This is a genomic window from Alphaproteobacteria bacterium, from assembly GCA_037146715.1.
Classification (GTDB): domain Bacteria; phylum Pseudomonadota; class Alphaproteobacteria; order UBA7879; family UBA5542; genus JBAWWO01.
Genome location: JBAWWO010000008.1, coordinates 1 through 52,754, shown reverse-complemented (window position 1 = coordinate 52,754; position 52,754 = coordinate 1). Strand labels below are relative to the sequence as shown.

Genomic DNA, 52,754 nt, shown 5'->3' with positions numbered 1-52,754 from the left:
GTCTCAGAATAATCCTCAACGCCGCTCTTTCCCTTCTGAAAATTCCCAAACTCTGCTCATATTTGAAATATGTCAGGTGTTAAGAGGGAAGGATTTAAAATTAGATATTTGCATTATGAAGATGATAGTGTGGTTTGCCCGGAAGAGCAAAATGCTATTAAATGGCTGCATTTTCGGCGATGATAACTATTCAGAAAATACAGAAAAATCAAAATTACAAACTTAAAGAGGAATAATGTTTAAACTTACAAAACTATTCACTGTGTTGGCAGGTGCCCTTGTAATGAGCTCACAATTTTCTTATGGGGCTTCTCGCCAAGAAGAACTTGATATTAAAGAATCAATCAAACCTTTGTGTATTGGTCTTGGAAATCCTTCACATATTTTTCGAGAATTGCAACATTCTAGTGTTGAAGAGAGAGGTAGCATTGTTCGATGCGCTAGAAACTTTATAACACACTCTATGCAAGGCTCTGACCGTCTGAATATTCTGCGTATATTGTCCCCTGTCTCTTCAAACGCAGAAAGAGAACAGGTTACCTCTTATGCTCAGAAACTTATTCTTCCTGATCTCCGTTTATGGGATTGTCTTAATATTATTAAAATAATAAGAGACCTTCCCTCAACGGAAAGGAATAATTTTGTTGTTTGTGCGCAACTTATCGCGTCTAATATGCATTATGATTATAATTCCATTGTCTCAGATATCCTTGGAGTTTTGAAAGAAATTCCCGACGAGGAGAGGAGAAGTTTTAATGCTTTCACTCAAAACCCCAACTTAGCCTGTATAGAGACTATACGGGTTTTAAGAGATTTGCCTCACAAGGAAAGGGAAGATTTTGTTGCCCTTATTCAGCTTATATCTCGAAAGGATCACCACCTTAGCACCTTGCTCTACTCTTTTGCAGAAATTGTTGCTGAAGAGAGGAAAGACGTTATGGTTCTTACTCAAAGATTCACTGTACCAGAAATGACGAATCGAGACTATGCAGGGATTATTCCCGTCTTAAAAGGAATTCCGCCCGCAGAGAGAGAAGAAATTGTCACTTTGACTCAAAAGCTCTTGCCTTTTCTAAACGGTAAAAAGATTCATGAAGAAATCATGAGTAATTTGAGAATCATCCCCTCTCCAGAGAAAGAAAGAGCTATTGCTTTTATTCAGAACTCCATTAAACCAGAAACTCCTGAAAATGGAATGGATAAGATCATCATCGATATTTTACAAAAACGAAAATGGAGAGATCGGAGTCAGGGCCAAAGCGTCCCTAGACTTGATTCGGATGATTCTATTTTAATCCCCTTTGAGTCTAAACTCGATGGATTATAAGTTGCAGGTGTAGACTGTCTGGATCTCTTTGATTATCTAAATTGAAACTTGTCTGAAAATGCAGCTTGCAGCTTGCTAAGTCCTGTAGTAAAAGGAACATGAAGTTAAGGAGGGTTTGCTATGAAGTCCGTGTTTATTGCTCTGGTTTTTCTGATTTTCTCTGTTTCATCCTATGGGAGCTGTATCGAAGATGATGGTATTTTAAAACTCAATCAGCAGATCATTGATCAGGAGGGGTTGGAAGATTTTCCTGATGCCACTCCTGTTTCTTCCGTTCTAGAACATATTAGCTTCTATGAGGAAGATTTTTCTAGAATATGGGCTATTGATTTAAAGAAAACATATTTATTTCAGGATGATTTTAAAGTTTTACTGAAGACTGTGCTGCCTAAGGCTCCTAGTCTAAAAGTTCTTGTTTTAGGAACTGTTCATCTGGATGATGGTATTTGGGTTAATATTCTGTTCCCTATTTTAGTTCAGAGAAATTTTGAGTACTTAAACATCCATGAAACAACCTATGACAATAAAAGAATTCAACCTATTCTGGCAATGGGAAAAGAGAGGTATCCGCAGGATTGGTTAGATCTTTCTAAAAAATTGATTTTTGCAAGCCAGTCTTACTATTCAAAACTTAAACGAGAAATTCTTTGGATTCGTGATTGTGAGCAAAAAGGTTTGATATCATCTGATTGGGATAAAAGCCACCAAGAGTACTATGCGGAGTACTATGAAAGAATAGAAAAATCAAAGGCACTGCACATTTTAACAGGAAATGAGAGTGAGGATGATTTAGATGATTTCGACGAAATTGCTGCTTCATCTGATTCGGACGAAGGACCCATGCTGGAATCTCTCGCAAAACTTACACTTGAAGAGAACGTGGACCATGTCTAGAGTTTTTTTATTCCTTTCACTTGCAGTTTACCATTGTGGAAGTTTTTCTTCTTTTGTGGGGCTCGATGTAGCTTTGGGACCTATTTGTGGGGCCAACACAGGAAAGATTGTTGAGCGTGTTAGAACGGAACACAATAAGTTAACTTCTATTCAAAAGAAGCTTTCTGTGGCGTTACCAAAATCTAATTTTGACGAACCTCTTAGCGTTTTATTGCAGGCTGCTGTTCCTATCGGTTCTTCTCCTATTGATAATGGAGGGACAAAGTCTAGTAGGCTTTCTGTTTCAGGCTCTCAGATAACAAAAAGTACGAACGGAACAATTCTTGAAGATTTAGAAAATTCAAATTTCGGGCTTATCAGCTTGTTGATTGTTCAAAAATCTGGAAAGATTCTGCCAATGGCAGTATACCCTCAAAATGATTTGATGATGGGAGAATTTTCCAGAGTTTATGATAGTTGTGTTGATCGTTCACATAATATAATTCCTGATCTAGCAGACTTTGAAATCCAGTGGTCTAGCTATCTATATCCTAAGCATTATATTTTAGGAGAAAAAATGCATATGGTTAAAAAAGCCATTCACACTGCTCTTGAAAATATCAGAACAGAAATAAAAGCACTAAATGAGATAGAAGATGCTAGTGTTGTTCCGGAAAAAATAGATCAAATTTTAAACAATCTTAAAACCTATCATGGGAGATATAAAACTTTGATTCGTAGTGGATGGCACACAGAACAGCGCATTGTTTTTGATTTAGACCAGTCAGACACTTTAGTTCCTCTTAGAAATTTAAAAAGATTTTTAGAAAAAGAACAAGACCCCGTTTTAGCTGTTATTGCTTGCCTTCATACCGAACGAAGTCCATGTTCTATGATTAAAAGTTGTGATTGTCTGTCATGTCTTAAAAATTGGTCGGAAAGATGGAGTTTTAGGAGTGAGAATCCGGACATTCCTGTTTTTATGACGGTTTCTTACGAAAAACTTTATGTAGCCAACCCGGATCAGTTTTTAGATTATGTCTCCAAAGAAGATTACACTCAAAGCATTCGTTCTGTTCCAGGAAACAATTTCTTTATTGATAAATTTTCCCCTTCTATTTCTACTCAAAATCGAGATATTTTAAACGATGTTCGTTCATGGGCAGCTCAAGGATTTTTGGTAAGACAGCTTAATAGGGTGAGGGGGGGATCTGGACCTGTTAGCGCTTACGATGATCATCTTTTCAATGCTATTACACCCCTTATAGGGGAGTTTAAGATTTCCTACAATGCTTCCTCAGATATTGTTGATTGTAGATCTTTTAAAATTGTGACCCCAAATCTTGGTCTTGAAAAAATTTATACAGATAAGGATGGATTTTTGTTAAGGGCAAGTTTTGATACTTGCCTGGGAATTACTAAGATTGAGGGAAAAAGGGTTGTCTTAGAAGGTCCTCCATCTCTTGTTTTATACGCTACATCAGATCGGGCCATAGAGAGAGGAGAGGAAGGTCAACCAAGCACTATAAAAGAAAAAGATACAGACTGGTCTCTTTTGATAAAAATTGCTGCAATGATAAAACTTAAGGAATTTTTAAACTTGGAATCAAAACTACAACGAGAATGCCTGCTTCCTCCAGACTCTGACTCATCTGATTAAAGCTTTTTGTCGATCATTAAGTAAAATTTTCATTCCTCCTTCTCTCGTGTTTCCATCATCGCTGCTGTTGCGCGCTCTACGGATGCTCGGACGGGGTCAATGTTTAATCTGGCATAAATGGCAGTGGCTTGTTGGGTTTTATGGCCCAAGGACTTGCCGATGATATAGCTATTGGCTCCTGTGGTTGCTTGCCAGCTCCCAAGGGTGCGTCGAAGATCGTGTAGTCTCAGATCTTCTAATTCTGCCTTTTTTAGAATACGTTTCCAGACGTTTTTGGGTTCTTCCAAATGTCCAGATTTGCTGGTCGTGCTGGGGAAGATCCAGCCACTTTCCTTTTTCTTAAAAAGAGACTTCAGAAGACCTAATGCTTGCTCAGAAAGGGGTACAAGCTGGGAATTGCCGTTTTTAGTCTCAACAATATTCCATGTTTCTTGATCAAAACTAATGTCTTGCCAACGCATCGCTAAGACGTTGCTTCGTCTCGCTCCCGTTAAAAGGCATAATTTAAAAAAAGTTGCTAATGTTTGGTTAGGGTCTTCCTCAAGTGCTTTCAGGAATTTCGGCAATTCATTTCCTTGCAAGAAGCGTTCTCTGGATTTTTCTTTAAATCTTTTGATGCCTATTGTTGGATTTGTATGGTTCCATCCCCAGCTTATGGCCTTGCTAAACATAACGGCGAGTAATGCTAACATCCTATTGGCTGCGTAGAGTCCATGATCCCTACCTATTTTTGCATGTAGGGCCTCTATATCGGCTTTGTGTAGTCTAGATATTCTATGCTTATCCCAATGGGATAAATAAAGTTTGTGCTGATTTAAATCACTTTTCCAGGACTTTTTATGCACTTTGGCATGTTGATCAAGGTAACGAGCAAAAAGTTCTTTGAAGGTAAGTTCCTCCCGAATTTTGTTCTTTTCACGGTTGGGATTTTCCCCCTGGGCAATTTTTGCGTTGATCTTAGAGGCTTCTCCCCGAGCGTTTTCAATAGATAAGTCCGGATAACGTCCCAGAATCATACGTTCAGGTCTGCCTCCTATTTTGCGATACACGATGAAAGTTTGAGTGCCTTTATCTGTGATCCCGACTCCTAAGCCCCGGACTTTCGTATCATAATAGTAGGTGCGTTTTCCTGATTCTGGCCTTGGAAGGCTTTCAATGGACTTTTTTGTAAAGTTAAATTTGTTCTCTTGTGTCTTCATTTGGTGCTACTCCCGTGCTACCCTGGTGCTACCTTTTGAGTAAAATTTGAGCTATTTAGGTTAATTCAGAATAATGACATTATACCCGCAAACGCAAGCTGGATAAAGAAAAATTAAGATCTATTAATTTTGAGAAAACCCATAGATCGCTGACTGTTAATCATTGGGTCACTGGTTCGAGTCCAGTTCGGGGAGCCATCTTTTCTAACGCCACATGGGCATCAGGAGATATAAACAAAAAGGGTGTAGGGGTTTTTGACGTCCAAATCTTTTTATATTTTCTTCAGAGAAAATGGATACAAATTTTTCTATAGATTGGCTTTTAAGGAGGCTGGGCATACCATCGTTGTTAAAGTTTTTAAGTGCCTCTAAATGCATACTAAAATAAAAAAGATTAAGGTATCGGCATCGCTCTTCAAGGGCGTAGCTCCAGGCGGTGGGGCTTTCTTCTTTTAACCTGATCAGGGCATCTAAAAAATTCTCAGACATTCTTACATGAAGCTGCATCACCTGCATACACTGCATTTTTCTTGCATCTGTGGGAAGATGGGCAAAGCGGTCTAAGCGATTTTCCAGGGCTTTAAGGCTGCCAGGGGTTTCGCTTCCCCAGAAGGTTGAGGAGCTCCACAATTTTTCTATGGCACCCGCGCTGCAAGGTTGCCCTAAAGCGCAGTTGATCAGATTAGTTGCGGAATCGCATTTATTCAGATCGAACTCACCAAAACGTATGTGGGAAAAAAAGATAGATTCCTGATTAGCTGCCACAAGAGCACCAACTTTTCTTTTTACATTACTGTCTAAGTCTTGCGTTGCGCCGAAGCTATTTAAAAACACAAAAGACGTTGTAAAAATTATTTTTGAGAGTTTAATCATGGAGCGTTCCATTAAGTTTTTTAGTTCGATAGGTTCGCCATAGGGCTTGAATTTTCTGGGCTGCTTTATTTTTCTGTTCTTGTTCTACATAACTCCTAAAATCAATCTCTATTTTGGAGCCTCCTTGAATCAGAATTGTTTTTTTATTGGCGCCACACACAAAAAATACGCGATTCCTACTAGGGGTGATCGTAGTAGGAAAATTGAGGCTTTCTCCCCCTCTCCCTGCGGCCAACTCTTTTCTTAGATGAGGAAAGAGTTCTGCAGTGCTAGCAAAAAAATTGGATACTTGAGGCCGTGTTGCTATTATATCTTTTTCGTCTCTAGCTGCTGAAAAACTGTTACAAATACTAGAAATTGTTATTGCAAGTATTCCAAAAATAAACTTCATAGCTATATTTCCTCTAAAAATATTACTGCACAAACATCTGCAGCTGGTCCTTAAAAAAAGTCAAAATTAATCCAATGGTTATGAATGAAATAAAGGTGGTGATCAGAATAAGTGCATTTGTTCGCCGAACGTTCAGCCCATAGCGTTGGGCGAAAAGGCTGGCGTTTCGGGCGGCAGGCATAGCGGATAGCAAGCACAGGGAAAGCATCCAAAAAGGTTCAAGATCAAAGATGTACCGCCCGATGAAAAACGCCACCAGGGGATGCATCAGATTTTTCAACAGGGTCAGTCCTAACAGGTCAATCAGCAAGTCGTCTTTGGTAAAATCAATGCGGTCTTGCTCTAAAGACAGACCCAGCACGAATAAAGAAAGGGGGGCAGCCATACTGCCCGCCACGTCAAAAATGTGCTTTAGAGAGGCGGCGACGGGAATCTGGTAATAGGAAAGGGCCACCCCAATCATGGCAGCAGGCACTACAGGGGCCTTCATTAAAATAAGCGGTAAATGCTTTAAGAATAGCTTCATGGCTGTGGCAACACCTTGGGTTGGTTGAGCCTTGCGATAAATATCATATTCCAAAATCGCAATACTCAAGGGGGTCAAAAAGATGGTTTGAAAGACCATGACCAAAACAATGGGGGCCACATTTTTGAAAAACAAAAAGAACACGGGAATAGCCAAATAAGTGGTATTGATTTGGGCGGTTCCGATCAGGGAAATGGCGCGCTCTGACAGGTTATTAGGAAAGGTTCTTTTGCTGAATAAAAGGGTGAGCCCCCCAATCACTAAACAGCTGAGGATAAAGGCCGCAATAAAAGGGCCGTTAAATAATTTTTCCAAGGATTGGGATGAAAATTGACCCAGCAGCATGGCGGGAATGGCGATAAAAAAAACGAAATCTGTAAAAATTGAAGCCGAGCGTTTCCCCACAATTTTGAAATAGCTGCACACATAACCAAAAATGATAATGGTAAAAATAGGCAGGTTGTGTAGTAAGATATGTTTCAAAAATAGAGTCTTTCGTGAGGTTTCTTGGGCATTGTAATCTAAATTTTGAAAATATTCTATAGCCTTTAACGCGCGGTTTCTTTAGATTGAAGGGGATCATGAAAATAAAAATAACCAGTCTGAACTCTAAAGGGGATGGGGTAGCCGAAGGGACCCAGGAGACTTATGTTGTGCCTTTTTCGTTGCCGGGTGAGGAAATTGAGTTTGCCTCGGCTGAGCCCTTGAAGCCAGGGGTATGTGGGGTTGACCGGTATGAAAGACTGACGGATAGCCCCCACCGGCGTGTTCCTCCATGCCCTTATTTCGGGGCCTGTGGAGGGTGTCAACTGCAGCATATGACAGATGATTTTTACGCGAATTATAAAGGGGGCTTGTTAGCAGAAGATCTAGCAGTTCACGATATTGTTGCCTCAGAGGGGACATGCCCCCAGATGTTCGGTCCGGGTAATCGCCGACGGATTAACTTTAAGGTGATGCGTGTGGGGCAGGGAGTGGCTCTTGGCTATCACCAACGGCGCAGTCACAAGGTTTTGGATATTAATGCCTGCCCTCTGTTGACCCAAAAATTGCAGGATTTGATTGCTCCCTTTAAGGCCCTATTTAAAAAGATTTTGCAGGGGGGTGATAAGCTAAACTTATTCCTGACTGAAGCTCTGAATGGGTTTGATGTGCTGATGGATTTTGAAACAGCAAAAAGTTTTTCTTTTGAAGAAATGGGAGCCTTGATTGCAATGGCCCAGAATTACAAGTTGATACGGGTGACCTTGAAAACGCCGAGGGGGGAGGAGCTGTTGTACGAAGCAGAAAAACCGCGGGTGGCTTTTCAGGGTATTTATGTTGCCATTCCTCCCAATCCTTTCTTGCAACCGTCTGAGATTTCCCAAGATAAAATGATTCAAACGGTCATGGATTTGATGCCAAAAAATGCGAAAAAGGTGGCAGATTTATTTTCAGGTTTGGGTACCTTTTCCGTACCTTTGTCGGCCCGTATGGCCGTTGATGCTTATGAGCAAAACCCTCAGGCCGTGAAATTTTTGAAAGAGACAAAAAAGCTTTTACCAGGAAAAATAGAGGCTTTTGAACGGGATCTTTTTAAAAATCCTCTAACAGTTCAGGAGCTTGAAAACTACGATTGTGTGGTGCTGGACCCCCCTCGGGCGGGGGCTGTGGCACAAATTAAAAATCTGGCGGCATCCAAAGTTAGCCATGTGATTATGATTTCCTGTAATACCCATACCTTTGCCAGGGATGCCCATTTGTTGATCAAAGGCGGCTACAAAATGGAGTCACTCAAGGTCTTTGACCAGTTTCTGTGGTCTGTGCATTTAGAGATGATTGCTCTTTTCAAGAAAGTGTAGACCTCGGATGGGCGCTTTTGTAGACCTCTTGCAGGTGCTGCCGATTGACCTTGGTGTATTTTTGGGTGGTGGAAAGGGAGGAATGCCCCAGCAGCTCTTGAATGGTGCGCAGGTCTCCTTTAGCTTCCAGCAAATGGGTGGCGAAGCTGTGGCGCAGGGCGTGGGGGGTGACGGATTCAGGCAGTCCCATAGACCTTCGCAACTGACGGACTTCTTTTTCAGCAACGGACACATTCAGCCGTTTGCCCTGTAGCCCCACGAAGATGGGGAGGGCACCCTCTTTCCCAAAGGGGGATATGTTTAAGTAATCTTGAATTCTGTCGTACACAAGGGGCAGCAAGGGCACAAATCTTTGCTTATTTCCTTTACCTTGAACCAGCAACATATGACCAGGTGTGGGCAGATCTTTTTGATTCAAGTTCAAAGCCTCACTAATACGAAGCCCACAGCCATACAAAAGGGAAAACAGGGCGATACTTCGTTTCCCAACCCACGCGGTTGACTCCAGGGAATCTGCATGGGAGACAAGCTCTTTTGCTTCCTCCTGCGACAGGGCTCGGGGGACAGAAGCTGGTTTTTTAGGGGATCGAATTGTTTTAACAATCGGATTGTGGGCGTAAGATCTGCGATCTAAAAACAGGTAAAAACTGCGGATCACAGCTAGAGCCCGAATGATGGAAGACTTCGAATAATTTTGTGTGTGGGTTAAATAAGCAAGCCAAGCGCGGAAGTCTTGGGCTTTCAGCTGTTCAAGACTTTTTAGGGTTAAATCCCCTCCCAAATGCTCACCAAAGAAGGTGAAAAATTGCAGCAAAACCCGCCGGTAAATGGGAATAGTCAGGGGGGACAGGCGGCGCTCTTTTTCAAGCCACTGAATCCATTCCTGAAGGTAAGGCATAAGATGGTCCATGGGGGTAGTATACCCAACCTTATTCACAAGAGTATATAAAAAATAGAGGTCCTCGGGGCAAGCCCGCGGAATTCATTGGGGGTGGGTTCACCGTTTCCTCACTTCTCAGGAAAGAAGGGGACCGATAGTTTAGTTGCTTCCTCAAAGGGATAAAAATTCTTTTCCTTAAAGTCAAACTCGTGGGACGTTCTTTTATATTTTTGCGACCAAGTTTTTCCATACTCGGCTTCCAAAAGTCCTTCAGGATTAGCCGGTGTGTTGACAAGCTTTCCCCCAAGACGGCGTCGAACGATTGGAAATAGATCAGTTTTCTTAATTTTATGTTTTAGAGTCCATTTGGCTGGAGGGAAGACATATAGATCATCATCTGTGGGGTCAATATCTATCTCAAAAATATCAGTAAAAGGACATTTTCCGCCGAAGCTAAGAGGAGACTCAATTTTCCAACCACGGAAACAGTCCATACCCAATTTCTCTTCAGATCTACAGTAAGTATATCCCAATTTAGTCAATTCTTTTAAACAGGCTTCTACTTTTGATCGATCAGAGACTAAACTTAAAAGATCAGCATCATCATCCCAGGGAAGGCATCCCCCTTGTTTTTGCCCCACGGTATGGCGGGTCATTCCCAAAGACATGCCGGCAAAAACCCAATAGCGGGTCTTCATACGTGTAAAAACATCATCAATATCATGAACCATTTTATATAAAAAAGTATGCCAGGGTAAAAATTGCTCATAAAGGTAGGGGAGAGGAAAATTGGTGAGGTCAAGACGAGTTATCATCTTATTCATATCAACAGAATAGGTGTGGTCAGTTAGAGGGATGGCGCATAATTTTTCGGCTGTTTTACGATATCTTTCACCATCAACTGTTATCGAAAAATGCATTTCTAAGGATGGAAATTCATAGAATTGTTCTAGCAATTTTTCTTTTGGCAATGCATATACATGACGGTCTTGAGTTTTTGAGGGATTTTTCCCCCTTCTCAGAAAGATTGCACCAACTTTTTCAGCAACTCTGATGGATGGGGCATTATCTGGATGAATGCTGAACACTAGGCTTGTACAACAAAGTTCAATAAACACGGCATCGGCACGCAAAAAAGCCTGTAAGGCTTCACTCGTGTATTTTTGTCCTTGAAACGCCGGAGAGGTGGCATAAAAAATCGAATTTTCCTTTTTGTTAAACATTCCTCTCCCCACAAAACATACCAGGTTTATTGGATCTTCTTTTGTGTAAAAAAACATATACTTTGCATCTGGTTTGGTAGAGGAGGGTGGTAAAATTTCTTCTATTTTTTGCTGAATCCATGATTCGTCTTTTTCTGTTCCATCTTCATAGTATTTGCTATTTAATTCTCCACCCTTTGTACGATCATTCAGCAAGGCTGCCATTGCCTTGATGCGTTCAGTAGTTGGGGGGAGGCTTTGCAATCGGGCAGTGTAGAAGAGAGGAGGTTCATCATAGTATGGAGCAGCAGACGCTCCGTAGCCTATAGAAAAATCTAAAGAAATCTTTAGAGCAGCGCTTAAAATCCATAAATATTTTTTCATTTTTACTCCTCTTTCATGAGCTGTGCAAAATCGAAATCAAGGTCCTCCCAACCGCGCTGGCCGAATTTTGCAAGCTTCATATCTCCTTTTCCTCTCCACGAGTTTTGATGATGCACGGTTAACCATGTCCTGTCTGGGATTATAACTGGGCTATCACTTTTTTTGAGTGTTGATAAAAGGACGGCCATTCCATGGGCGTTACTTGTCCAATGCATTTGTTTTGGAAGAATTTTTTGGGGAGAGGCTTGTTGGTCTTCTGCAGTTGCCGCAGCTTCTGCTGGGGTTGCAGCTATAGGTTTGTCATAGGCAACTTCTTCCGCCTCATTTATTAATTGTCCTTTTAGCAGATAATCTAAGGTATTCAACTCTCTTTTGAAGACGGGAGATCCTTTCGAAATCCCAAAAAAACAGGTATCCAGATCTCCATTTCCATAAGAAAAATAAACAAGGTTTGAATAAAGGGCACATTTTCTAAGGTTTTTGGGGCTGTGGTATTCAACTCCAAGATCTGAATAAAATCCTCCAAATTCCCAGGCAATAACGCGACGCAATACATCATTTGCGAAGGAGAAATGACGATGTTCTAAATAAGCATCAAACAATCTTCTTACCCCTGTTAAATCTTTTGGCGTATTTGTAAAAAGGCAAGAATCTGTCAAAGAATGGATGTTAATAGATGGACAATCTTTCTTTAGCGCAGAAATCGTTTCTGGGATTGTTGTGGGGTCAAAACACCAAAAATGATGATCCCAATCAGGTAAAAGTTTAAGGCTATGCGTATAATATTGAAGGATTTCTGGTTTAACTTCAAAGGCCTCTGCCCCCCCCACACCGGTAAGCCAAATTCGATGAGTTCGGTAAGGAATTTTGGGTTCAGAAATAGGATCTATAGGCGCAGAAAATTTAGATATCATATTTTGAGACACGGCGACAAGTTCCAACCGACGTTTAAGAAGCTCATTGGGTTCTGTTCCATAGACAATACGAGCAATGCTTACCAAGGGCCCCAACTTTCCATATTTTCTTTGGCTCCATCTATTGTGATAATCTTGAATGACACCAAGTGTTTCGGGTTTTCTTGATAAAGAGGGATCGATTCTTTGGAGGGCTGGATTATCAGAATCAGTTGCCTCACAAGAGAGATCGGCTAATCCCATATAATGCTCTAATCCATTATAGGAACCTTCTAGTCTAGCATAAGGATTCCTCAATCCATCATAAGGATTGTCAAGTCCATCATAGGAATCATCTGCGAGGGTTACTCTATGCAGACAGTCTTTTTCGGCATAAGGATCATCTGCGACGGCAGCACCAGCTTGATTGCACAAAAAAAGTAGTAATATCCCTAAAGATAGAATTTTCATGAGACCCCCTATTTTTTTATATTTTTTCCATGCTAAAGCATTTTTAACTTATTGAATAGAGGGTATTTTTTAAAAAACAGGTTCAAAAAACAGGAAAGTCAGGGATTACCCCAAATACTTTTGGGCATCCAACGCAGCCATGCATCCTTGCCCCGCGGCCGTAATGGCCTGGCGGTAAACCTTATCTTGAACGTCGCCTGCCGCAAAAACACCGGGAATATTCGTCAGGGTTGTGCCGGGTTTGGTCACCAGGTAACCTTCTGCATCTAAGTCTAGTTTTCCTTTAAAAATCTCTGTTTGGGGGGAATGCCCAATCGCAATAAACACACCGTCGGTTTGGAGGGTTTGTTCAGCATTTGTATGACTGTTTTTCAGCCGAATGCCTGTGACGGATTTTGGCGTTTCTGTGCCCACAATTTCATCCACTACAGAATCCCAAATAACGGTTATTTTTGGGTGGGCAAGCAGCTTTTCTTGCAGCATCTTTTCCGCCCGCAGCGTGTTGCGTCGGTGGACTAAGGTGACCTTAGAGGCATGGGTTGTTAGATAAAGGGCTTCCTCAACGGCGGTATTCCCGCCGCCAATCACAACAACTTCCTTGTTTCTAAAGAAAAATCCATCGCAAGTGGCGCAGCCAGAAACGCCATATCCTTGGAATTTTCTCTCACTTTCAATGCCAAGCCATTTTGCTTTTGCTCCTGTTGAAATAATTATGGCATCAGCTTCATAGGTTTCCCCATTTTCGCTGGTGCATTTAAACGGTTTTTGGCTAAAATCAATGTGGGTGATAAAGTCATAAATAAGTTCAGTGCCTACTTTTTCAGCTTGTTTTTGCATTTGTTCCATAAGCCATGGACCTTGGATCACATCCTCAAAACCGGGGTAATTCTCCACATCCGTTGTGATCATCAGTTGCCCACCCGGTTCGTGTCCTAAAATCTGAACGGGGTTAAGGCCTGCACGGGCGGCATAAATGGCAGCTGAATAGCCAGCGGGGCCGCTACCAATAATCAATAATTTACATTTTTTTGTCATGTTGGGTCTCGTTTATTTATGCCAACACGGTAACCAGTATGGGCTTTCTCGTCAACAAAAAACCTGGATTTGTCTTATGACAAACCCAGGAAATTATTGTTTTTACATAGTAGAAGTAGAGTCTCCTGTAGGGCCAGAGGCAACAATATCTTCCAATGCAGTAGTTGTAACAGTTCTGCTTGGCGATCTAGTTGTATTAGCTAACGGCACTTCAGTAGGTGCTGGAGCTTCCTTCACATCAATTAAAAGTTTTTCTCCAGATTCTTTCAAACTTTTATATTCGCTTACAATAAAAGAGGTGCTTTTTAGAATGAGAGCATCAAGACTGACTGCTCCTTCTTTTTCAACAGTAGCTAATCTTGCTTTTGTGGAGTCTACATAGTCGAGCAAAACTTTGTTGATGTTTTGTTGAATATTTGTATCTTTTATGGCACCAAAAATATTCAATCCTTGCCCAATGTTTGCACCGTCTTTATGAACTAACTGAAGAATTTTAGATCGAGAATCATATGCTATCGTGTCAAAGGTTGTAGGGTCATCCTGGGCACTTATGAAGTAGACCAGTTGAGACATTATTCTGCTCTTCAAACCAGCTGCGTCTCCTTTAATGTAATGATCTAAAAGAGTTAGAGCCATTTTTGACTCGTTTGTAAAAATCCCTATATTTTTTAGAATAACTTGTTGCCATGCAGGGGGGATTATATGTGTAATACCGGCCGCAGTTGTAAGATTAACGCCTCCATCTGATCGAGGGACCATTGTGCTTCCCACAATTTTTCGTGCAGTTTCAATAGTGGTTTTGAACTTTTCCAGTTCTTTAACAATAGCTGTTTTCGCAGAATCATCGATACCTGGAAGCACTTCAATAACAAGTTCACCAATAGGAATCAGAACAACAGCTGTTTCATCCAGGGCTACTTCTATGTTTGCTTTTGTGCAACATCTTTTCCACCAGGAAGGGCTTGGTTCAGTTCCGGCGGCAGCCGATCCTACAGCGTTTCCTCCATACAGGGCAAGACAAAGAGCAATCAAAGAAATAGAATGATGTAATTTTTTCATAGTAACCTCCATTTATTTTTTATATTTCTATAAAAAGTATGGACGTGGTTTTTTAAAATAGCAAGAGAGCAAACTTAATTATTACTTGGCAAAGATTCCTGATTTTTCAATCGATAGCTAAAGGGAATGGACAGGATGTAAAGGAGGCTAATGATTGATAGGGTGGCCCATGGATAGGCCACTAACCCTGCGACAATAAAGGCGACTAGAATAAAAATGGGTAGAATCCACTTTTTTTGCACATGCCCTTGTTTGAAGGAAAACGTGGGAATACGACTAACCAGAAGGCTAGAAATCACCAAAAGCCATACGCCATAAAGGGCAGGACTTAGAACCCAGCCAGGTTCATGAAATTCAACAATGATGGGCAGTAAAGCCAAGAGTGCGCCAAAAGGAGCAGGAACGCCTGAAAAATATTTTGGCGAGGGGCTTTGATCAATAAGTGTGTTAAAGCGAGCCAAACGCAGGACCATACATATGCTGTACATAAGAACGATTGGCCACCCCAGGCGACCCAAGCCCTCTAGGGAATGAATGTAAATCACAAGACCAGGAACAATACCAAAGTTACAGAAATCAGCTAAAGAATCCAGCTCAGCCCCAAATTTGCTTGTGCTGTTCAGAAGTCTGGCTATACGACCATCCATGCCATCAAAAACCATGGCAATGAAAATCAAAACTAAAGATGTTTCCCATTTTCCCTTCAGCGCAAAATGAACAGCACTGAGCCCCGCGCATAATGCAGTTAGGGTTAAAATATTGGGAATAAATTTATGGAAAGGAAGAGCTTTTAAGGTTTTGCTTTGAATGGATTTGGTGGAAAGTTTTTTTATCTTTTTCTCACGAAAGACCATTATCTTATTTCCCCTATGCGTTCTTTTTCTTTAGAGAGCATATCAGCTAATACAGTTTCTCCAGCAACCATTTTCTGTCCTACGCATACAAGGGGAACAAGAGAATCTGGCAAATAAACATCAACCCGGCTACCGAATCGGATAAGCCCAAATCGTTCTCCCGCTTTGACTTCCTGGTTTTCAGTAACATCACAACGAATGCGTCGCGCAATAAGCCCAGCAATTTGAACAAATGCTATTTTGTGATCATCTTTTGTTGTGACAACCATCAGCTGGCGTTCGTTAAATTCACTGGCTTTGTCTAATGAAGCATTGAAAAATCTTCCCTTATAGTAGTGGATTTTTTCAATAACACCATCAACAGGAATACGATTAATATGAACATTAAAAACATTCATAAAAATGCTGACGCGCATATGCTTTTTTGTGCCTAGGCCTGCTTCTTTTGGCGGAATGACGGAAGCAATCATTTGCACCATGCCATCGGCGGGAGAAATAATCAGGCCATTCCGTAGGGGGGTCACCCGGTCAGGATTGCGGAAAAAATACAAACACCAGGCCGTTAGAAGAAAGCCAATCCCCCCAAGAAACGGAGTCAGATGCCATAATAACACGCTGACAAGCCCGAACAAAGTTGCAAAAACAAGACCCTCTTTATGGATGGGTAAAATAAACATTTTCATCATAATTACTCGATAATTTCAAAGTTAATATAGCCAAGTTATAAAGAAATGAAAAGACTATATCTTCTTCATATTTGCCAAAGGGTGGTGATTCAGGACTAATTCTTCCAATTTTTCCTTCATCACATGAGTGTAAATCTGGGTCGTTGAAATGTCGGTGTGTCCCAGCATGTTTTGGACGCTGACCAAGTCTGCCCCATGATTTAAAAGATGAGTAGCAAAGGCGTGACGCACCACATGGGGCGAAATTTTGGTCGGGTCTAACCCAGCGGTTGAAGCAAGCTCTTTCAGAAGCTGTCCCAGACGCTGGCGACTTAAATGACCCGATGTTCCATAAGACGGAAAAAGCCACTTGGAATAGGTGCCTGTTTTTAGAAATACTCCACGCACTTTCAAATAGGTGTTCAAGGCTGTGATGGCATACTTGTTTAGGGGGACCATGCGTTCTTTGCTGCCTTTTCCCATAACAATCAGCACTTCCCCATCTTGTGAAATAGAATCATGTTTTAAAGAAATAAGTTCAGAAACACGCAAACCAGTGGCGTATAAAATCTCAAGAAATGCAGCAAGCCTAAGCCCCTCTGGTGAATCATCCTTATAAGCAGTTCTCAGGAGGTTTGAAACATCTTGCTCAGACAAAATTTTCGGCAAGGGGCGCCCTAATTTGGGCAAATCAAGGGTTGAGGTTGGATCATCCGTTCGAATCTGTTCAGAGATTAAAAAACGAAAAAATTGTCGTAAGCTAGATAAACGACGGGCTACGCTAGAGGCCTTTAAGGAATTATCATAAAGGTGGGATAGATAATCCCGCAGATCTTGGGTTTGGATGGTTTCAAGGGATAGATTTTTTGCCTTTAGAAAAGCGCTGCAATCTTTTAGGTCTCGCCCATAGGATTCCAGGGTGTTGGGGCTGGCGCCCCGTTCCACCGAAAGCATTTCCAAAAAAGATTCCATATGAGAGATAGGGGGCATAATCTACTGAAAGCCAAGTTGATAGGGGGATATTTTTGATGGTGAAATAAGCGAGCCTTTGATGCATTCTTTTTGTCCAGCAAACAGAACGCTTATGGGAACAAAGGCAATCTTTTTCTGCTTTTTTATACGGCTAATCCATGTGGTGAGATTTTTAAGAATCGCAGGATTGGGGTTAATGCTAATCACTACAAAGTCTGTGGCTGAGAAGGTTTTTTCAATTTTTTGCAAAGCCTGGGAGGCCTGACGTGAAGAGCGCAAAAAGCTATCAATTTTCAGATAAGGTAGGGAATGAATGCTTGCTATTCCTTGGATGATAGGAGGCGCCTGAAGATTATCCAACAGGCAAGAGTTTTCTGCACTTAAGCGATTAAACGTCTTGTTGAGGGTGTCTTTGTCTTTCCATAAGGTGGTTCGCAAAGTGTTTGCATACCCCTTGATCTTTGGAGAAGATAGTTTTTTATTTAAAGATAGAACACCTAACAACTCCCACTCTTTTTTAGATGTTTTCTTTAAGATTTTGGGGGAGGGGTCTTTAACTACAAATGTTAGTGGAATTTGTATTTTTGAAAGCCAGTGCCAGCTTTTGTCAGAAATTTTTTCTGTATTTTGAATCACAATACTTATTTTTTTCTTCTTTTTAACAGCATGCCATTGTTGACAGGCTTTTTTCCAAGAAGGACTTAAAGGTTTCGGGGTTTTGGGTCTCTTTTCAATTGTTTCTTGAATCTTGAAAATTTCTGTCAGATCCGAGAAATCTTGGATTTGATCCAACAAACTTTCTTCCTCCTGTTCCTCGGGGTTTTCAAGGGGCAGAGTTTCTGGCTCTATAACGCTCAATTGAGGCAGAGATTTGGGAATTATTTTGATGGGGGTGGGGGTAGGATTCATCCAGAAATAAATACCCGTTCCTGCACATAAGCACCCAAAGGCAATAAAGAAAAATACGGCAGACAGTTTATTGTTCTTTCGAAATAGTTTTTGCTTAAAGAATGGTTTCATGAGCGTATTAAGACATGCTCAGCGAAAACTTTCAAGCCCGGATTGACAGGGTGTGCGCAGTTAGTGGATAGTTGTTACGGAGGACTATATGTTTAAAACTATATTGCAAAAACTTTTTTCGTCTGCTTCTGAGGAAATTGAGACCAGAAGTACCTACAAAAAGCCTGAGTTTATAGATAAAAATAGACTGAAAAAGGTTCAAACCCTTTTTCCAAAAATTGACAGGCTTTATGAAAATTATGCGAAAAAATATCATGTTGTTGGCCATTCCTATGCCATCCTGTTAGACGGCAAACTAGTGCATACCCACTGTGGGGGGTACGCAAACTTAGAACAAAAAACTTCTGTCACGTCTCAAACCGTTTTTCGGGTTGCTTCAATTACCAAAAGCTTTACAGCTATGGCTATTTTACAGTTAAAAGAGCAGGGCAAGCTAAATATGGACGACCCGGTTCATCTGTATTTGCCAGAAATAAAAGGTCAGAAATTAACGCAAGACGCTGCGGAAATCACTATTCGTGATTTGATGGTGCATGGGGCAGGGTTTCCAGAAGATAATGCCTGGGGGGACCGCAAACTGCATATCACATCAGATGAACTGATCGCCATGATCAAACAGGGCATTAATTTTTCCACGGTTACGGGCGCGGCCTATGAGTATTCAAATCTTGGTTATGGTATTCTAGGCTATATTATCGGCAAGATTTCTGGCATGTCGTGTCAGGACTATATTGCTAAGACTATTTTTCGGCCCCTAGATATGCAACAGGCCGCCTGGGAATATACGAATGTGCCTTCAGAGAACTTGGCCCATGGATATAAGTGGGCTGATGGTAACTGGCAAGAAGAGGGGCTGTTGCATGATGGAGCTTTTGCTTCTATGGGGGGTATGCTTGCGTCTATTGAGGATCTGAGTAAATATGTGGGCTTTCATCAGAATGCATGGCCGGCACGAGATGATGGGGATCAAGGACCTGTTAGTCGCGGCACGGTTCGGTCTATGCATGAACCCCGGATTATTGGGGATTTCAGCGGCAAGTACAAATTCTTGGAAGGGGATGCCCTTGAGTTTGTGAGTGGATATGGTTATGGACTGTTCTGGGGTAAAGACACTGAGGGCAGGGTTTATGTTTATCACAGTGGCGGATTGCCAGGATTTGGATGTAATTGGCTTATGCTGCCCCATCAGGGTTTGGCTGTTGCGTTTCTTGGGAATTCAACCTATGTTCCCGCTTTTGATATGAATATGCAGGCGTTGCATATGATTATTAAGCAGGCGAAATTAGAGCCAAGAATGTTACCCGTTTCCTCTGTTTTGTTAGAACGTCAAAAGCAACTTTTGGACTTGCTCCCCGATTGGGATGGGGCCGTTACAAGCGGAGTTTTTGCTTCTAATTTTTTTCTAGACAACAACCTGGAGGATCTGCGCAAAAAGACCCAAGAGCTATTTGCCAAGATTGGGAAAATTACAGACGAGGGGGAAATAGTCCCCCAAAATCAGTTGCGGGGATATTTTGTGGTCAAGGGGCGAAAAGGGTCTTTAAAAATCAATTTCACTCTGGCGCCTGATAGAGGGGCGTTGATTCAAAGCTTTTCTGTCGACGTGCAGAGATAAGATTGTTTTCAAGAATTTGAAAATATATAAGCTCATATGATATGATCTTATATATTGTTAAAAAAAAGCTTGCCTTTCGGAAAAAGGTTTTATATAACGTCCTAACTAGCACGGCTAGTGATGTCAAAGACTGCAGGTGCGCTTTCGGGCGCTTAATGGCGAAAAGCCTGCAATAGACAGGAAATTCTTTGGGTGTTTCACCTTATATTCCTCCTGTTATTTTTGGCGTCTTATGTTGCAATTGCAATGAGGATGATTGATGAATCGTACAGAAAAAACCGAATTTGTTGGTTCTTTAAGTGACCAGTTGAAGGCAGCCACTCTGGTGGTCGTAACTCAACAGTCTGGTCTTACCGTTGAAGAATCGACTGATCTTCGGATTAAAATGCGGGAAGCGGATGCGTCTTTTCGTGTTGTTAAAAACAGTTTAGCGCGGATCGCCGTTAAGGACGTGGGTTTGGATTCTGTAGGTGCTTATTTAAAAGGCCCTACAGCTTTAGCGTTTTCCAAAAGCCCCGTTGATGCCGCAAGAGTTGCCGTCAAATATGCTGAAAATAATGATAAACTTATTATTATCGCAGGCATGTTGGAAGGCAAGTTTTTGGACGCACATTCAATCAAAGCTTTGGCTAAATTGCCATCTTTGGCTGAGTTGCGCGCTAAAATTTTAGGTGTCATTATGGCTCCTGCAACGAAGTTGGCTTGTACTATTAAAGAACCAGGTTCACAAGTTGCGCGAGTCATTGCGTCTTACAGTAAACAATAACCACAGGAGAATAGAAAATGTCATTAAATACTATTGTTGAATCTTTATCAAAATTGTCTGTTTTAGAAGCTGCAGAACTTGTGAAGCTTTTAGAAGAGAAGTGGGGTGTGTCTGCGGCGGCTCCCGTTGCTGTAGCTGCAGCTGCTGGCGGCGCTGCTGCTGAAGCTCCTGCTGAAAAGACAGAATTCACTGTTGTTTTGAAAGCGGCTGGTCCTAACAAGATCAACGTGATTAAAGAAGTTCGCACAATTACAGCTTTGGGCTTAAAAGAAGCCAAGGATCTTGTTGAAGCTGCACCAGCTAACGTAAAAGAAGGTGTGTCTAAGGAAGATGCTGGAAAATTCAAGAAAATGCTAGAGGATGCCGGCGCAACTGTTGAGTTGGCATAAAATTGTATTTTTTTCTTGTGTGTGTCAGTAATTTGCTGTACAAGGCATAAATATCGAAAAAGCGCGTCATGAATTTGGCGTGCTTTTTCGCATCTTTAATTTTGGGGGCAATGTACCCTTTATATATTATTCAAAAGAGGCATAGGTAATGACTAAATCTGCTGTACGACGTATCCGTAAAAGTTTTGGTAAAATAACTGAAGTTGCTCCCATACCAAATCTAATTGAAGTTCAAAAGAAATCCTACGAAGGGTTTTTGCAGTTTGATGTGCCCCATGCACAAAGGACAGATTCTGGCCTTCAGGGTGTTTTTAAGTCTGTATTTCCAATTAAGGACTTCGCCGGACGTTGTGAATTAGAATACGTAAAGTATGATTTTGATGCTCCTAAATATGATATTGATGAATGTCGTCAACGGGGACTGACCTATGCGGTTCCTTTGCGGGTGACTCTTCGTTTGGTTGTGTGGGATTTAGACGACGAAACAGGCGCTAAATCTATTCGTGACATTAAAGAACAAGATGTCTACATGGGTGAAATGCCTTTGATGACAGAGGATGGTACTTTCATCATTAACGGTACTGAGCGTGTTATTGTTTCTCAGATGCATCGGTCTCCCGGTGTGTTCTTTGATCATGATGAAGGCAAGGGCCATGTTTCTGGCAAACTTTTGTTTGCGGCGCGGGTAATTCCTTATCGCGGATCTTGGATGGATATCGAATTTGATTCCAAGGACCTTTTGTACGTGCGTATTGATCGCAGACGTAAAATGCTAGCTACAACCTTGTTGATGGCATTAGACAGTAAAGTTACTGAACAAAACAGAAAAGCGGCTGAGGCCAAGGGTGAAAACCTACCGTTGAATGAAGTTCACGGAATGTCTCGAGAAGAAATTCTTTCAAGCTTTTATGAAATTGTAACTTATTCTCGCCATAAAAAAGAATGGAAAGTTCCTTTGAACTTACGACTTTTGAAGGGATTGCGTATTACAAAAGATTTGTTGGATGCAAAAACTGGGGAAGTGATTTTGGCCGAAGGGACCAAAATGACGCCTCGTCAGCTGAAGCTTTTAGAAGAAAAGGGCGACAGAGAAATTGCCATGGATGCGGACTATTTGGTAGGGCGCTATGTGGCCAGCAATATTATTGACCCAGAAACGGGCGAAGTTTTGTTGGAAGCAGGGGATGAAATCACCCTTGCCATCTATAACAAAATTGATAAACTTTCTATTAAATCTATTCCGACTCTATTGATTGATCATGTTAATGTTGGGCCTTATATTCGCAATACCCTGGCCGCAGATAAAAACAAAAGTCGTTCTGAAGCGTTGGTTGATATTTACAGAATTTTGCGCCCCGGTGAACCGCCAACCCTTGAAGGGGCTGATGCGTTGTTCAAAGGCCTATTCTTTGATGCAGACAAGTACGATTTATCGGCTGTTGGTCGTGTCAAAATGAATGCACGACTAGGGTTTGCTGTGGATGAAAATCCTCGCGTTTTGCAAAAAGAAGACATTTTTCAGATGGTTCGCATTTTGGTGGACTTGAAAGATGGGCGTGGCGAGATTGACGATATTGACCATTTGGGTAACCGGCGTGTTCGTTCCGTTGGGGAGCTTTTGGAAAATCAATATCGGTTGGGCTTGTTGCGTATGGAACGGTCCGTTCGGGAGCGTATGAGTGCTGTTGAAATAGACTCTGTCATGCCTCATGACTTGATCAACTCAAAGCCTGCTTCTGTGACTGTTCGGGAATTCTTTATGTCTTCTCAGCTGTCTCAGTTTATGGATCAAACAAACCCCCTTTCAGAAATTACGCACAAGCGTCGTTTGTCTGCCTTGGGGCCAGGCGGTTTGAGCCGTGATCGTGCAACTTTTGAAGTGCGTGATGTGCATCCAACCCATTATGGGCGGATTTGTCCAATTGAAACGCCAGAAGGTCAAAATATTGGGTTGATTAACTCACTTGCGACTTATGCGCGCATTAATAAGTATGGTTTCATTGAAACGCCATATCGCAAAGTTGTTAAAGGTAAGGTAACGGATGAGATTTTCTATCTTTCTGCTATCGACGAAGGGCGCTACACAATTGCTCAAGCGGATACAGATTTGGATAGAAACGGTGAATTTATTCATGAATTCGTAAGCTGTCGTTCAAAGGGTGAGTTTATTACCGCCCCTTCCCAAAGCGTTGATTACATTGACGTATCACCTAAGCAGTTAGTTTCCGTTGCTGCTTCCTTGATTCCTTTCTTGGAAAATGATGACGCGAACCGTGCTTTGATGGGATCAAACATGCAACGACAAGCGGTTCCTTTGTTAAGGACAGAGGCGCCTCTTATCGGAACAGGTATGGAAACAAACGTTGCTAAGGACTCAGGCGTTGTGGTTGTGGCCCAAAGAACGGGGGTTGTTGATCAGGTGGACGCCCAACGTATTGTGGTAAAGGTGACGGATCCTGCAGCTATTAAAGAAAGCGGCGTAGATATTTACACTTTGCAAAAATTCCAAAGATCTAACCAAAACACTTGTATCAACCAAAGGCCGCTCGTTCGTGTTGGAGATTTGGTTCAAGCAGGTGACGTGATCGCTGATGGGCCTTCTACCGACAAGGGAGAATTGGCTTTGGGGCGCAACATTTTGGTTGCCTTCATGTCTTGGAACGGTTTGACTTTTGAAGACTCCATCATGATCTCTGAGCGTATTGTTCAGGATGACGTGTTCACATCTATTCACATTGAGGAATTTGAAGTGATGGCTCGTGATACGAAGCTTGGCGCTGAAGAAATCACGCGGGACATTCCAAATCTTGGGGAAGAATCTCTGCGTCATTTGGACGAAACAGGTATCGTGTACGTAGGTGCTGAAGTTAACCCAGGTGATATTCTTGTTGGAAAGGTAACACCTAAGGGTGAAACGCCTTCAACACCAGAAGAAAAACTTCTAAGGGCGATTTTTGGTGAAAAAGCTTCTGATGTTCGGGATAGTTCTTTAAGACTTCCTCCAGGGGTTCAAGGGACCATTGTGGACGTACGAGTTTTCTCTCGTCGTGGTATTGAAAAAGACGAACGTTCTTTGGCCATTGAAAATGCCGAAATCAATCGTTTGGCCAAGGACAGAGATTCTGAAAAATCTATTTTGGAACGCAGTTTCTATAATAGACTTAAGGAGCTTTTGATTGACCAAAAGGTTGTAAAGGGGCCAAAAGGCACAAAAATTGGTGCAAAAATTACAGCAGAACATCTCGCTGAGTTTACAAAGGGCCAATGGCGCCATTTCGTGATTGCTGATGAAGATTTGATGGAAACAATTGAGTCTATCAGCCGTCAATTTGACGCAGCTATGAAATCAATCAATGATCGCTTTGAAAACAAGGCTGAAAAAATCAGGCGCGGCGACGAAATGTTGCCCGGCGTTTTGAAGACAGTCAAGGTATTCGTTGCTGTGAAAAGAAAGCTGCAACCGGGCGATAAAATGGCCGGACGTCATGGAAACAAGGGTGTGATCTCGTGCATTACGCCTATTGAAGATATGCCGTACCTGGAAGATGGTACGCCTATTGATATCGTGCTGAATCCTTTGGGTATTCCGTCTCGTATGAACGTAGGACAAATTCTAGAAACCCATTTGGGTTGGGCTGCTGCTGGTTTAGGGCGTCAGGTTAACGAAATGGTTGAAAGCATTCGTCAAGGGGACTCTAAAAAGGGCGATATCAGAAAAACTCTGAATGCCATTTACCAAGATGATGAATCGAAGGTTGTTGTGAAGGACTTATCTGATGACCAGTTGTTTGCTCTTGCGTCAGAAATTGGCGTGGGTGTTCCCATGGCAACCCCTGTGTTTGACGGGGCAACTGTTCAGGATGTGGCAGAACAGTTGGAACAAGCAGGCTTGCATACATCAGGCCAGGTTCAATTATATGATGGACAAACGGGTGAGAAGTTTGATCGTAAGATCACCGTTGGGTACATGTATATGTTGAAACTGGATCACTTGGTGGATGACAAGATTCACGCGCGTTCCATCGGGCCGTACAGCTTGGTAACTCAGCAACCTTTGGGCGGAAAGGCTCAATTTGGTGGTCAACGTTTCGGAGAAATGGAAGTCTGGGCTCTACAAGCCTATGGTGCTGCCTATACTCTGCAAGAAATGCTGACTGTGAAGTCTGACGATGTGGCTGGCCGTACGAAGGCTTATGAATCCATCATTCGTGGAGACAATACCTTTGAATCAGGTATTCCAGAATCCTTCAACGTTTTGATTAAAGAAGTCAAATCGCTGGGGTTGAATATGGAACTTTGCGAAGAAGAAATTGCGTAACGATAGTTTTGGGAGAAAGAAATGACACGTGAACTACAGAAACTTTTTAGTCCAGTTCCTAGTCCAAATAGTTTTGGAGAAATCAAAATCTCTATTGCAAGTCCAGAACGCATCAAGTCCTGGTCTTTTGGGGAAGTAAAGAAACCAGAAACCATCAACTATCGTACGTTTAAGCCAGAAAAAGATGGCTTGTTTTGCGCGAAAATTTTTGGTCCCATCAAGGATTATGAATGCTTATGCGGTAAATATAAACGCATGAAGTATCGTGGTGTGGTTTGTGAAAAGTGTGGTGTTGAAGTCACCCTTTCAAAAGTCCGTCGCGATCGTATGGGGCACATTGATTTGGCAGCGCCTGTTGCACATATTTGGTTCTTAAAATCTTTGCCTAGCCGTATCGGTATTTTGTTGGATATGTCTTTAAAAGATTTGGAAAAGATTCTGTATTTTGAGAGCTACATTGTTCTAGACCCAGTTTTGACACCTTTGAAAAAGTATTCTTTGCTTTCTGAAGAAGAATATCTGGATGCTCAAGACAAGTATGGGGAAGAAGCTTTCAAGGCCGACATTGGGGCTGAGGCTTTGTATGTTCTGCTTTCTACTCTGGATTTGCCAAAAGAAAAAGAAGATCTGCGTACAGAATTGAAGGAATCTTCTTCTGAAGCGCGGCGTAAGAAAATTGTAAAGCGCTTGAAAATTGTTGAAGCGTTTTTGCAGTCTGAAGCGCGTCCGGAATGGATGATTTTGAAAGTTCTGCCGGTTATTCCTCCCGAATTGCGTCCTTTGGTTCCATTGGATGGGGGCAGATTTGCGACCTCTGATCTGAATGACTTGTATCGCCGTGTAATCAACCGGAACAACCGTTTGAAGCGTCTGATTGAGTTAAAAGCACCAAGCATTATCATTCGCAATGAAAAAAGAATGCTGCAAGAATCTGTTGATGCTTTGTTTGATAACGGGCGTCGTGGACGTGTGATTGTCGGTGCGAACAAACGACCTTTGAAATCTTTGTCAGATATGCTGAAAGGAAAACAGGGGCGTTTCCGTCAAAACCTTTTGGGTAAACGTGTGGATTACTCAGGTCGTTCTGTGATCGTTGTTGGGCCTTCTTTAAGGTTACACCAATGTGGATTGCCAAAGAAAATGGCCTTAGAGCTTTTCAAACCCTTCATTTATTCTAAGTTAGAAAAGTACGGTATTGCGCCAACGGTTAAGGCCGCTAAGCGGATGGTGGAAAAAGAGCGTCCTGAAGTTTGGGATATTCTGGAAGAAGTGATTCGTGAACATCCTGTTCTTTTGAACCGTGCGCCAACGCTCCACCGTTTGGGTATTCAGGCGTTTGAGCCTGTTCTAGTTGAAGGAAAAGCTATTCAGTTGCATCCGCTGGTTTGTACTGCTTTTAACGCGGACTTCGACGGAGACCAAATGGCCGTACATGTGCCTCTTTCTTTGGAAGCACAGTTAGAATCACGGGTTTTGATGATGTCTACAAACAACATTCTAAGCCCTGCGAATGGTCGCCCTATCATTGTTCCCACAAAGGACAGCGTTTTGGGTCTCTATTACCTAACTATTGAACGGGAAAATATGAAAGGGCAGGGCATGATTTTTGCATCAGTTGCAGAAATCGAACGCGCCTTAGATGACGGCATTGTAGAATTGCATGCTAAGATTAAGTCTCGGTATGAAGGCGTTGATGCAAATGGAGCCCCCAGGGTTTCTATTGTTCAAACAACACCGGGGCGTATGCTTTTGTCTGAACTTTTCCCACGGCATGCTTCTTTAGATTTTAGTTTGATCAACAAGCTGATTACATCTAAGGAAATTTCAGGGCTTCTGGACATTATTTATCGTCATTGTGGACCAAAAGAGACTGTTGTGTTCGCTGACCGGGTGATGAAACTTGGGTTCCGTCGCTTGACTGTGTCAGGTATTTCTTTCGGTAAAGATGATCTGGTTGTTCCAGCTGCTAAGCAACGTTTGATTGATGAAACTCGTCAAAAAGTTGAAGAGTATGAACAACAGTATTTGGATGGCTTGATTACTCAAGGGGAAAAATACAACAAGGTTGTGGACGCGTGGTCACAATGTGGTGATTTCGTTGCTCAAGAAATGATGAAGGAAATCGCTGCCGTGAAAGAAGGCGAGCCGATTAACTCAATCTATATGATGGCGCACTCTGGTGCCCGTGGATCCCCAGCACAGATGAAACAGTTGGCGGGTATGCGTGGATTGATGGCAAAACCATCAGGGGAAATTATCGAAACGCCTATTATCTCTAACTTTAAAGAAGGCCTATCGGTTCTTGAGTACTTTAACTCAACCCACGGTGCCCGTAAGGGATTGTCAGATACAGCGTTGAAGACGGCAAACTCAGGATACCTGACTCGTCGGTTGGTTGACGTTGCTCAAGATTGTGTGACAACGGAAGAAGACTGTGGAACAACCCATGGCGTGTGCGTTCGTCCTATTTTGGATGGTGGTACAGTTGTGGTTCCTTTATGGGATCGTGTTCTGGGCAGGTCTAGTCTTCACGATGTTTTGGACCCAGTTTCTGGGGACATTATCGTAGGCGCTTCACAAATGATCAATGAAGATGAATTGGATAGATTGTCAAAAACAACAATTGATTCTATTTTCGTTCGCTCTCCTTTGACTTGTCAGGCGAAAGGTGGGGGTTGTTCAACATGTTATGGGCGTGACCTAGCTAGAGGAACAAGGGTTAACCAAGGGGAAGCTGTGGGTGTTATCGCAGCCCAGTCTATTGGTGAACCTGGAACCCAGCTTACCATGCGTACCTTCCACATTGGAGGGGCTGCTCAGGGTGCCGCTGAAGAATCAAGCATGGATGCACCTTCTGCCGGTAAATTGTTCTTGAAAAACAAGAATGTTATCAAAACAGCTGAAGGCCATTACGTTGTGATGGGGCGTCATGTAGAACTGGCCATTTTGGATGACCAAGGTCGTCAGAAAATGAGTCGTCGTTTGGTTTATGGGGCTAAGTTGCTGGCTGAAGATGGCAAAATGGTTAAACAAGGTCAACGTCTTGCTGAATGGGACCCATACACAACCCCTGTTCTGACAGAATGTGAAGGTACTGTTCATTATGTGGACTTGATTGATGGCGCGTCCGTTCGTGAAGTCTTTGATGATGAAACAGGTATCTCCAGCCGCGTGGTTGTTGACTGGCGCCAAAACTCAAAGAATGCTTTGCTGAAACCACGGATGGTGATTCGTGATAAGGAAGGAAATCCTTTGACCTTATCTAATGGACTGGAAGCGCGATATTTCTTGCCCGTTGACGCTATTTTGAACATTGAAAATGGTAAAACTGTTAAGGCAGGTGAAGTGATTGCCCGTATTCCACGTGAATCTTCAAAAACACGGGATATCACCGGGGGATTGCCGCGCGTTATCGAATTGTTCGAAGCTCGCATTCCCAAGGATTTTGCGATCATTTGTGAGTGTTCAGGTCGCGTTGAATTTGGAAAAGACTACAAATCCAAACGTCGTCTCGTGATTATTCCCGATGATGCGGAAGTTCAACCCATTGAATATTTGATTCCTAAGGGCCGTCACGTTTGCGTGCACGAAGGAGATTACGTTCAAAAGGGAGACCTGTTGATTGATGGTAAGCTTGTTCCCCATGACGTTCTACGTATTTTGGGTGTGGAAGCTCTGGCCGAATATCTTGTGGCGGAAGTTCAAGAAATCTACCGTTTGCAAGGGGTGAAGATTGACGATAAACATATCGAAATCATTATTCGGCAAATGCTGCAGAAAGTAGAAATTGTGGATGCAGGCGATACAACCTTTATGGTCGGCGAAGAAGTTAACCAAGAAGAACTTATCTTGGAAAACATGAGCGTTGAAAAAGAAAATGGTCGTATTGCTGTGGGTCGCCCAATCTTACAGGGAATCACAAAAGCTTCCTTGCAGACAAGCTCATTTATGTCAGCAGCTTCTTTCCAAGAAACAACGCGTGTCTTGACTGAGGCCGCGGTTTCTGGACGGTCAGATTACTTGACGGGCCTGAAAGAAAACGTAATCGTGGGACGGTTGGTTCCAGCGGGTACAGGTGCTGCCTTGCGTAAACTTAAGCAAGTGGCCTACGAAAAAGATATGGCTCAACTAGAGAAAGAAACAGCGGTAGCTGCTTCCTAATCAGCTGAAACGTTAAAAACCCCCTTTCTCTTAAATTGAGCAAGGGGGTTTTTTTACAAACAGCTAAAATCAATAGTCTTTTTTGATGCGCAAAAGATGGATTCTTGCCCTCTGCGGGTCGGTATAGCTAAACTCGGATAAACGAGTGGACGCCTGTTGATGCTCTGGGGCTTGAGCCGAGAGTCTATAACTAAATATAAAAAAAGACCCCTCCCTCTTGATTTAGGGCAGGGGTTTTCTTACATTAATGGGGATATGAAAATACAGACGTTGATTGCTTTTTTATTCTTTTCAATCGGACAAAGTGCGAGTGCTCATGGTTGGGATGCAGACCTGGCAGATGTCACAGTCATTTTACAGAGTCGTGGATACCAGGCAGATGAATGGTTTCTTGATGGGCTTTGGGAAGGGGGATTGCAAACAATTGCACAGATTCGGGAAGCCCCTGATGATCTTATTTTTAAATTGGTGTCACCCCCTGCTTACAGAACGCGACTTCCTGTAAATCTATTTCAGTCTGTATTGGACTTTTTTCAAAGAGGCAGAAAGTTGCCAACATATGCAGAATCAGAGATAGAGCACACTTTTTGGCTTCAAGTAAGGGCTAGAGAAACATCAGAAGAGCAATGTACCTATTATTTTATTCGGTAGGACTTTGTGAGACTATGTGCCCTCGGGTTAAGCCCGAGGGACGGGGTCTTAAGGTGAAGTATTCAGAAATTACTGTTCGTCTTGACTTGCGTCGCAAGGGTCAATTTCCCAAGTACCATCAGATGCAGTCTTGCCTGCATAAGCCGTGGGGCTGTAGAGTTTGTATTCCTCAGCCATTGCCAAATTTGTTAGAAATAGTCCTAAAACTGCTAAAAAGATAAATTTTTTCATTAGTATGTCCTCCATTCCCCTTAACATATAATGTTTGATTCAAAAAGGAAAGTGTTTAGTTCAAAATTTTAAAGACATCTACGTTCTCTTCAGCCACGGGAAAGGTCTTGGGGGTGAATGCAGCCACATCACCTGTGGCAATGTTAAATTGCCAGGCATGCAAGGTGAGCTGATTGTTTTCAACCTTTTCTTTGATCCAGGGAAAGGTCATCAGGTTGTTCAATGAATGAATCAAGGAATATTGCCCACACAAGCTAACTTGTTGTTGATGGGAAAGATTTTTCCTGTTCTGCTTTGTGTGCATATGGGCCCAATTGGCCAAATTCATCCACTGAGAAATAAAACTGCGTTTCTTTATTTGACAATCTTGCTCGGTCAAAAGGTGATGAATACCCTCGCATTGGGTGTGGCCAAAGACGATGATGTGCTGAATGCCCAGGGTGCCTATACCAAATTCTAAGGCTGCACTGGTGCCATGGTATCCATTATCCTGTTCATAGGGGGGGACCAAGTTGGCCACATTGCGAATAACAAATAAATCCCCTGGTTCGCACTTGGTTACAATTACCGGGTCTACCCGAGAGTCAGAGCAAGAAATGACCAGAGCCTTTGGCTTTTGCCCCTGTGATAAAGTCTCAAATAGAGGATGATGATTATCAAAATAATGTAACTTGAATTCCTTACAACCCTTAATGAGATCGTTAATTGCTTTCGGCATAAAAATTACCTTTAGTTAATTCCAGTATAATATGTATACGTGTTTGGTGAAAAATGTAAATTAATTTTTGCCAGAAGACTGAAAACCATTGAAACCTTTGAAGTGCAGGCCTATATAAAAGAGATGACAACAGAAAAACATTCTTTAATTGGGTTATCCTTAGAAGATATGACCTCTTGGGCCTTAAGTGTGGGATTGCGACCTTTTCGGGCACAACAGATTTATCATTGGGTTTATGGGCTGGGCGTGCGGTCTTTTGACCAGATGAAAAATTTGCCCAAAAATGTTCAAGAAACCTTGGCTGAAACTTTTCATTTAGACCGATTGGACTTAAATACAGCGCAGACCTCAGTAGATGGCACGCAAAAATGGTTGCTTTCTTTGAAAGATGGGCAAGAGATAGAAACAGTTCATATTCCTGAACGTACACGGGGGACCTTGTGTATTTCATCCCAGGTGGGTTGTACTCTAACCTGTAAGTTTTGCCATACGGGGACACAGCTTCTTGTCAGAAATCTGACGGCTGCTGAGCTATTGGGCCAAATGTTTATGGCCCGCGATGTTTTTGGAGAATGGCCTGCGCCCCAGGAGAACCGACATGTTTCCAATATTGTGCTGATGGGGATGGGGGAGCCCCTGTATAATTACGAGAATGTCAAAAAAGCCCTGGCTATTGCTATGGACCCTGCCGGGTTCAATATGCCTAAACGATCAATTACTTTGTCAACTTCAGGGGTTGTCCCATTTATTGAACAGTGTGGAAAAGAGTTGGGTGTTAATCTGGCGATTTCCCTGCACGCCGTGACAAATGAACTGCGGAACCGGATTATGCCGATTAATAGGAAATACTCTCTGGAAGAGCTGATGGCCGCCTGCCAAGCCTATCCTGGTACCAGCAAGTCTAATCGGATTACTTTTGAATATGTGATGCTGAAAGGTGTAAATGATTCTTTGGCGGATGCTCGTGGCTTAGTAAAGTTGCTGAAAAATATTCATGCAAAAATTAACCTTATTCCCTTTAACTCTTGGCCGGAAGCTCCTTATGAATGTTCCGACTGGCAGACTATTGAGAAGTTTGCCGCGGTGTTAGAGGAGGCAGGATATGCGTCCCCCATCCGTAAAACCAGAGGAGAAGATATTTTGGCGGCCTGTGGCCAGTTAAAGTCGTTGAGTATGAGACAAAAGAAAAGCAAACTCTAGGCTAGCCCCACAAATCAGCACCTGCTTCGCGACATGGAGTAATGTATTGATTTTTCTTGTATTTTTTCGTTTCCAGAATTAATGTGAGAGAAAGATAACAAAGGTACTGCATGAACGCACAATGGGTTGTAGGAATGATGAGTGGCACGTCACTGGATGGCATTGACGTGGCTGCGATTAAGACAGATGGTCTTTCTGTGTTTGAGATAGGGCCGGCTAAGTTGTACCCCTATGACATAGAATTTGTTGAAGAAATCCGCCGAATTTTGGGCTCTCACGAGGAAACGCCCTACATAAAAGAACTTGAAAAAAAGCTGACGGTTTTGCATGCTGAGGCCTATGAAAATTTTCTAAAAACATTCAATATTCCTCGGGCAGAAATTAAATTAATTGGCTTTCACGGTCATACGATTTTGCATGAATCCCCCAAGAAATTTCCAAAGGGTCGCACTTGGCAACTGGGAGATGGTGCCTTGTTAAGTGAAATGACCAAGACTCCCGTTGTGTGGGACATGCGGCAAAATGATGTGCAGCATGGGGGAGAGGGGGCGCCTTTAGTGCCTGTATATCATCAGGCGCTGCTTCGGAATTTTCAGAAACCTGTGGCTGTTTTGAATGTGGGGGGTGTTGCCAATATTACCTGGATATCGGATGATGATTTGGTGGCTTTTGATACGGGGCCGGGTAATGCCCTGATTAACGATTGGGTGTGGAAAAAACTGCAGATTCCTTATGACGTTGGGGGTGCTATAGCTGCAAAAGGCAAATGTGATCAGAAGGTGTTAGAGCACTTTGGTCGCAATCCCTATTTTGCCATTAAGCCCCCAAAATCTTTGGATAGGAATGAGTTTAGTTTAGAGGTTGTTGAGCATTTGTCTGTGGAAGATGGGGCGGCAACCTTGACAGAAATGACGGTTTTAGGGGTTTTTAAGGCCCTACAGTTTCTGCCAGAGACTCCAAAGGTTTGGTACATATCGGGGGGAGGGCGCCACAATAAAACTCTGTGTCAGCGCTTAGAGCACTATTTGAAGCCGGCCTGTGTAGACTCTATTGATATTTTGAATACAGATGGAGACTTTGTTGAGGCTCAAGCTTTTGCCTTTTTAGCCATGAGATCTGTTAAAGGATTGCCCCTGAGCTTCCCCCATACGACGGGGGTGGCTGTGCCTTTAGCGGGTGGAATGTATAAGTTCAAATAGAAGTGAGACTTCGCGAAGAGCCCAAAGAATAAAACTTAGATAAAATGAGTATGTCTTCCAGTGATTCCCTCGGGCTTGGCCCGAGGGTCTGTAGGGTTCTACTGTATTCTCGTTAGGTTGATCAGCGTCGCAAGTAAGGCGTAGGTCCTTTAATCCCGGGAAAGAAATGGGGAGAGGAAGAATCAAGGTTTTCATCCTTATAAGGACTCTTGCATTTTTCGTAAAAACCTTTGATACTGTTGATATAACTATATAAACGAGGGGGAATGCGGCGTCGGTTTCTATTGAGTAAAATTCTGTTCAAACAAGATGCGGTTTCGCTTGTCCGTCCATGGCTTTTTCTGTCTGTAATTTCTGCATTTTTCATTCTTTTTTTATACCCATCTTTAGGGAATGCCATGATTGGTCCTCAAAGTAATCCTTTTGCAGCCTCTGGCCCCCAAGGGAGTGGAGGTCCCCAAGATTTTTCGAATCCTTTTGTTGCTCCTGGCCCACAGGGTGGGGGAGGAGGACCTCAAGACCCATCCAATCCCTTCGCGGGACCATCTCCTCAGCAAGGCGTTCAAGACCAGGCCCTCCCCCCGCCACCTCAAGGGAATGTGGATTTCAATATAGATTACGTGGTTGTCAAAAAGCATCGGATTCCAACACAGGAAATTTTTGCCAACGAAATTTGTATCTTTATTGCGGCATTGGCTCGTCGGGAAGATTTAGGCAAAGTGCCGCCGCATTCTATTAAAAATCTTAAACTGTTTTTAACCCATATTTACAGATCAACCAATAATTCGGCTCTGCAAAATCGCATTAAAGATGCCATAAAATTTATTGCAAAATCTGAAAAGAAAAAATTTGATATCGAGACGGTGATCATTGACAAAAAACATTACCCTACGGTTGAATTTTTGGCAGATCAACTTTGTATTCTTATTTCTGTCTTGGCTAGGCAGAATGAATTAGATCAGGTTAACCAAAAGGCTTTAACACGCACGATGTTTTACCTGACCAACTTGTTACCTATTACGCAAAAAGACTTACTAAAAAAACGAATAATGGCCGTGCAGAATTATATTGGCGCAGAACTTTCTAAGAATGGAATCCAGACAGATTCTTCGGGTAAAGTGATTGACCCAATGGCTAATCCTATGGGGAGTTCGGGTGTTTTGCCGTTGATTTCTCCTTTCCCAATCAGGGGGGCTGGGGCACCTCCAAAGGCGGATGAGCAGAAAAGATTGGCTCGTCTTGCAGGGTTGGTTAGTCACAATCTGATGGATCCTTCTAAATTATCACCGGCTGATCAAGCGTCTATTGGTCAGATTATGGGAAGTGGAAGTCCTTTGACTGGAGGTTTCAATCCATTCCCGAGCGCAGGCAGCGGAGGCGGACCTCAGGGGCCAGGCGCTCCCCCACCTCCAGAAGAACTCCAGAATTTTGGGCCACCCCCGCCGACTCAAGGGTCGAATAATTCTAATAACTCTCCCTCTCAGGGAAATTCTGCAAATTTTGGTCCGCCCCCTTCAAGCCAAAATTTTAGTGAACCCACGCCGGGATATGGGCCCGCAGGTCAAAGTTTGACCAGTCAAATGCCTATGGATTATGGGGTGCCACCACCACCATCAGGAGGTGCGCGATGATTTTGCTGAGATTATTGCTCTTATCTTTTCTTGCCTTGGTTTCTTTTTCTACAGTATTTGCGACAGAGGCGGAACCGGCAGCAGCTCCCGCACCGGCCGCTGCTCCACCGGCCGCAGAAGGGGCCTCACCGGCTGCTACTCCTGCACCAGCAGCAAAACCCACGGCAGATGGATATGGGGCGGAAACGGAGGGAGCTCCTGCAAAAACGCCGGCGGCATGTTCTTGCCCTGCAGCAGAACCAGCTGCAGCCGCAGCTGCGCCAGCTCCCTTAACGCCTAAACAGCAAGAAGCGCAAGATGCGCAAGATGCAGCTGATAAAAATGTGGCGGCAGCGAATCAGCAGGTGGCTGATGCAACTGCTCAGAAAGCAGCAGCTGATGCAAAGGTTGCAGCGCTCCAAGCGGCCAATCCACAGGATCCTGCAGCTATTGCAGCTGCTCAGGAAGAGCAGGCAAAAGCGGCGCAAGCTGTCACAGATGCTCAGGCAGCGCAAACAACGGCTCAGACTCAGGCAGCAGCAGCGCAGCAGGCGGTCGCGCAAGCGGCGACCAATAAAGCAGCCTTAGATACGGCGAATGCCAATGTAGCATCGACCCAAGCGGCGTCCTCTGAGGCCAATGCCGATCAGGCAGCAGCGCAAGCGAAATTAACGGCTTTGCAAAATCAGCAGCCACCAGCTAGCCCTGAACAAATAGCGGCAGCTCAAGCTGATTTAGCAACTAAAACACAGGCGGCGCAACAGGCCCAGGCGGCAGCACAAGCGGCGCAAGCGGCTCAATCAACAGCTTTACAAAGTACGGAAACCCCCGCGGCGACCAATGCGCGTTTGGCGGCTCAAGCAAATCAGCAGGCGGCAGCGGCTCAAACCGCTGCAACTCAAGCAGCAGCGCAAAATACGGTAGCGCAACAAAATTTGGCGAATGCGCAACAGCAAATGGCCACAGCTCAAGCTAGTGGGGACCCAGCCCAAATTGCAGCAGCGCAGGCTAATTTGACAACGGCGCAAGCCCAGGCCACTGCTGCTCAGCAAAACGCAACGCAAACAGCTTCAGCAGCAGCTCAGGCTGCTCAGGCGGCGAATTTGGCTCAAACGGCTACTGAAACGCCCGCACAAACCCTAGCGCGGCAGCAGGCGCAAGCTCAGGCAACGCTTGCTCAGGCTACAGCATCTCAACAAACAGCTCAGAATAATTTACAGCAAACACAAACCGCACAAACGACAGCGGCAGCAAATTTGGCAGCGGCTCAAGCGGCGAATCCCCCTGATCCAACAGCTGTATCCCAAGCCCAAGTGCAGCTGGACCAGGCAAACGCCAACGTAAGCACAGCCCAGCAGGCAGCGCAGACAGCCCAAACGAGTCAAGCTGCTGCTCAAGCGTCCGTTGATGCTTCTCAGCAGCAAACGCAAAGCCCTGCTGATGCGGCTGCAGCCCAAACCCAGGCGGCAAATAGTCAGGTTTCCACTCTTCAAACGCAACAGGCGTCTCAACAAGCTGCTTTGGCCCAAACGAACAGCCAACTGGCGGCAGCCCAAACCAACGGAGATCCCGCAGCAGAGGCAGCAGCCACAACACAACAGGCGGCACAAACTCAACAGCTTGCAGATACCCAAAGCCAGCTGGCCACGGCAACCCAAACACAAGCAGATGCACAAAATACTTTACAAGGTGCCCAGGCGAATCAAGCAGCTTTGGCCACAAGTCAGGCGGCTTTAACTTCAGCACAGCAGGCGAATACGGCTGCCCAAACCCAGCGGACAAATGCCCAAACGGCCTTTGATATGGCAACCAAAGGCATGACTCCAGATCAAATTGCTGCTAGCACAGATCCTTCGGTAGTGGCGGCACGGGAAAATCTTATCAAAGCCAAGGCCGGGGCTGAAGCGACGCAAAGTAGCCTTGATTCGGCTCAAAGCACCTATGATGCGGCCTATGAACAAACCTTAAATCCCTATCAGCTGGCGGTGTATCAGGAAAAAGAGGCGACAGCAAAACAGTCTGAAGTGAGCAAGGAGCTTAGCGATAATGACAAGCAAATTGTGCTTTGCCAAAAATCCAAGGATTCCAAATGTCTTTCTGAGGCTTTAGAGAAGAAAGAAGACCTAGAAAAGCAACAAACTCTTGCCGTTCAAGAAGGTCAAGACGCGAACACTAAGTTACTGGCGTTAGAAAGTGGTGCAGCGTCTTCGGAAGAGAAACCTTCTGATTTAGAAATGCAGTCTAGGCCGGAAGGAACGGTTAGTCTGTCTTCTACGGAAGAACCGGGGCAACAAGAGGCCCCTGCTCAGGAAGAGCAACCCCAGGATCAGCAACAGCAACAAGAGGAACAACAACAAGAGCAACCTCAGGATCAGCAGCAACAGGATCAGGGACCTCCACAAGATCAGGGGCAGCAACAGGATCAAGGGCCACCCCAGAATCAGGGTCCCAATCCCTTTGATCAAGGACAAGGCCAAGCAGGAAATCCTTTTACAGATCAAGGCACAGGAGCTAACCCTTTCGGTGCCCAGGGAGGGGCAGGAGGAAATCCCTTTGCAGGGCAGGGGGCAGGAGGAAATCCCTTTGCAGGGCAGGGGTCAGGAGGCAATCCTTTCGGCGGCCAAGGACCAGGAGCTAACCCATTTGGCGGACAGGGACCTGCGGGCAATCCATTCGGGACACCTGTAGGGCAAAACCCTTTTGGACAGGGGCCAGGGGGAAATCCTTTTGGCGGTGCTGGAGGACCAGGGGGCATCCCGGGACAGCAAGGGCCCGCGGATCCCTTTGCCGAGCAGCAATTTGAAACTTCTCAATCAGAGGAAGTTCCTGCGGCCAGTCCTTTATTTGTGGACCCCATTTTCTTTGTGAAGGATCCGGAGGAGCTTTCTCAGACAGCCAGTGAAAAAGGCCTGAAAAGAATCAGTGGGGATGCGAAAGCAGATCTAGAAGATGCCCGTGAGAAATTGAAAAAAGCTAAAGCTGATTTGGAAGAGGCCAGAAGGTCACAAGAGGAAAATGATATTGTGGATAAAGAAGCCAAGTATACTCTGGCTCAGCGTAATTACTATAAAGCCACGAATGATGCCAGCCAATTGGGGGATACAGTAGATTCAGATAGCGGCTGGTGGGATAACTATGGCCTTGATGAGAAAATAACCTCAACAGATGCGGAAGCTGGGGGCATTATGAGTTTAGAGTCTAAAGTTTCAGCAGATGTTTCGGACTTTGTTTACAAAGATGACCAAACTATGAACCCCCAGTACACTGAGAAATTCCCCCGAAAAGAATTGGTGATGGTTAATAAGAACCGCAGCCTAACGATGAAAGCCCGCACTTAAAACCTATCTTTTTGGGGAACTTCATCGCAAAACGGCGGGATCTGAGGCTTCTAATGTACGAAGATGTACATGTCGAAACCTTCGACCCTGGTTTCACGCGAATTGCCCGCAAAAATCCAGGTTTCTTAGGGGAGTTCCATCCCTTTCTGTCATCACGACGCCCCTGCGGGGCTCGTGATGACGGGAGCGGTAGGATTTTCACCACATTCAGCCTTTTTCTTGGATGGATTATTCTTTGAATCAAGAAATATTCTGCTGTGTAAATAAAGGATCAGGGATTTGCTGAACAGCTTGTTTTTTCTGATCAAAAACGGGAATAGCTTGTGACAGTTCTTGTAGCCCCTGCACAAACTTTCCCATAGCATAACTTGAAATCAGCCAGGATTTTTTGATGTCATCTAAAATCTTGCTTCTGTTTGTATCGCTAAGAACAGGCAGCCCTTGTGTATATAAAGTCATGGTTGTATCTATCATTTGTTGGGTTGTATCCAACAGATTTTTTGCTTTTTCGATTAGACCATCCATGTCTTTACTGCTTAAGTTTCTCAAAATAGTGGCGCGACTTTGGGATAAGGTCATCAGTTTTTTTGTCATATCTGTGGCCGTTGCCATGGCATCTGAGTCTGAGGGAGAAGCATAATTACTGGGGCTCCCACCTTGATCGCTGCCATTATTATAGGATTCAGGGCCGGGATATTGGCCATTGGGATCACCTTGAGGGGGGCCGTATTGGTCAGGATTGCCATAAGTTCCTTGAGGCGGATACCCTGGGGCAGCAAAAACATTTGCTGACAGCATTAATCCTGTACCCAATAAAAGAAAAAGAAATTTCATAGTGCCACCCCTTATTATGATTAAGTCTATTATCTAGGGTGCCCTTCTGAGCGTCAATAGAATTATTTTTTTCCCATTTCCCTAAAATAATGCTACATAACAGTATGACTCCAGGTTCACGCGTTCATTCGCTTATTGATATTTTGACTTTCTTTTATGACACGGCCTTGCCTGCCGATGTGGTTCTTGTGCAGTTTTATAGAGACCATCGCTTTATGGGCAGTGCGGATCGCAAGTTTATCAGCCAGCATTTCTTTAATTTTTTCCGCAATAAGGGCAAGTTAGATGGTCTGGCCCGGTTGCAGGGTTTTAAGTCGACCCCTTATTCAGAAATCATGGCTTATTTTTTCTATGTGGAGAGGGCTTCTATGCTGGATTTAGAGGAATGGGGGAAAGATAGCTCCTATTCTTACGGCGAAATTCCCATTATTGTGCAGCAGTTTATGGAATGGATTCGGTTGCAGCAGGATTTTGAATTTACGAAAGCTGAAACGTTGAATGTCCCCGAATTCTTCTTGCCCCTTTTAGAGCAGCGCTTTTCTGATGACTTGGATGACGAACTGCAAGCCTTGAATCAACCGGCCCCCTTAGATCTGCGCGTGAATACTTTAAAGGCAACGCGTGAACAGGCTATTGAGGTTCTGGGTCGCACGTTTACTCTTGAAACAACCCCTTATTCCAACTTGGGGCTTCGATTACAGGGGCGCCCCCCCGTTACGTCTCATGTTTTATATGAACAAGGTTCCGTTGAGATACAAGACGAAGGCTCCCAACTGATTAGTTTGCTCTGTGGGGCCAAGCCTGGCATGAGTGTGTTAGATTTATGCGCAGGCGCTGGGGGCAAGACCCTGGCCTTGGCAGCGCAGATGGAAAATAAGGGACGCTTGTTTGCCTGTGACGTAAATGAAAAGCGATTGCAAAAAGCCAAAGAGCGTTTCAAGCGAGCCGGCATTCATAATGTGATTTTTCATGTATTAGCTGAGGGCGATAAGTGGGCCAAGCGCCACGCCCAAGCCTTTGATTGCGTTCTAGTGGATGTCCCCTGTTCCGGTACGGGTACTTGGCGTCGAAATCCAGATGCTCCCTGGCGCACAACGTTGGAAAGCATTGAAAAGGTAACGATTCAGCAGCAGGCTATTTTACAGATGGCAGCAAAACTTCTGAAAAAAGGCGGCCGGTTGGTTTATTCTACTTGTTCTTTGCTGAAACAAGAAAATGAAGAACAAATTGAAAAGTTTTTAACGAATAATCCTAAGTTTTCTCTGCGCCCCATTCCTGATCTGTGGAGTGAAGTTGGGACCGATCAGCCCTATAAGGGACACCCGGATTACGCCGTCTTTACCCCGAAAACATATGGGACGGACGGGTTTTTCGCGGCGGTTCTAGAGAGAAATGAATAATATCCCATTACCGTCACCCTTGAACAAAGACTAAGAAAGGCAGTGGGGAGGAGGGGCGAAGAATCCATATAATTTTAAGGGACTAAAATGTACACAAAATTTTTATATATAATTCTTTTGGGACTGATCGTAACTCAACAGGCCTATTCTGCTGGCTCTGGCGCATTGCCTGAAGATCAATCTGTTTCTCATGGAGAAACCCCAAAGCTGATTGATCCAATTCAATCAGAGGGATTATATCTTGTTCTATCCAATGACGACCAGAGGACCTATTCTGAATATATAGAGCTGGGTAGAGTATTGCGCTCATCTCATAACCCAATAGATGTTTATGCAGAAAGAGCAGACCAGGTGCTAACCATCACTCAAAAAGAGTATCCGCCCGCCGACCAAAGTCCACTTTTGAAATTGCTTCCTTTCTTTGTGAATTTGAAAACTTTATCTTTAAGAGCTTTCTATTCAGGAGTCTCAGGTGATCGAACGGTCAAAGTTAAAGAACTGGAGTCCATTCTTGGGATTCTACCCTCTCTATCTCAGCTCGAAGTTCTAAGACTAGAGTCGTTTTACATAAGCGATGATCATGCCAAGAGCCTTGTTAACGCTCTTGCCAAAATGCATAACTTGCAAGATCTTCAGTTATGCTGGAATGATATCGATATTGCTGGGGTTGAGGCTATTACTGGTGTTCTCCCCCAAATGCCTAACTTGCTGGGTCTGACTTTATGGGACAATGACATTGATGCGGCTCGTGTTGAGGCGCTTGCGGTCCCTATCTCGAAAATGCCCAGCTTGAAGAGACTAAACTTAGCGGGCGGAGAGATTGGTACTACTGGTGTTGAGGCGCTTCCCCAAATGTTCAGCCTGCGGAATCTGCAGTTACGTTATAATATCTGTGCTACTGATTCTAAGGTCCTTGCAGATGCTCTCGTCAAAATGACCGGCTTGCAGATTCTAGGTGTAAGAGACAATAAAATTGGTGATGCGGGTGTTGAGGTTCTTGCTAAGATTCTTCCCCAAATGCTCAATTTAGAGAATCTAGATTTAGAAGGAAATAACATAGGGAATACGGGTGTTGAGGCCCTTGTAGGTGTTCTTGACAAAATGCCCAAATTGCAGAGACTAAGCTTAGAGGACAATGAGATTGGTGATGCAGGTGCTGAGGCCCTTCTGAAGATCATACCAACATTAACTCAGCTGCAGGTTCTCGTCTTATGTGAGAGTAAGATAAAAGACGCTCTTAAGATACAATTAAAGGCTTGCGAGCGCCGAGGATTGCAGATCTGCGTTTAAGTGCTTGTATTTTTTTGTCTTGAGCCGGGGTCCATAGGGTGCGGCACGCACCCCCCGCGGTCACTCCAAAAAAAGTAAGGCGTGGGTCCTCGGGTCAAGCCCAAGGAAATCAAGAAAAAAGAGGCCCGAGAAAATTAATTGGGAAGAGGGATTTACAGTAAACTTCCGATTTCTGATCCAATAGACCCACCTGAGGAGGATCCTCCAATGGTAGAAGTGCTGGTGCTTCCAGGTGTTACGCCACCATTGATGCCGGATGCGTTTATGGTTCCGGGCGTCATACCGCCGCCTATAGCTGTTGCATTTGTTCCCATAGCGCCCATAGGGCTGCCCATTCCCATGCTGCTGCCCAGTCCCATAGCCATACCGCCACCATAAGGGTAACTTGGGCTGCCGTAACCGCCGGCCATACCATCCATAATCATACCACCGCCCATGCCGCCACCAAAGCCGCCGCCCATGCCATAGCCGCCGGGGCCAGCACTGCCCATAGGGCCATAACCCATGCCGCCGTAACCACCACCACCGCCCAGAAGACCGGACAGACCACCCATTGCACCGCCTTCAAGTCCACCCAGAAGGCCTCCGCCTGAAGCAACGCCTGCTATAGCACCCCCAATTCCGCCCAGCAGACCATTTACCAAGCCACCGCTACTACTTCCACCGCCTGAAGGCGCATAAAAGCGATGAGGTACAGGAATTGCCCATCCTAAGGTTACATTGTTGGCGCCACTGCACGAAGGGTAAGACCCACCACCCGGCATGGTGGAAACACCACCACCCCAAGGCCCCATGGTGTTGACGCCATAGCCCATGACTACAGCGCAATAAGAACTCATTTGGGGATTTTGGTTTGCTGCCATTACTTGCATGCATAGGGTTGAGGCCCCCTGACACATGTTTTGGTACTGAGGGCTGGACATACCGCCAGGAACAGCGGCTAAATTCGCACACTGGGCTAAGGTGGCTGCAGGTCCATACCCATAACCATAGCCCCCACCACCGCCTAATACGGCGCCTGCAACGGTTTCAGCTCCAGAAGCGACAGTGCTTAAAGCGCTCTTAACAGAATTTAGCCAGGATGCGTGAGAAGTTACAAAAGAAAAAAAGATTAAAAAACTCAATGCCCTTACAAAAGAGAACTTTGTTTTTCTGTTGCCATTTTTTTTCATGTTCCACGTTCCCAGTTAGACCTAAGAATATCAAATCAGATGGTCTATAAGCCGGGTTTTGTCCCCTTTCAGGGGGCTATCATTCCTCTAGCGCTTTTGTTACCAAAAGCGTCATGCAACCTACCCGAGTAGCACCCAAAAGCCGGTAACGCTACTCCTATTTGGTCTTGCTTCAAGTGGGGTTTACCCTGCCATTTCTGTTACCAAAAACGCGGTGCGCTTTTACCGCACCATTTCACCCTTACCAACAAGTTGGCGGTATATTTTCTGTGGCACTTTCCCTAAGGTCGCCCTCGCTGGATGTTATCCAGCACTTTGCTTTTGTGAAGCCCGGACTTTCCTCTTCATCACTGAAGCGATAGCCCAACCATCTGATAGTTCCAATTTGCCCTATTCTGGGTTTATTCACAAGTTATTTATTGTTTAGAGATTTTAGGTTCTTGTCCGCGGATAAGTCGACCAATATTTTGCCAATGTTTGGCGATGACAAGAGTGCTTAGAATAATGCACAAGGGCAGGGCGCCATGATAGTTCCAAATCCAAACGGTAAAGGGGATTAACAAACCTGTTAAAATGGCAGCTAAAGAGGAATAATGGAATAAGAAAGCAAAGGCCATCCAAGCTAAAATCGCTTGTATGCCCAAAGGAAAGGAAAGGGCGAGTAGAACGCCCAAATAAGTTGCAACCCCTTTGCCGCCTTTGAATCCTAGCCAAACGGGGAATAGATGGCCTACAACAACGGCTACGCCACAATAGAGTTCAATGTTAAATTTTAGGCCAATATAAACGGCCACGTAGGCTTTTAATACATCAAAAATTAGGGTAAATAAGGCCAACACTTTATTTGCAGATCGCAACACATTGGTTGCCCCAATATTACCAGATCCTTTTTGACGAATGTCTCCATGACCAAAAAATTTTGACAAAAGATAGCCTGCGGGAATGCTGCCTAAAAAATAGGCCCCACAAACAAGGGCAAATTGACTGAAAGATAAATCTAAAAAGTTCATTCCTAAAGCTTATCAAGGCAGGATTTTTTTTCAACAATTTTATTTTTATTTTTCCCCTTGAGCTTCTGATTAAGTTCAGGCATGATTCATTGAAAATAAAAGGAGCTTTACTTATGAAAACAATACTTAAATCAATTATCTTAACGGCTATTATTTTTGCGGCAGCATCTGCTGAATCTAAAGATGTAGTGGTTGCCCGCGTTAAAAATAAAACTGTAACTCTTAGTGCTATTAAAAATTTGCACGAAAAAAACCAGATGGAACAAATTAGAAAGGCTCCATTTGATGCGGTTTTCCGCCCCTTGCGTGACCAGAAAGTTCTAGAGCTTTTGTTGGAAGAAGCGAAATCAACAGTAGATCTTTCTGCGGACGAAGAAGTTTTGAAGCTTATGGAAGAAGCCCGTCGTGCGATCGAACTTCAACTCTTTTTGAAAAGAGCTATCGAAAAAAGAATCACGGACGCTAAGCTGCGTGGTCTTTATACAGAGTTGACTCAAAAAATGAAAAATCAAAAAGAGCTCGAAGTCAGCGTAATCGTTGTTTCTAATGGTTCTCAAGCTGAAAAAGTTTTGAAAGAACTTAATGCAGGAAAAGACTTTGGTAGCGTTGCTGCTGAATACTCTCTTGAGCCAGAAGCTAAGAAAAACAAAGGTAATGTGGGATACTTGCTTGAAGCTGCCATCGGGTCTGCTTTGGGGGAAGACGTTCTTTCTGCTTTGAAGACTTTAAAAGATAACGTTCATAGCAAGAAATCTATTGCGATGAAAGATGGTAAGCATTTAATTGTTCGTCGCGGTAATTCTCGCGCAGCAGTTATACCGCCTTTCGATCAGTTAAAGCCTCAGCTTAAGAACTTGTATGCTCAAAAAGCTTTGATGGAATATGTGGATGAACTTTCCAAGCAAATTGACTTGAAAGTATACACAATGACCGGAGGCGACGACGTGTTTAAGAGCTTATCCAGCGCTAATCAGCCTGCTTAAGTAGTAGACTTGAAATTCAAAGAAGGCCTGGGAGCATGCTCCTGGGCTTTTTTTATAGGATCTCTATATTAATCAATCTTCTTAATTGATTTTACCGTAGATGATAGTTAAGCTAGACAAATCATGAATAGAAAAATTCTTATAATACTTAGCATTTTGGGGGCTACGTCTAGCCAAGCAAAACCTGATTTTAAAGGAGATTTTAAAGGAGATTTTAAAGGAGATTTTCAGGGGGTGTTCGCAGGTCTTGTGGGGGGGCTAGAAATTACGCACCTTTCCGTGAATAACCAGTTATTTGAACGGAGACAACTTTCTGTGGGGCCTGCGCTAGGGGCTGGGTTGACCTTTTCTGACTATTACTTGGGACTTGAAGGATCTTGCGTTCAAAACAGTGTGCTTCTTGTAAAGCCTAATCAAAAGTTAAGCAAGAAATCCACTTATCACGGTATGATTCGGTTTGGTAAAGTTATTCATGACAATTTTTTGCCCTTTGTGGGGCTTGGGACTGGACTTATGCGCTATAAATATCAAGGACCTGCACATAACACTTCTTTAAGGTTGAACACGACTGATGCCAACTTGGGTGTGGATGCGTTCGTAACGCCCTATTTTCTGATCCGGTCGTCCCTTAGATACACGGTTGCAACCTCGTTCCATAAGGGAGACCCAACCCTGTCAACGGGCAAAAAGCCCCGAATATTTTCTTTAGAGGTCGGTGCTTTTTATAAGTTTTAGACCTCGGGTCAAACCCGAGAAAAACAAAAGGGAGGGAAGTTCTCTAAATATCCACTTCTTTCACGAACTGGGCGTTCTTTTGGATAAAGTCGTACCGGTTTTCAGGTTTTTTACCCATCAAATCTTCAACAAAAGATTCAAGTTCTGCTAGGTCTTTATTTTCAAGATCCTCAAGGTGGATTTGTAGCAAAGTGCGCTTTTTCGGATGCATGGCTGTTTCTTTTAGTTGAGGAGCATTCATTTCCCCTAACCCTTTGAAACGGCTGATTTCTACTTTTGCATTGCTTTTGAATTGGGTTTTCAGCAAATGGTCTTTTTCTTCGTCCGTGCGCACGTAGAAAGAGTTCCCTCCCTGGGACAAGCGGTACAGGGGCGGTTGCACAATATACAGGTGGCCCTGTTCAATCAGGGGGCGCATTTCCTTATAGAAAAAAGTCATGAGAAGAGAGGCAATGTGAGCCCCATCCACATCCGCATCCGTCATGATGATGATTTTTTCATAGCGCAGTTTTTCGCCGTCAAATTTGTCGCGGGTGCCGCAGCCCAGGGCTTTTTCCAAATCTTGAATTTCTTGGTTGCCCTTCATTTTGTCAAAGGTCGCATTCGCCACGTTCAGAATTTTCCCCTTCAGGGGCAGAATAGCTTGGGTTTGACGGTCGCGGGCTTGCTTAGCTGACCCCCCTGCCGCGTCACCCTCAACGATGAATATTTCGGTCCCCTTGGGTGTTCGTTGGGAACAATCTGCCAATTTTCCGGGCAATCTTAGGCGTTGGGTGGGAGATTTCCGATTCTCTTCCCTCTCACTTTTTTGTTGTTCCCGTAGTTCAACCACGCTAATAAGGCTGTTCAATAACAGTTGAGACGTCTCCATATTGCGGCTAAGCCAGTGATCAAAGTGATCCTTAACAGCATTTTCAACTAGCTTGGACACATGGGTGGACGTAAGCCGTTCCTTTGTTTGCCCTTGAAATTGGGGATCCTTAATAAAGACAGAAAGAAGACCAATGGCGCTTGCAAAAAGGTCATCCCCTGTAATCTTAGTGGCCTTTTTGTTTTTGACTAGCTGACCAAAGTCCCGGATTCCCTTTAAAAGAGCAGATTTAAAACCGGACTCATGAGTCCCCCCCAAGGGCGTTAAAATGGTGTTACAATAGGAATGCAACAGAGAATCTCCCGACTGAATCCACACGACGGACCATTCGGCCCGGCCTTCTTTCCCGGGAAATTGAACAGTTCCCTCAAAAGGAATGGTTAGCAGCTGGCAATCGCCGGACAGATCTTTCAGATAATCGGCAATGCCGTTGGGAAAATGAAATTCATCTTTTTCGGGTGCTTGGGTAGACGCCAAACTGGCATCGCAAGACCATAAAATGCGCACGCCCTTGTGCAGATAAGCTTTTGACTTAGCCATCTTGTACAGGGTAGGCAGTTTAAAATGAATGTGGTCGCCGAAAATCTCAACATCCGGTTTAAAGGAAATGCGAGTTCCCGATTCATTGCTGGGGTTGGCGGAATGGGTCAGCTTTGTGATGGGATTTCCCTGTTTATACTCTTGCCGCCATAGTTTTTTATTGCGCCAAACCTCGGCGATCAAATGTTCAGATAAGGCGTTCACCACAGAGATACCAACCCCATGAAGGCCCCCGGCGGTTTCGTAAGCTTTTTGCGTGAACTTTCCCCCTGAGTGCAGGGTTGTTAAAATGACTTCCAGGGCAGATTTGTCAGGAAATTTGGGGTGAGGATCAACAGGAATGCCGCGGCCATTATCAGTTACCGTGACATAGCCATCTTCACCAATATGCAGCTGAATGGTACTGGCATGGCCCGCAACAGCTTCATCCATGGCATTGTCGAGCACTTCAGAAACCAGGTGATGCAGGGCTTTTTCGTCAGTTCCTCCCACGTACATGCCTGGGCGCCGCCGGACGGGCTCTAGGCCTTCTAGGACCTCAATATCCTTGGCGGAATAGGTATCTGACTTTTTCGTCTGTTTTGTTTCAATAAGTAAATCCATAGGGGTATTATAGCTAAACTTCGATAAAATGATACCCCCTTTCCGTCATCCCTACAGTGCTCTTGATGATGGGAAAACTAGAGTTTTCTCTCTTCCCCGCTTTTAACCATAATTTCCAGCCCATCATAGGCTGGTTCCACATGACTGGGCAGTTCAGCTTTCAGTTGGTCATAATCTAAGTCCTGAGACATGTGGGTCAGTATGGCGCGGTCTGGCTTGACCCGTTCTATCCATTCAAGGGTTTGAGTCAAGTGGCTGTGGGTCAGGTGGGGAACGCGTTTCAGGCAATCTACAACCCAGACTTTCACACCCTCTAGCACCTGAAAAGATTCCTCAGGCATTTTGACCACGTCGGTGGAGTAGGCAAAATCCCCTATGCGAAAACCCCAACTTTCTGTAACGCCATGGTCTTGAAGAAAGGGCTGAATGGTTAACGATCCAACGGTAAAGGATTTATCCGAAAAAGGATGGGCCGAGAAAAAGGGCAGATAATGGGCGTTTTGAGCATGGAACGCATAATCAACAGATTTTATAACGTTCTCAAAAGTTTTAGGACTGGCATGAATGGGCAGCAGTTTATCCTGAAAGCGGCTCAGGGCGCCCAGTTCGTCGAGTCCACGGGTATGATCCGCATGCTCATGGGTCAACAGAATGGCATCCAGGGCATCAACCTTCGCGGTAAAAAGTTGGGCGCGGGCATCGGGGGAGGCATCAATCAGCAGGCGGGTAGTGCCGTCTTCAACCAGAATGCTAGAGCGTTGTCGCCGATTTTTAGGATTGTCCGGGTTGCATTTTCCCCAACCAAAGCCAAGGCAAGGCACCCCCCAAGTGGGGCCGCAACCCAGAATGCGTACTTTTAAGGGGGCGGTTTTTTGGGTCATGAGGCCTTTGAAAATAACGTGAAGAAATTATGGCTGGTGATTTCCCCCAGTTTTTGGGTAGACATATCCAACAGGTTCGCAATGGCCTCAGCCGTGTAGACTACATAGGAAGGCTCATTCCTTTTGCCCCGATAGGGCATGGGGGCCAAGTAGGGAGAATCCGTTTCAATCAGCAGCCGATCCTGGGGGATTATTTTCACAATTTCCCTTAAGGCCTCGGCATTTTTAAAGGTCACAATGCCTGAGATCGAAATATAAAAGCCCAAGTCCAAACAGTCTTTTGCGAAGTTTTCTGTGCCTGTAAAACAGTGGATGACTCCCGGATTGGCGGCCAGTTTGTGGGATTTTAATATGCTGAGAATATCCTCTTCCGCATCCCGGCTATGAATGATCAGGGGCATGTTGAGCTCATGTGCGGCTTGAATATGGTGGAGGAAGCTTTCTTGCTGGGCCTTGCGGTCTGTGTGCTCATAATAATAGTCCAGGCCCGTTTCACCAAAAGCAACGGCCTTGGGGTGCTGGGCGAATTTTTTCAGCGCTGCACCCGTGGGGACGCCTTCCTGTTGCACATCATTGGGGTGAACGCCCACACTGTGATACACATGGGGGTGATCGTCCGATATTTTCTGAAGCCCCGGGACTGCAGACAAAAGGGTTGAAATGGTCAGCAATCGCTGAACATTCATGATTTTTGCCCGGTGCAGAATATCGGCAAAGTCTTCCACAAATTTGGGATCATCTAAATGGCAGTGGCTATCAATAAACATAATGGTCTCTTTCTTGAGGCCATTTTTCCATAGAAACGGGCTTAAGGCAAATTGTTTGTTGGCAGAAATAAAAGGTAGTTTCACGAATGCTTCATTTTTTAAGCCTTAATATGTAATTTTTTTTAACTCAGCTCTTGACGAATCCGTAAGCACATAATATGATGCGGCCTAATTCTTGAATAGATGTTTGGGAATTCCTATGATATCCATGGGTTTTTAATGGATTTTAAGGCTATGATGGGGGGCGAGAAAATTCTTCTGGCTTTCTTTTTGTGCTTTCCATATAAAAGATCAGGGAGTTGTGGTTTTTGTAATTTTTAAAGGATATTTATATGCCAACGATCAATCAATTAATTCGCAAGCCTCGGAAGCGGCCTGTTGAAAGAAATAAAGCGCCAGCGCTAGAGGCTTGTCCTCAACGACGCGGCGTTTGTACGCGTGTTACAACAAAGACGCCAAAGAAACCAAACTCGGCTTTGCGTAAGATTGCGCGTATTAGATTGACGAATGGTCACGAAATCACTGGGTATATTCCCGGGGAAGGTCATAATCTTCAGGAACACTCCGTTGTGTTGGTTCGTGGGGGAAGAGTGCCAGACTTGCCAGGTGTGCGTTATCACATCGTGCGTGGGGCTTTGGATACTCAAGGTGTAAAAGATCGTAAGAAAAGACGTTCTTGCTATGGTGCAAAACGTCCAAAATAATGAGGGTTTAAATGTCACGTCGTCGCGCTGCGGTTAAAAGAGAAGTTCTGCCGGATCCAAAATTCGGAGACAAGGTTGTTACAAAGTTTGCCAATAGTCTGATGACTTGTGGTAAAAAATCTGTTGCTGAAAAAATTCTGTACGGTTCTTTTGATATTGTTCAGGAAAAAACAGGCCGTAACTGCCTTGAGGTATTCAAGGAAGTTTTAGAAAATGTTCGCCCTTCAGTAGAAGTGCGTTCTCGCCGTGTTGGCGGAGCCACTTACCAAGTTCCCGTTGAAGTGCGTTTTGCGCGCTCTCAAGCTTTGGCGATTCGCTGGGTTATTGAAATGGCCTCTAAGCGTGGTGAAAAAACCATGGTGGAGCGTTTGGCTGGCGAATTTATGGACGCTGTTAATGGTCGTGGGGCTTCTGTTAAAAAACGCGAAGATACCCATAAAATGGCTGATGCAAACCGTGCTTTCGCACATTACAGGTGGTAGAATAAATGGCTCGTCAAACCCCTTTACAGCGCTATCGTAATATTGGAATTATGGCCCACATTGATGCGGGCAAGACAACAACGACTGAGCGTGTTCTATACTATACAGGGCGTTCCCACAAAATTGGGGAAGTGCATGATGGTGCAGCCACTATGGACTGGATGGAACAGGAACAAGAACGCGGAATCACGATTACCTCTGCGGCAACAACTTGTTTTTGGAATGATTACCGTATTAACATTATTGATACACCTGGGCACGTTGATTTCACCATTGAAGTCGAACGTTCTTTGCGCGTTCTAGACGGCGCTGTTGCTGTGTTTGATAGCGTGGCGGGGGTTGAGCCTCAGTCCGAAACCGTTTGGCGTCAGGCTAACAAATATGCTGTTCCTCGTATCTGCTTTGTCAACAAGATGGATCGTATCGGGGCCAACTTCTATCGCTGCGTTGATATGATGAAAACCCGTTTGGGGGCTGTGCCTTTGGTTTTGCAGTTGCCTGTGGGAAGCGAATCTGAATTTTCCGGTCTCATTGATCTGGTAAAGATGAAGTCTATTCGTTGGTTAGACGAAGCTTTGGGAGCTAAGTTTGTTGAGGAAGAAATTCCTGCGGATATGTTGGAAAAGGCTAAAGAATACCGGGCTGCTTTGATTGAAGCAGCGGTTGAAATGGATGACCAGGCTTTGGAAAAATATTTAGAAGGCGAAGAGCCCTCTGTTGAAGTTTTGAAGCGTTGTATTCGGCGTGGAACCGTTGAATTCAAGTTTGTTCCTGTTTTGTGCGGAAGTGCTTTCAAGAACAAGGGTGTTCAGCCTTTGTTGGACGGCGTTGTTGACTACTTGCCTTCGCCTTTAGATGTTGGGGCTGTTAATGGAACAAATCTAAAGGGTGACCAAGAGATAACACGTAACCCTGATGATGCTGAACCTTTCTCAGGTCTTGCTTTCAAAATCATGAATGACCCTTTTGTGGGAACTTTGACGTTCGTTCGTCTGTATTCAGGTACCCTAAAAACAGGAGATCATGTGATGAACTCTATTAAGGATGACAAAGAACGTATTGGCCGTATGCTTTTAATGCATGCGAACAGTCGCGAAGATGTTAAGGAAGCTCATGCGGGTGATATAATTGCCTTGTGTGGAATGAAGTCTGTGACCACAGGGGAAACTTTGTGTGATGTGTTAAAGCCAATTATTTTGGAAAGAATGGAATTTCCTGATCCAGTGATCGAAGTTGCAGTTGAACCCAAAACAAAGGCAGACCAAGAAAGAATGTCAGTGGCTTTGGGTCGTTTGGCAGCAGAAGATCCTTCTTTCCGGGTGAGCGTTGATCAAGAATCTGGTCAAACAGTGATCAAAGGAATGGGAGAGCTCCATCTTGAAATCATTGTGGACCGTATGAAGCGTGAATTCAAGGTAGAAGCAAATGTGGGCGCTCCTCAGGTTGCTTACCGAGAAACCTTGACAAAATCTGCTGATATAGATTATACCCACAAGAAGCAATCCGGTGGAGCAGGGCAGTTTGCTAGGGTGAAGTTCACTTTTGAACCCTTATTGCCTGGTGGCGGATATGTCTTTGAAAACAAAGTTGTGGGCGGATCTGTGCCTCGGGAATATATTCCTGGCGTGGAAAAAGGGCTTATGTCTGCGCAGTCTTCTGGGCCGGTTGCGGGATTTCCCGTTATTGACTTCAAGATTACCCTTACGGATGGGGCTTATCATGATGTGGACTCAAGCTCTCTAGCCTTCGAAATTGCTTCTAGAAACGCTTTCAGAGAAGGTGTTCTAAAGGCAGCCCCTCGATTGCTTGAACCGGTTATGAAGGTTGAAGTGGTGACCCCTGAGGAATATATGGGCGATATCATTGGTGATCTGAATAGTCGTCGCGGGCAGATTACGGGAATGGAACCCCAAGCAAATGCACAGGTTGTATCTGCCATGGTTCCTTTGGCCAATATGTTTGGATACGTTAATAACTTAAGATCCATGAGCCAAGGTCGTGCACAGTATACGATGTTATTTGATCACTACGAACAAGTTCCGCCAGCTGTGGCTGAACAGATAAAAGAAAAATTAGCGTAATTTAAAAAGAAAGAAAGGACCGAGTCATGGGAAAGGAAAAGTTTGAGAGGAATAAGCCGCATTGTAACATAGGAACAATC

General features: G+C 44.1%; 43 protein-coding genes and 1 other RNA gene. 22 read left to right on the top strand and 22 right to left on the bottom strand.

The window, feature by feature from the left end; all coding sequences use genetic code 11:
• The 4 genes from WCG05_03770 to WCG05_03755 form a co-directional block, all read left to right on the top strand.
• On the top strand, positions 1-226 hold a 226-nt coding region (locus tag WCG05_03770), incomplete at its 5' end, for a hypothetical protein (GenBank protein ID MEI8321111.1).
• 9 nt (positions 227-235) lie between these two features.
• Positions 236-1,327 (top strand): hypothetical protein, encoded by a 1,092-nt coding sequence (locus tag WCG05_03765; protein MEI8321110.1) that lies wholly within the window; start codon positions 236-238, stop codon positions 1,325-1,327.
• 120 nt (positions 1,328-1,447) lie between these two features.
• Positions 1,448-2,221 carry a hypothetical protein gene (locus tag WCG05_03760; protein MEI8321109.1) on the top strand — a complete coding sequence of 258 codons (774 nt, stop codon included), beginning with the start codon at positions 1,448-1,450 and terminating at the stop codon, positions 2,219-2,221.
• Entirely contained in the window at positions 2,214-3,860 is a 1,647-nt protein-coding gene (locus WCG05_03755) for a hypothetical protein (GenBank protein MEI8321108.1), read from the top strand. Before WCG05_03760 ends, WCG05_03755 begins: the two co-directional genes overlap by 8 nt.
• A gap of 29 nt (positions 3,861-3,889) precedes the next feature.
• Here WCG05_03755 and WCG05_03750 read toward each other — a convergent pair whose 3' ends face one another.
• From WCG05_03750 to WCG05_03735, 4 genes are all read right to left on the bottom strand, one after another.
• Positions 3,890-5,059: a site-specific integrase gene (locus WCG05_03750; GenBank protein ID MEI8321107.1), complete on the bottom strand. Its 1,170-nt coding sequence runs from the start codon at positions 5,057-5,059 to the stop codon at positions 3,890-3,892.
• 204 nt (positions 5,060-5,263) lie between these two features.
• Positions 5,264-5,932, bottom strand: a complete 669-nt coding sequence (locus WCG05_03745) for a hypothetical protein (protein MEI8321106.1) — start codon at positions 5,930-5,932, stop codon at positions 5,264-5,266.
• Positions 5,925-6,323 carry a hypothetical protein gene (locus WCG05_03740; protein ID MEI8321105.1) on the bottom strand — a complete coding sequence of 133 codons (399 nt, stop codon included), beginning with the start codon at positions 6,321-6,323 and terminating at the stop codon, positions 5,925-5,927. Before WCG05_03740 ends, WCG05_03745 begins: the two co-directional genes overlap by 8 nt.
• 22 nt (positions 6,324-6,345) lie before the next feature.
• Positions 6,346-7,332 carry an AEC family transporter gene (locus WCG05_03735; protein MEI8321104.1) on the bottom strand — a complete coding sequence of 329 codons (987 nt, stop codon included), beginning with the start codon at positions 7,330-7,332 and terminating at the stop codon, positions 6,346-6,348.
• A gap of 98 nt (positions 7,333-7,430) precedes the next feature.
• Here WCG05_03735 and WCG05_03730 point away from each other — a divergent pair, with 98 nt between their 5' ends.
• Positions 7,431-8,690: a methyltransferase gene (locus WCG05_03730; GenBank protein MEI8321103.1), complete on the top strand. Its 1,260-nt coding sequence runs from the start codon at positions 7,431-7,433 to the stop codon at positions 8,688-8,690.
• On the opposite strand, the gene WCG05_03725 is transcribed toward WCG05_03730, so the two are convergent.
• The 9 genes from WCG05_03725 to WCG05_03685 form a co-directional block, all read right to left on the bottom strand.
• The gene (locus tag WCG05_03725; protein MEI8321102.1) at positions 8,677-9,600 is read right to left on the bottom strand and encodes a tyrosine recombinase XerC; all 924 of its coding nucleotides are present in this window, start codon (positions 9,598-9,600) and stop codon (positions 8,677-8,679) included. The two genes, WCG05_03730 and WCG05_03725, sit on opposite strands and share 14 nt — an antisense overlap.
• Positions 9,601-9,698: 98 nt before the next feature.
• Positions 9,699-11,156 (bottom strand): GNAT family N-acetyltransferase, encoded by a 1,458-nt coding sequence (locus WCG05_03720; GenBank protein ID MEI8321101.1) that lies wholly within the window; start codon positions 11,154-11,156, stop codon positions 9,699-9,701.
• A gap of 2 nt (positions 11,157-11,158) precedes the next feature.
• Entirely contained in the window at positions 11,159-12,520 is a 1,362-nt protein-coding gene (locus WCG05_03715; protein MEI8321100.1) for a hypothetical protein, read from the bottom strand.
• 105 nt (positions 12,521-12,625) lie between these two features.
• Entirely contained in the window at positions 12,626-13,555 is a 930-nt protein-coding gene (gene trxB / locus WCG05_03710) for a thioredoxin-disulfide reductase (GenBank protein ID MEI8321099.1), read from the bottom strand.
• A gap of 102 nt (positions 13,556-13,657) precedes the next feature.
• Positions 13,658-14,614 (bottom strand): hypothetical protein, encoded by a 957-nt coding sequence (locus WCG05_03705; protein ID MEI8321098.1) that lies wholly within the window; start codon positions 14,612-14,614, stop codon positions 13,658-13,660.
• Positions 14,615-14,688: 74 nt separating this feature from the next.
• Positions 14,689-15,468, bottom strand: a complete 780-nt coding sequence (gene pssA / locus WCG05_03700; protein MEI8321097.1) for a CDP-diacylglycerol--serine O-phosphatidyltransferase — start codon at positions 15,466-15,468, stop codon at positions 14,689-14,691.
• Positions 15,468-16,154 (bottom strand): phosphatidylserine decarboxylase, encoded by a 687-nt coding sequence (locus WCG05_03695; GenBank protein MEI8321096.1) that lies wholly within the window; start codon positions 16,152-16,154, stop codon positions 15,468-15,470. The genes pssA and WCG05_03695 overlap by 1 nt, the downstream gene beginning before the upstream one ends.
• A gap of 54 nt (positions 16,155-16,208) precedes the next feature.
• Entirely contained in the window at positions 16,209-17,123 is a 915-nt protein-coding gene (gene xerD / locus WCG05_03690) for a site-specific tyrosine recombinase XerD (GenBank protein MEI8321095.1), read from the bottom strand.
• Between the two features lie 3 nt (positions 17,124-17,126).
• The gene (locus WCG05_03685) at positions 17,127-18,125 is read right to left on the bottom strand and encodes a divergent polysaccharide deacetylase family protein (protein ID MEI8321094.1); all 999 of its coding nucleotides are present in this window, start codon (positions 18,123-18,125) and stop codon (positions 17,127-17,129) included.
• An 88-nt stretch (positions 18,126-18,213) separates the two neighbouring features.
• On the opposite strand from WCG05_03685, the gene WCG05_03680 reads away from it, so the two are divergent.
• The 6 genes from WCG05_03680 (at position 18,214) to WCG05_03655 (ending at position 30,025) form a co-directional block, all read left to right on the top strand.
• Positions 18,214-19,740 carry a serine hydrolase domain-containing protein gene (locus tag WCG05_03680; GenBank protein ID MEI8321093.1) on the top strand — a complete coding sequence of 509 codons (1,527 nt, stop codon included), beginning with the start codon at positions 18,214-18,216 and terminating at the stop codon, positions 19,738-19,740.
• A gap of 259 nt (positions 19,741-19,999) precedes the next feature.
• Entirely contained in the window at positions 20,000-20,506 is a 507-nt protein-coding gene (gene rplJ / locus WCG05_03675) for a 50S ribosomal protein L10 (GenBank protein MEI8321092.1), read from the top strand.
• A gap of 17 nt (positions 20,507-20,523) precedes the next feature.
• Positions 20,524-20,895: a 50S ribosomal protein L7/L12 gene (gene rplL, locus WCG05_03670; protein MEI8321091.1), complete on the top strand. Its 372-nt coding sequence runs from the start codon at positions 20,524-20,526 to the stop codon at positions 20,893-20,895.
• Between the two features lie 148 nt (positions 20,896-21,043).
• On the top strand, positions 21,044-25,213 hold the full coding sequence (rpoB, locus tag WCG05_03665) for a DNA-directed RNA polymerase subunit beta (GenBank protein MEI8321090.1): 4,170 nt from the start codon (positions 21,044-21,046) through the stop codon (positions 25,211-25,213).
• A 21-nt stretch (positions 25,214-25,234) separates the two neighbouring features.
• Positions 25,235-29,374 carry a DNA-directed RNA polymerase subunit beta' gene (gene rpoC / locus WCG05_03660; GenBank protein ID MEI8321089.1) on the top strand — a complete coding sequence of 1,380 codons (4,140 nt, stop codon included), beginning with the start codon at positions 25,235-25,237 and terminating at the stop codon, positions 29,372-29,374.
• Between the two features lie 255 nt (positions 29,375-29,629).
• Positions 29,630-30,025: a hypothetical protein gene (locus tag WCG05_03655; protein ID MEI8321088.1), complete on the top strand. Its 396-nt coding sequence runs from the start codon at positions 29,630-29,632 to the stop codon at positions 30,023-30,025.
• A 69-nt stretch (positions 30,026-30,094) separates the two neighbouring features.
• Here the strand turns inward: WCG05_03655 and WCG05_03650 are convergent, their stop codons facing one another.
• Both WCG05_03650 and WCG05_03645 read right to left on the bottom strand, forming a co-directional pair.
• Positions 30,095-30,256 (bottom strand): hypothetical protein, encoded by a 162-nt coding sequence (locus WCG05_03650; GenBank protein MEI8321087.1) that lies wholly within the window; start codon positions 30,254-30,256, stop codon positions 30,095-30,097.
• A gap of 55 nt (positions 30,257-30,311) precedes the next feature.
• Positions 30,312-30,974 carry a carbonic anhydrase gene (locus WCG05_03645; protein MEI8321086.1) on the bottom strand — a complete coding sequence of 221 codons (663 nt, stop codon included), beginning with the start codon at positions 30,972-30,974 and terminating at the stop codon, positions 30,312-30,314.
• 39 nt (positions 30,975-31,013) lie between these two features.
• Here WCG05_03645 and rlmN point away from each other — a divergent pair, with 39 nt between their 5' ends.
• From rlmN to WCG05_03625, 4 genes are all read left to right on the top strand, one after another.
• Entirely contained in the window at positions 31,014-32,174 is a 1,161-nt protein-coding gene (gene rlmN, locus WCG05_03640) for a 23S rRNA (adenine(2503)-C(2))-methyltransferase RlmN (GenBank protein ID MEI8321085.1), read from the top strand.
• Positions 32,175-32,284: 110 nt separating this feature from the next.
• A complete protein-coding gene (locus WCG05_03635) occupies positions 32,285-33,373 on the top strand; it encodes an anhydro-N-acetylmuramic acid kinase (GenBank protein ID MEI8321084.1) in 1,089 nt (362 codons plus the stop codon).
• Positions 33,374-33,639: 266 nt separating this feature from the next.
• Positions 33,640-35,004 (top strand): hypothetical protein, encoded by a 1,365-nt coding sequence (locus WCG05_03630; protein MEI8321083.1) that lies wholly within the window; start codon positions 33,640-33,642, stop codon positions 35,002-35,004.
• Entirely contained in the window at positions 35,001-38,321 is a 3,321-nt protein-coding gene (locus WCG05_03625; GenBank protein ID MEI8321082.1) for a hypothetical protein, read from the top strand. Before WCG05_03630 ends, WCG05_03625 begins: the two co-directional genes overlap by 4 nt.
• A 240-nt stretch (positions 38,322-38,561) precedes the next feature.
• On the opposite strand, the gene WCG05_03620 is transcribed toward WCG05_03625, so the two are convergent.
• The gene (locus WCG05_03620) at positions 38,562-39,155 is read right to left on the bottom strand and encodes a hypothetical protein (protein MEI8321081.1); all 594 of its coding nucleotides are present in this window, start codon (positions 39,153-39,155) and stop codon (positions 38,562-38,564) included.
• Between the two features lie 104 nt (positions 39,156-39,259).
• Here WCG05_03620 and WCG05_03615 point away from each other — a divergent pair, with 104 nt between their 5' ends.
• Positions 39,260-40,555 (top strand): RsmB/NOP family class I SAM-dependent RNA methyltransferase, encoded by a 1,296-nt coding sequence (locus WCG05_03615; GenBank protein MEI8321080.1) that lies wholly within the window; start codon positions 39,260-39,262, stop codon positions 40,553-40,555.
• Between the two features lie 87 nt (positions 40,556-40,642).
• On the top strand, positions 40,643-41,845 hold the full coding sequence (locus WCG05_03610; protein MEI8321079.1) for a hypothetical protein: 1,203 nt from the start codon (positions 40,643-40,645) through the stop codon (positions 41,843-41,845).
• Positions 41,846-41,997: 152 nt separating this feature from the next.
• Here WCG05_03610 and WCG05_03605 read toward each other — a convergent pair whose 3' ends face one another.
• From WCG05_03605 to plsY, 3 genes are all read right to left on the bottom strand, one after another.
• Positions 41,998-43,017: a hypothetical protein gene (locus WCG05_03605; protein MEI8321078.1), complete on the bottom strand. Its 1,020-nt coding sequence runs from the start codon at positions 43,015-43,017 to the stop codon at positions 41,998-42,000.
• A 31-nt stretch (positions 43,018-43,048) separates the two neighbouring features.
• Positions 43,049-43,392, bottom strand: an RNA gene (gene rnpB / locus WCG05_03600) — RNase P RNA component class A.
• A gap of 41 nt (positions 43,393-43,433) precedes the next feature.
• Positions 43,434-44,027 (bottom strand): glycerol-3-phosphate 1-O-acyltransferase PlsY, encoded by a 594-nt coding sequence (gene plsY / locus WCG05_03595; GenBank protein ID MEI8321077.1) that lies wholly within the window; start codon positions 44,025-44,027, stop codon positions 43,434-43,436.
• A 113-nt stretch (positions 44,028-44,140) separates the two neighbouring features.
• Here plsY and WCG05_03590 point away from each other — a divergent pair, with 113 nt between their 5' ends.
• Together WCG05_03590 and WCG05_03585 are read left to right on the top strand one after the other, a co-directional pair.
• Entirely contained in the window at positions 44,141-45,010 is an 870-nt protein-coding gene (locus WCG05_03590; protein MEI8321076.1) for a peptidylprolyl isomerase, read from the top strand.
• 123 nt (positions 45,011-45,133) lie between these two features.
• The gene (locus WCG05_03585; protein MEI8321075.1) at positions 45,134-45,745 is read left to right on the top strand and encodes a hypothetical protein; all 612 of its coding nucleotides are present in this window, start codon (positions 45,134-45,136) and stop codon (positions 45,743-45,745) included.
• A gap of 43 nt (positions 45,746-45,788) precedes the next feature.
• On the opposite strand, the gene parE is transcribed toward WCG05_03585, so the two are convergent.
• The 3 genes from parE to WCG05_03570 form a co-directional block, all read right to left on the bottom strand.
• Positions 45,789-47,759 carry a DNA topoisomerase IV subunit B gene (gene parE, locus WCG05_03580; protein ID MEI8321074.1) on the bottom strand — a complete coding sequence of 657 codons (1,971 nt, stop codon included), beginning with the start codon at positions 47,757-47,759 and terminating at the stop codon, positions 45,789-45,791.
• Between the two features lie 77 nt (positions 47,760-47,836).
• Positions 47,837-48,640, bottom strand: coding sequence for an MBL fold metallo-hydrolase (locus WCG05_03575; protein ID MEI8321073.1), 804 nt, complete (start codon positions 48,638-48,640; stop codon positions 47,837-47,839).
• A complete protein-coding gene (locus WCG05_03570; protein ID MEI8321072.1) occupies positions 48,637-49,491 on the bottom strand; it encodes a TatD family hydrolase in 855 nt (284 codons plus the stop codon). Before WCG05_03570 ends, WCG05_03575 begins: the two co-directional genes overlap by 4 nt.
• A gap of 248 nt (positions 49,492-49,739) precedes the next feature.
• Between WCG05_03570 and rpsL the strand changes: the two genes are divergently transcribed.
• Genes rpsL through fusA form a run of 3 tightly spaced genes read left to right on the top strand, consistent with a single transcriptional unit; the run spans position 49,740 to position 52,674 of the window.
• The gene (gene rpsL, locus WCG05_03565) at positions 49,740-50,111 is read left to right on the top strand and encodes a 30S ribosomal protein S12 (protein MEI8321071.1); all 372 of its coding nucleotides are present in this window, start codon (positions 49,740-49,742) and stop codon (positions 50,109-50,111) included.
• Between the two features lie 11 nt (positions 50,112-50,122).
• Positions 50,123-50,593, top strand: coding sequence for a 30S ribosomal protein S7 (gene rpsG / locus WCG05_03560; protein MEI8321070.1), 471 nt, complete (start codon positions 50,123-50,125; stop codon positions 50,591-50,593).
• 5 nt (positions 50,594-50,598) lie between these two features.
• On the top strand, positions 50,599-52,674 hold the full coding sequence (gene fusA / locus WCG05_03555; GenBank protein MEI8321069.1) for an elongation factor G: 2,076 nt from the start codon (positions 50,599-50,601) through the stop codon (positions 52,672-52,674).
• Positions 52,675-52,754 lie beyond the last annotated feature (80 nt).

Coding starts and splice junctions, on each gene's coding strand:
- WCG05_03765 (MEI8321110.1), top strand. CDS start 236: ATGTTTAAACTTACAAAACTATTCACTGTGTTGGCAGGTGCCCTTGTA.
- WCG05_03760 (MEI8321109.1), top strand. CDS start 1,448: ATGAAGTCCGTGTTTATTGCTCTGGTTTTTCTGATTTTCTCTGTTTCA.
- WCG05_03755 (MEI8321108.1), top strand. CDS start 2,214: ATGTCTAGAGTTTTTTTATTCCTTTCACTTGCAGTTTACCATTGTGGA.
- WCG05_03750 (MEI8321107.1), bottom strand. CDS start 5,059: ATGAAGACACAAGAGAACAAATTTAACTTTACAAAAAAGTCCATTGAA.
- WCG05_03745 (MEI8321106.1), bottom strand. CDS start 5,932: ATGATTAAACTCTCAAAAATAATTTTTACAACGTCTTTTGTGTTTTTA.
- WCG05_03740 (MEI8321105.1), bottom strand. CDS start 6,323: ATGAAGTTTATTTTTGGAATACTTGCAATAACAATTTCTAGTATTTGT.
- WCG05_03730 (MEI8321103.1), top strand. CDS start 7,431: ATGAAAATAAAAATAACCAGTCTGAACTCTAAAGGGGATGGGGTAGCC.
- WCG05_03725 (MEI8321102.1), bottom strand. CDS start 9,600: ATGGACCATCTTATGCCTTACCTTCAGGAATGGATTCAGTGGCTTGAA.
- WCG05_03720 (MEI8321101.1), bottom strand. CDS start 11,156: ATGAAAAAATATTTATGGATTTTAAGCGCTGCTCTAAAGATTTCTTTA.
- WCG05_03715 (MEI8321100.1), bottom strand. CDS start 12,520: ATGAAAATTCTATCTTTAGGGATATTACTACTTTTTTTGTGCAATCAA.
- trxB (MEI8321099.1), bottom strand. CDS start 13,555: ATGACAAAAAAATGTAAATTATTGATTATTGGTAGCGGCCCCGCTGGC.
- WCG05_03705 (MEI8321098.1), bottom strand. CDS start 14,614: ATGAAAAAATTACATCATTCTATTTCTTTGATTGCTCTTTGTCTTGCC.
- pssA (MEI8321097.1), bottom strand. CDS start 15,468: ATGGTCTTTCGTGAGAAAAAGATAAAAAAACTTTCCACCAAATCCATT.
- WCG05_03695 (MEI8321096.1), bottom strand. CDS start 16,154: ATGATGAAAATGTTTATTTTACCCATCCATAAAGAGGGTCTTGTTTTT.
- xerD (MEI8321095.1), bottom strand. CDS start 17,123: ATGCCCCCTATCTCTCATATGGAATCTTTTTTGGAAATGCTTTCGGTG.
- WCG05_03685 (MEI8321094.1), bottom strand. CDS start 18,125: ATGAAACCATTCTTTAAGCAAAAACTATTTCGAAAGAACAATAAACTG.
- WCG05_03680 (MEI8321093.1), top strand. CDS start 18,214: ATGTTTAAAACTATATTGCAAAAACTTTTTTCGTCTGCTTCTGAGGAA.
- rplJ (MEI8321092.1), top strand. CDS start 20,000: ATGAATCGTACAGAAAAAACCGAATTTGTTGGTTCTTTAAGTGACCAG.
- rplL (MEI8321091.1), top strand. CDS start 20,524: ATGTCATTAAATACTATTGTTGAATCTTTATCAAAATTGTCTGTTTTA.
- rpoB (MEI8321090.1), top strand. CDS start 21,044: ATGACTAAATCTGCTGTACGACGTATCCGTAAAAGTTTTGGTAAAATA.
- rpoC (MEI8321089.1), top strand. CDS start 25,235: ATGACACGTGAACTACAGAAACTTTTTAGTCCAGTTCCTAGTCCAAAT.
- WCG05_03655 (MEI8321088.1), top strand. CDS start 29,630: ATGAAAATACAGACGTTGATTGCTTTTTTATTCTTTTCAATCGGACAA.
- WCG05_03650 (MEI8321087.1), bottom strand. CDS start 30,256: ATGAAAAAATTTATCTTTTTAGCAGTTTTAGGACTATTTCTAACAAAT.
- WCG05_03645 (MEI8321086.1), bottom strand. CDS start 30,974: ATGCCGAAAGCAATTAACGATCTCATTAAGGGTTGTAAGGAATTCAAG.
- WCG05_03635 (MEI8321084.1), top strand. CDS start 32,285: ATGAACGCACAATGGGTTGTAGGAATGATGAGTGGCACGTCACTGGAT.
- WCG05_03630 (MEI8321083.1), top strand. CDS start 33,640: ATGCGGCGTCGGTTTCTATTGAGTAAAATTCTGTTCAAACAAGATGCG.
- WCG05_03625 (MEI8321082.1), top strand. CDS start 35,001: ATGATTTTGCTGAGATTATTGCTCTTATCTTTTCTTGCCTTGGTTTCT.
- WCG05_03620 (MEI8321081.1), bottom strand. CDS start 39,155: ATGAAATTTCTTTTTCTTTTATTGGGTACAGGATTAATGCTGTCAGCA.
- WCG05_03615 (MEI8321080.1), top strand. CDS start 39,260: ATGACTCCAGGTTCACGCGTTCATTCGCTTATTGATATTTTGACTTTC.
- WCG05_03610 (MEI8321079.1), top strand. CDS start 40,643: ATGTACACAAAATTTTTATATATAATTCTTTTGGGACTGATCGTAACT.
- WCG05_03605 (MEI8321078.1), bottom strand. CDS start 43,017: ATGAAAAAAAATGGCAACAGAAAAACAAAGTTCTCTTTTGTAAGGGCA.
- plsY (MEI8321077.1), bottom strand. CDS start 44,027: ATGAACTTTTTAGATTTATCTTTCAGTCAATTTGCCCTTGTTTGTGGG.
- WCG05_03590 (MEI8321076.1), top strand. CDS start 44,141: ATGAAAACAATACTTAAATCAATTATCTTAACGGCTATTATTTTTGCG.
- WCG05_03585 (MEI8321075.1), top strand. CDS start 45,134: ATGAATAGAAAAATTCTTATAATACTTAGCATTTTGGGGGCTACGTCT.
- parE (MEI8321074.1), bottom strand. CDS start 47,759: ATGGATTTACTTATTGAAACAAAACAGACGAAAAAGTCAGATACCTAT.
- WCG05_03575 (MEI8321073.1), bottom strand. CDS start 48,640: ATGACCCAAAAAACCGCCCCCTTAAAAGTACGCATTCTGGGTTGCGGC.
- rpsL (MEI8321071.1), top strand. CDS start 49,740: ATGCCAACGATCAATCAATTAATTCGCAAGCCTCGGAAGCGGCCTGTT.
- rpsG (MEI8321070.1), top strand. CDS start 50,123: ATGTCACGTCGTCGCGCTGCGGTTAAAAGAGAAGTTCTGCCGGATCCA.
- fusA (MEI8321069.1), top strand. CDS start 50,599: ATGGCTCGTCAAACCCCTTTACAGCGCTATCGTAATATTGGAATTATG.